The 56325-nt window shown below is 58.6% G+C and carries 54 protein-coding genes and 1 tRNA gene (1 of these 55 only partly in view); 26 read left to right on the top strand and 29 right to left on the bottom strand.

Features of this window, described 5'->3' with window-relative positions; translation table 11 throughout:
* The 3 genes from MUY35_RS16035 to MUY35_RS16025 form a co-directional block, all read left to right on the top strand.
* On the top strand, nucleotides 1-1076 hold the 3' portion of the coding sequence (locus MUY35_RS16035; RefSeq protein ID WP_248370193.1) for a zinc-binding dehydrogenase. 16 nt of this gene lie to the left of the window's left edge; 1076 of the gene's 1092 nt are visible here — the last part of the coding sequence; its start codon lies off the left edge, out of view; the stop codon is at nucleotides 1074-1076.
* A gap of 11 nt (nucleotides 1077-1087) precedes the next feature.
* Entirely contained in the window at nucleotides 1088-2323 is a 1236-nt protein-coding gene (locus MUY35_RS16030; protein ID WP_248370192.1) for a mandelate racemase/muconate lactonizing enzyme family protein, read from the top strand.
* Nucleotides 2324-2516: 193 nt separating this feature from the next.
* Entirely contained in the window at nucleotides 2517-4478 is a 1962-nt protein-coding gene (locus MUY35_RS16025; protein WP_248370191.1) for a CoA-transferase, read from the top strand.
* Between the two features lie 47 nt (nucleotides 4479-4525).
* Here the strand turns inward: MUY35_RS16025 and MUY35_RS16020 are convergent, their stop codons facing one another.
* The 4 genes from MUY35_RS16020 to MUY35_RS16005 form a co-directional block, all read right to left on the bottom strand.
* The gene (locus MUY35_RS16020; protein ID WP_248370190.1) at nucleotides 4526-5389 is read right to left on the bottom strand and encodes a VOC family protein; all 864 of its coding nucleotides are present in this window, start codon (nucleotides 5387-5389) and stop codon (nucleotides 4526-4528) included.
* A gap of 117 nt (nucleotides 5390-5506) precedes the next feature.
* Complete coding sequence (locus MUY35_RS16015) at nucleotides 5507-5689, bottom strand: hypothetical protein (RefSeq protein ID WP_248370189.1); 183 nt, start codon at nucleotides 5687-5689, stop codon at nucleotides 5507-5509.
* A 115-nt stretch (nucleotides 5690-5804) separates the two neighbouring features.
* Entirely contained in the window at nucleotides 5805-6344 is a 540-nt protein-coding gene (locus tag MUY35_RS16010) for a substrate binding domain-containing protein (RefSeq protein WP_348984518.1), read from the bottom strand.
* A 197-nt stretch (nucleotides 6345-6541) separates the two neighbouring features.
* Nucleotides 6542-9055: a cation:proton antiporter gene (locus MUY35_RS16005; protein ID WP_248370187.1), complete on the bottom strand. Its 2514-nt coding sequence runs from the start codon at nucleotides 9053-9055 to the stop codon at nucleotides 6542-6544.
* A gap of 355 nt (nucleotides 9056-9410) precedes the next feature.
* Here MUY35_RS16005 and MUY35_RS16000 point away from each other — a divergent pair, with 355 nt between their 5' ends.
* Entirely contained in the window at nucleotides 9411-10250 is an 840-nt protein-coding gene (locus tag MUY35_RS16000; protein WP_248370186.1) for a M48 family metalloprotease, read from the top strand.
* 261 nt (nucleotides 10251-10511) lie between these two features.
* Here MUY35_RS16000 and MUY35_RS15995 read toward each other — a convergent pair whose 3' ends face one another.
* A complete protein-coding gene (locus MUY35_RS15995) occupies nucleotides 10512-11393 on the bottom strand; it encodes a cytochrome c (RefSeq protein ID WP_248370185.1) in 882 nt (293 codons plus the stop codon).
* A gap of 27 nt (nucleotides 11394-11420) precedes the next feature.
* Complete coding sequence (locus MUY35_RS15990) at nucleotides 11421-11900, bottom strand: cytochrome c (protein ID WP_248370184.1); 480 nt, start codon at nucleotides 11898-11900, stop codon at nucleotides 11421-11423.
* 101 nt (nucleotides 11901-12001) lie between these two features.
* Between MUY35_RS15990 and MUY35_RS15985 the strand changes: the two genes are divergently transcribed.
* A complete protein-coding gene (locus MUY35_RS15985; RefSeq protein ID WP_248370183.1) occupies nucleotides 12002-12868 on the top strand; it encodes a LysR family transcriptional regulator in 867 nt (288 codons plus the stop codon).
* A gap of 167 nt (nucleotides 12869-13035) precedes the next feature.
* Here the strand turns inward: MUY35_RS15985 and MUY35_RS15980 are convergent.
* The 7 genes from MUY35_RS15980 to MUY35_RS15950 all read right to left on the bottom strand — a co-directional run bounded on the left by MUY35_RS15980 (nucleotide 13036) and on the right by MUY35_RS15950 (nucleotide 18003).
* Nucleotides 13036-13112: transfer RNA gene (locus tag MUY35_RS15980), tRNA-Arg, on the bottom strand.
* Nucleotides 13113-13167: 55 nt separating this feature from the next.
* Nucleotides 13168-13347 carry a CTP synthetase gene (locus MUY35_RS15975; RefSeq protein ID WP_248370182.1) on the bottom strand — a complete coding sequence of 60 codons (180 nt, stop codon included), beginning with the start codon at nucleotides 13345-13347 and terminating at the stop codon, nucleotides 13168-13170.
* A gap of 74 nt (nucleotides 13348-13421) precedes the next feature.
* Nucleotides 13422-13616, bottom strand: coding sequence for a CTP synthetase (locus tag MUY35_RS15970; RefSeq protein ID WP_242114757.1), 195 nt, complete (start codon nucleotides 13614-13616; stop codon nucleotides 13422-13424).
* Between the two features lie 46 nt (nucleotides 13617-13662).
* Nucleotides 13663-14169: an alkylphosphonate utilization protein gene (locus MUY35_RS15965; protein ID WP_248370181.1), complete on the bottom strand. Its 507-nt coding sequence runs from the start codon at nucleotides 14167-14169 to the stop codon at nucleotides 13663-13665.
* A gap of 199 nt (nucleotides 14170-14368) precedes the next feature.
* On the bottom strand, nucleotides 14369-15406 hold the full coding sequence (locus MUY35_RS15960; protein WP_248370180.1) for a hypothetical protein: 1038 nt from the start codon (nucleotides 15404-15406) through the stop codon (nucleotides 14369-14371).
* Nucleotides 15407-15697: 291 nt separating this feature from the next.
* The gene (gene lepA / locus MUY35_RS15955; protein ID WP_248370179.1) at nucleotides 15698-17497 is read right to left on the bottom strand and encodes a translation elongation factor 4; all 1800 of its coding nucleotides are present in this window, start codon (nucleotides 17495-17497) and stop codon (nucleotides 15698-15700) included.
* 50 nt (nucleotides 17498-17547) lie between these two features.
* A complete protein-coding gene (locus tag MUY35_RS15950; RefSeq protein ID WP_248370178.1) occupies nucleotides 17548-18003 on the bottom strand; it encodes an Lrp/AsnC family transcriptional regulator in 456 nt (151 codons plus the stop codon).
* Nucleotides 18004-18130: 127 nt separating this feature from the next.
* Between MUY35_RS15950 and MUY35_RS15945 the strand changes: the two genes are divergently transcribed.
* The 3 genes from MUY35_RS15945 to MUY35_RS15935 all read left to right on the top strand — a co-directional run bounded on the left by MUY35_RS15945 (nucleotide 18131) and on the right by MUY35_RS15935 (nucleotide 20629).
* Nucleotides 18131-19180 carry a Glu/Leu/Phe/Val dehydrogenase dimerization domain-containing protein gene (locus tag MUY35_RS15945; RefSeq protein WP_248370177.1) on the top strand — a complete coding sequence of 350 codons (1050 nt, stop codon included), beginning with the start codon at nucleotides 18131-18133 and terminating at the stop codon, nucleotides 19178-19180.
* 75 nt (nucleotides 19181-19255) lie between these two features.
* The gene (locus MUY35_RS15940) at nucleotides 19256-20215 is read left to right on the top strand and encodes a 1-phosphofructokinase family hexose kinase (protein ID WP_248370176.1); all 960 of its coding nucleotides are present in this window, start codon (nucleotides 19256-19258) and stop codon (nucleotides 20213-20215) included.
* Nucleotides 20216-20317: 102 nt separating this feature from the next.
* Entirely contained in the window at nucleotides 20318-20629 is a 312-nt protein-coding gene (locus MUY35_RS15935; protein WP_248370175.1) for a hypothetical protein, read from the top strand.
* Here the strand turns inward: MUY35_RS15935 and MUY35_RS15930 are convergent, their stop codons facing one another.
* A complete protein-coding gene (locus MUY35_RS15930; RefSeq protein ID WP_248370174.1) occupies nucleotides 20630-21088 on the bottom strand; it encodes a low molecular weight protein-tyrosine-phosphatase in 459 nt (152 codons plus the stop codon).
* Between the two features lie 68 nt (nucleotides 21089-21156).
* Entirely contained in the window at nucleotides 21157-21390 is a 234-nt protein-coding gene (locus MUY35_RS15925) for a YdeI/OmpD-associated family protein (protein WP_248370173.1), read from the bottom strand.
* Between the two features lie 124 nt (nucleotides 21391-21514).
* Here MUY35_RS15925 and MUY35_RS15920 point away from each other — a divergent pair, with 124 nt between their 5' ends.
* A complete protein-coding gene (locus MUY35_RS15920) occupies nucleotides 21515-22165 on the top strand; it encodes a helix-turn-helix domain-containing protein (RefSeq protein WP_248370172.1) in 651 nt (216 codons plus the stop codon).
* Nucleotides 22162-22866, top strand: a complete 705-nt coding sequence (locus MUY35_RS15915; protein ID WP_248370171.1) for an NAD-dependent deacylase — start codon at nucleotides 22162-22164, stop codon at nucleotides 22864-22866. The genes MUY35_RS15920 and MUY35_RS15915 overlap by 4 nt, the downstream gene beginning before the upstream one ends.
* 97 nt (nucleotides 22867-22963) lie before the next feature.
* Here the strand turns inward: MUY35_RS15915 and MUY35_RS15910 are convergent, their stop codons facing one another.
* From MUY35_RS15910 to meaB, 5 genes are all read right to left on the bottom strand, one after another.
* Complete coding sequence (locus tag MUY35_RS15910; RefSeq protein ID WP_248370170.1) at nucleotides 22964-23464, bottom strand: copper chaperone PCu(A)C; 501 nt, start codon at nucleotides 23462-23464, stop codon at nucleotides 22964-22966.
* A gap of 46 nt (nucleotides 23465-23510) precedes the next feature.
* A complete protein-coding gene (locus MUY35_RS15905; protein ID WP_248370169.1) occupies nucleotides 23511-23858 on the bottom strand; it encodes a hypothetical protein in 348 nt (115 codons plus the stop codon).
* Between the two features lie 129 nt (nucleotides 23859-23987).
* Nucleotides 23988-24275, bottom strand: a complete 288-nt coding sequence (gene rpmB, locus MUY35_RS15900) for a 50S ribosomal protein L28 (RefSeq protein WP_248370168.1) — start codon at nucleotides 24273-24275, stop codon at nucleotides 23988-23990.
* A gap of 261 nt (nucleotides 24276-24536) precedes the next feature.
* Nucleotides 24537-26366, bottom strand: a complete 1830-nt coding sequence (locus MUY35_RS15895) for an ABC transporter ATP-binding protein (protein WP_248370167.1) — start codon at nucleotides 26364-26366, stop codon at nucleotides 24537-24539.
* Nucleotides 26367-26554: 188 nt separating this feature from the next.
* Nucleotides 26555-27541 carry a methylmalonyl Co-A mutase-associated GTPase MeaB gene (gene meaB, locus MUY35_RS15890; RefSeq protein WP_248370166.1) on the bottom strand — a complete coding sequence of 329 codons (987 nt, stop codon included), beginning with the start codon at nucleotides 27539-27541 and terminating at the stop codon, nucleotides 26555-26557.
* Nucleotides 27542-27655: 114 nt separating this feature from the next.
* Here meaB and hrpB point away from each other — a divergent pair, with 114 nt between their 5' ends.
* The 3 genes from hrpB (at nucleotide 27656) to MUY35_RS15875 (ending at nucleotide 32308) form a co-directional block, all read left to right on the top strand.
* Complete coding sequence (gene hrpB / locus MUY35_RS15885; RefSeq protein ID WP_248370165.1) at nucleotides 27656-30109, top strand: ATP-dependent helicase HrpB; 2454 nt, start codon at nucleotides 27656-27658, stop codon at nucleotides 30107-30109.
* A 124-nt stretch (nucleotides 30110-30233) separates the two neighbouring features.
* Nucleotides 30234-30692 carry an NUDIX hydrolase gene (locus tag MUY35_RS15880; RefSeq protein ID WP_248370164.1) on the top strand — a complete coding sequence of 153 codons (459 nt, stop codon included), beginning with the start codon at nucleotides 30234-30236 and terminating at the stop codon, nucleotides 30690-30692.
* Nucleotides 30693-30826: 134 nt separating this feature from the next.
* Nucleotides 30827-32308 (top strand): inorganic phosphate transporter, encoded by a 1482-nt coding sequence (locus tag MUY35_RS15875; RefSeq protein WP_248370163.1) that lies wholly within the window; start codon nucleotides 30827-30829, stop codon nucleotides 32306-32308.
* Between the two features lie 115 nt (nucleotides 32309-32423).
* Here the strand turns inward: MUY35_RS15875 and argF are convergent, their stop codons facing one another.
* Together argF and MUY35_RS15865 are read right to left on the bottom strand one after the other, a co-directional pair.
* Nucleotides 32424-33350 carry an ornithine carbamoyltransferase gene (gene argF / locus MUY35_RS15870; RefSeq protein ID WP_248370162.1) on the bottom strand — a complete coding sequence of 309 codons (927 nt, stop codon included), beginning with the start codon at nucleotides 33348-33350 and terminating at the stop codon, nucleotides 32424-32426.
* The gene (locus tag MUY35_RS15865; RefSeq protein WP_248370161.1) at nucleotides 33347-34531 is read right to left on the bottom strand and encodes an aspartate aminotransferase family protein; all 1185 of its coding nucleotides are present in this window, start codon (nucleotides 34529-34531) and stop codon (nucleotides 33347-33349) included. The genes argF and MUY35_RS15865 overlap by 4 nt, the downstream gene beginning before the upstream one ends.
* Nucleotides 34532-34765: 234 nt before the next feature.
* On the opposite strand from MUY35_RS15865, the gene MUY35_RS15860 reads away from it, so the two are divergent.
* The 4 genes from MUY35_RS15860 (at nucleotide 34766) to MUY35_RS15845 (ending at nucleotide 38224) form a co-directional block, all read left to right on the top strand.
* Complete coding sequence (locus tag MUY35_RS15860) at nucleotides 34766-35641, top strand: DMT family transporter (RefSeq protein WP_248370160.1); 876 nt, start codon at nucleotides 34766-34768, stop codon at nucleotides 35639-35641.
* A gap of 109 nt (nucleotides 35642-35750) precedes the next feature.
* Nucleotides 35751-36323, top strand: coding sequence for a GcrA family cell cycle regulator (locus tag MUY35_RS15855; protein ID WP_248370159.1), 573 nt, complete (start codon nucleotides 35751-35753; stop codon nucleotides 36321-36323).
* A gap of 113 nt (nucleotides 36324-36436) precedes the next feature.
* Nucleotides 36437-37843, top strand: a complete 1407-nt coding sequence (gene rimO, locus MUY35_RS15850; RefSeq protein ID WP_248370158.1) for a 30S ribosomal protein S12 methylthiotransferase RimO — start codon at nucleotides 36437-36439, stop codon at nucleotides 37841-37843.
* 165 nt (nucleotides 37844-38008) lie between these two features.
* Nucleotides 38009-38224 (top strand): hypothetical protein, encoded by a 216-nt coding sequence (locus tag MUY35_RS15845; protein WP_248370157.1) that lies wholly within the window; start codon nucleotides 38009-38011, stop codon nucleotides 38222-38224.
* A gap of 23 nt (nucleotides 38225-38247) precedes the next feature.
* Here MUY35_RS15845 and MUY35_RS15840 read toward each other — a convergent pair whose 3' ends face one another.
* Both MUY35_RS15840 and carB read right to left on the bottom strand, forming a co-directional pair.
* Entirely contained in the window at nucleotides 38248-38535 is a 288-nt protein-coding gene (locus MUY35_RS15840; RefSeq protein WP_248370156.1) for a hypothetical protein, read from the bottom strand.
* A 77-nt stretch (nucleotides 38536-38612) separates the two neighbouring features.
* On the bottom strand, nucleotides 38613-41843 hold the full coding sequence (gene carB / locus MUY35_RS15835; RefSeq protein WP_248370155.1) for a carbamoyl-phosphate synthase large subunit: 3231 nt from the start codon (nucleotides 41841-41843) through the stop codon (nucleotides 38613-38615).
* 224 nt (nucleotides 41844-42067) lie between these two features.
* Between carB and MUY35_RS15830 the strand changes: the two genes are divergently transcribed.
* Both MUY35_RS15830 and aspS read left to right on the top strand, forming a co-directional pair.
* Nucleotides 42068-43027 (top strand): phosphatase PAP2 family protein, encoded by a 960-nt coding sequence (locus MUY35_RS15830; RefSeq protein ID WP_248370154.1) that lies wholly within the window; start codon nucleotides 42068-42070, stop codon nucleotides 43025-43027.
* Between the two features lie 84 nt (nucleotides 43028-43111).
* Entirely contained in the window at nucleotides 43112-44962 is a 1851-nt protein-coding gene (aspS, locus tag MUY35_RS15825) for an aspartate--tRNA ligase (RefSeq protein ID WP_248370153.1), read from the top strand.
* Nucleotides 44963-45450: 488 nt separating this feature from the next.
* On the opposite strand, the gene MUY35_RS15820 is transcribed toward aspS, so the two are convergent.
* Nucleotides 45451-46170: a response regulator gene (locus tag MUY35_RS15820; RefSeq protein ID WP_248370152.1), complete on the bottom strand. Its 720-nt coding sequence runs from the start codon at nucleotides 46168-46170 to the stop codon at nucleotides 45451-45453.
* 160 nt (nucleotides 46171-46330) lie between these two features.
* Between MUY35_RS15820 and mce the strand changes: the two genes are divergently transcribed.
* Entirely contained in the window at nucleotides 46331-46735 is a 405-nt protein-coding gene (gene mce / locus MUY35_RS15815; RefSeq protein WP_248370151.1) for a methylmalonyl-CoA epimerase, read from the top strand.
* Entirely contained in the window at nucleotides 46735-47010 is a 276-nt protein-coding gene (locus MUY35_RS15810) for a DUF1467 family protein (RefSeq protein ID WP_248370150.1), read from the top strand. Before mce ends, MUY35_RS15810 begins: the two co-directional genes overlap by 1 nt.
* Nucleotides 47011-47032: 22 nt before the next feature.
* Here the strand turns inward: MUY35_RS15810 and MUY35_RS15805 are convergent, their stop codons facing one another.
* A complete protein-coding gene (locus tag MUY35_RS15805) occupies nucleotides 47033-47782 on the bottom strand; it encodes a metallophosphoesterase (RefSeq protein ID WP_248370149.1) in 750 nt (249 codons plus the stop codon).
* 106 nt (nucleotides 47783-47888) lie between these two features.
* On the opposite strand from MUY35_RS15805, the gene MUY35_RS15800 reads away from it, so the two are divergent.
* A complete protein-coding gene (locus MUY35_RS15800) occupies nucleotides 47889-48572 on the top strand; it encodes an aquaporin (protein ID WP_248370148.1) in 684 nt (227 codons plus the stop codon).
* A 52-nt stretch (nucleotides 48573-48624) separates the two neighbouring features.
* Here MUY35_RS15800 and serA read toward each other — a convergent pair whose 3' ends face one another.
* Complete coding sequence (serA, locus tag MUY35_RS15795) at nucleotides 48625-50217, bottom strand: phosphoglycerate dehydrogenase (RefSeq protein WP_248370147.1); 1593 nt, start codon at nucleotides 50215-50217, stop codon at nucleotides 48625-48627.
* 64 nt (nucleotides 50218-50281) lie between these two features.
* Nucleotides 50282-51427, bottom strand: coding sequence for a phosphoserine transaminase (locus tag MUY35_RS15790; RefSeq protein WP_248370146.1), 1146 nt, complete (start codon nucleotides 51425-51427; stop codon nucleotides 50282-50284).
* 153 nt (nucleotides 51428-51580) lie between these two features.
* Between MUY35_RS15790 and serB the strand changes: the two genes are divergently transcribed.
* Both serB and MUY35_RS15780 read left to right on the top strand, forming a co-directional pair.
* Nucleotides 51581-52459 carry a phosphoserine phosphatase SerB gene (serB, locus tag MUY35_RS15785; protein ID WP_248370145.1) on the top strand — a complete coding sequence of 293 codons (879 nt, stop codon included), beginning with the start codon at nucleotides 51581-51583 and terminating at the stop codon, nucleotides 52457-52459.
* Entirely contained in the window at nucleotides 52452-53210 is a 759-nt protein-coding gene (locus MUY35_RS15780; RefSeq protein ID WP_248370144.1) for a TSUP family transporter, read from the top strand. Before serB ends, MUY35_RS15780 begins: the two co-directional genes overlap by 8 nt.
* Here the strand turns inward: MUY35_RS15780 and MUY35_RS15775 are convergent.
* Entirely contained in the window at nucleotides 53207-54205 is a 999-nt protein-coding gene (locus tag MUY35_RS15775; protein ID WP_248370143.1) for an asparaginase, read from the bottom strand. The genes MUY35_RS15780 and MUY35_RS15775 overlap by 4 nt on opposite strands.
* 183 nt (nucleotides 54206-54388) lie before the next feature.
* On the opposite strand from MUY35_RS15775, the gene MUY35_RS15770 reads away from it, so the two are divergent.
* Together MUY35_RS15770 and rlmN are read left to right on the top strand one after the other, a co-directional pair.
* Nucleotides 54389-54916, top strand: a complete 528-nt coding sequence (locus tag MUY35_RS15770) for an invasion associated locus B family protein (protein WP_248370142.1) — start codon at nucleotides 54389-54391, stop codon at nucleotides 54914-54916.
* A 105-nt stretch (nucleotides 54917-55021) separates the two neighbouring features.
* Nucleotides 55022-56203, top strand: coding sequence for a 23S rRNA (adenine(2503)-C(2))-methyltransferase RlmN (rlmN, locus tag MUY35_RS15765; protein WP_248370141.1), 1182 nt, complete (start codon nucleotides 55022-55024; stop codon nucleotides 56201-56203).
* The last annotated feature ends 122 nt before the right edge of the window (nucleotides 56204-56325 follow it).

Genomic DNA, 56325 nt, shown 5'->3' with positions numbered 1-56325 from the left:
CCGCCGTCTGCCACGCGTTTGGCGCTCCCCTTGTGATCGAGGATATCTCGATCCGCCCCCCCGAAGGCAGCGAGGTCGAGGTGACATTGGACGCGGTTGCGATCTGTCACAGCGATATATCCTATATGGACGGCGATTGGGGCGGCTCGCTGCCCGCCGTCTACGGTCACGAGGCCGCAGGGCGGATCACGCGGACGGGCGGCTCTGTGAAGGGTCTTTCGGTTGGCGACCCGGTTGTCGTCACGCTGATCCGCGCCTGCCAATCCTGCCCCAGTTGCGCTTCTGGGTCGCCCGTAACCTGCACAACGCCCTATGACGGTGACCACGGGCCGATCACAACGACCGATGGCGGCAAGCTGCATCAGGCGATGGCCACCGGCGGCTTTGCCGAACGTGTCGTGGTCGAACAAAGCCAAGTGGTGAAACTGCCCGACGGGATGGCGATGGACGTGGCCTCGCTTCTGGCCTGTGGGGTGATCACCGGCGTGGGTGCCGCTGTGAATGCCGCCAATATCAGACCGGGCGAGGTTGTTGTGATCATCGGCGCAGGCGGCGTCGGTCTGAATGCGATCCAAGGGGCCCGCATCGCAGGGGCCGCCCGCATTATTGCCATCGACATGAGCGAAGACAAGCTGGACGCAGCGATTGAATTCGGCGCGACAGACGGCATTCTGGCAACCTCGGACACCCCATGGAAAGCCGCATACAAAGCGGCGGGGCGCGGGGCAGATGCGGTGCTTGTGACCGTGGGCGCGATCCCGGCCTATGACGCGGCCCCGCGTTACCTTGCCCCCGGTGGTAAGGTCGTCATGGTCGGCATGCCACATTCTGGAGGTGAATCCCGCTATGAACCCGTGATCCTAGCCGCCCTTGGCCAAGGCATGGTGGGCAGTAAAATGGGCGATGTGGTGATCCAGCGCGACATTCCGTGGATGATCGACCTGTATCAACAGGGGCGCCTGAAACTGGACGAACTGATCTCGGGCCGTTGGCGCTTGGATCAGATCAACGAGGCAATTGCCGACACCAAATCCGGTGCCGCGCACCGCAACGTGATCGTGTTCGATCGGGATTAAGGGGGCCGCGTATGCGCCTGCAAGACCTTGAGATTTTCGTCGTCGCCCCGCCTGCGCCCGGCTGGGGAGGCCGCTATTGGATTTTCGTAAAAGTCACCACCGATGACGGCATCAACGGGTGGGGCGAGGTCTACGCTGCCGCCGTCGGTCCCAAAGCCATGCGCGCGGTGATCGAGGATGTCTTCGCCCGCCACATGCAGGGCGAAAACCCCGAAAACATCGAGCTGATGTTTCGCCGCGCCTATTCTGCGGGCTTTACACAGCGTCCTGACCCAACCGTGATGGGCGCATTCTCAGGGTTGGAAATCGCCTGCTGGGACATTCTTGGCAAGGCACGAGCTCGCCCGGTCTGGGCGCTTCTGGGTGGCAAGATGAACGAGCGGCTGCGCTCCTACACCTATCTCTACCCCGATCCGCATCATGCGCTGCCCGACTTCTGGACCTCGCCAGAAATGGCCGCCGAGGCCGCCATAACGCGCGTCAATCAAGGCTTCACTGCGCTGAAATTCGACCCTGCCGGGCCATATACGATCCGTTCGGGCCACATGCCGTCAATGAAGGATATCACCCGATCCGTCGCCTTTTGCAAAGCCATCCGCGAGGCCGTTGGTGACAAGGCGGACCTGTTGTTTGGCACGCATGGGCAGTTCACCACAGGCGGCGCGATCCGCATCGCTGACGCCATTGCGCCTTATTCTCCGCTATGGTTCGAAGAACCTGTCCCCCCCGACAACATCGCCGAAATGGCAAAGGTGGCGCACGCCAGCACGGTCCCGGTGGCAACAGGAGAACGGCTTTCAACCAAGGCCGAGTTTGCCGAAGTTCTGCGCCAAGGCGCCGCCTCGATCCTGCAACCCGCGCTTGGACGGGTCGGCGGCATCTGGGAGGCCAAAAAGATCGCGGCCATCGCCGAGGTTCACAACGCCCTGATCGCCCCGCACCTATACGCGGGGCCCATCGAATGGGCCGCGAACATCCACCTTGGCACCTCGATCCCCAATCTGCTGATGGTCGAGACGATCGAACAGGGCGGCGATTTCCACCAAGCCCTGATCAACCACACGATCCGCTGGGAAGACGGCTATGTCCTGCCGCCGGAAACACCCGGCTTGGGCATTGAGCCAGACGAGGCCCTGATGCGCGCCCATCCTTATACCGGCGCCGCGTTGCATCTTGAGCCGCAAGAAGAACCTTGCGACTATTCCAAGGGAAACCAGTTCGAAGGCGGCGCACCTGCTGACGGGTGAGAACTTCGACCCTCGCGCCCTGCCAATCGTAGCCGTATGCTCGCGTCCCTGTTATCAAAGGGCAGACGCACGTGTCGGTCGCAAAAAGAGTCGACGGGCATTGAAGGAGTTGTTCACATGGATGAATTAAGCGCAAAGACCATCACCCGTATCGCATTGCCGGTCGGCGGCTGCTGGACGGCGGCATAAAGCGATGTCCAAGCACAACAAGATCGTTTCCGCTCAAGAAGCCGCCGCCCTGATAAAGGACGGCGATAGCCTGACCACATCCGGTTTTGTCGGCATCGGCGTGCCGGACGAACTTCTCGCAGCCGTGGAAGCCAGGTTTCTTGAAACCGGTCACCCGCGTGACCTGTCGCTGGTCTTTGCTGCCGGACAAGGGGACGGCAAGGAAAAAGGGTTGAACCGGCTTGGCCATGAAGGCCTTTTGAAAAAGGTAGTTGGCGGGCATTGGGGACTGATTCCGAAAGTTGCCAAACTTGCCACCGGCGGCAAGATTGAGGGTTGGAACCTGCCGCAAGGCTGCATCAGCCAACTTTTTCGTGACATCGCGGCGGGCAAACCCGGGATGCTGTCCAAGGTCGGGCTTGAAACTTTCGTCGATCCCCGCAAGGGCGGTGGCGCGATCAACGACATCTCGGTGGAACCTCAGGTCGAACTTACGACAATTGGCGGCGAAGAGATGCTGTTTTACCCGGCACAAAGGCTGACGGTCGCACTGCTGCGCGGCACGACAGCAGATGAGGCTGGCAACGTGACGATGGAGCGTGAAGCGTTGACCATCGACAGCCTTGCCCAAGCCATGGCGGTCAAAAACTCGGGTGGTGTGGTGATCGTGCAGGTCGAGCGCGTGGCCCGTGCGCGCACCCTGCCCGCGCGCGAGGTTCATATCCCCGGTATCCTCGTCGACGCGGTGGTCGTCGCCAAACCTGAATACCATTTGCAAACTTACAGCACGGCCTTCAGTCAGGCTTTCACCAACAGAATTCGCCCGCCCGCTGGGGAAATTCCACCGATGCCACTTGATGTGCGCAAGGTGATCGCCCGGCGCTGCGCATTCGAATTGCCGGTCAACGGTGTGGTCAACCTTGGGATCGGTATGCCGGAAGGCGTCGCCTCTATCGCGCAAGAAGAAGGGCTGCTTGCGCATTTGACACTGACGGCAGAACCCGGCGTCGTGGGCGGACAGCCTGCATCCGGCTTGGATTTCGGGGCCGCGGTTGATTGCGACGCGGTGATACCCCAGAACGCACAGTTTGATTTCTACGATGGTGGCGGGCTTGACATGGCGTGTCTTGGACTGGCGCAGACCGACGCCGTTGGCAACGTCAACGTGTCACGGTTTGGGTCGCGGCTGGCCGGTGCTGGCGGCTTCATCAACATCAGCCAAAACGCCCACGCTGTGGTCTTCGCCGGGACATTCACAGCGCTGGGGCTGGAAGTCGCAGTGAACGACGGCGGGCTTGAGATCATCCAAGAAGGCCGTGCGCGGAAATTCCTGAAGGCAGTTGAGCAAATTACATTCTCAGGCACCCGCGCCGCCCGCTTGGGTCGCCCAGTGCTTTATGTGACCGAGCGGTGTGTCTTTGAGTTGACGCGCGAAGGGCTGAAACTGACCGAGGTCGCGCCCGGTATTGATGTAGAGCACGACGTGCTGGCCTTGATGGAGACCAAACCCCTGATCGACGAGATCGCGCAGATGGACCCACGCATCTTCCGCCCAGAGGAAATGGATCTGCGCACTGACCTGTTGCATCTGGACCTGCCTGATCGTGTGGCCATTGACCCCGCCACCAACCGGCTGTTCCTGAATTTCGAAAACATGCGCGTACGCACCGAAGCCGATGTCGATCTGATCCGCCGTCAGGTGGCATCTGTTTGCGAGCCGCTGTCGGAACGGGTGGATGTCACCGTCAATTACGACGGCTTCCGTCTGGATGAAGAGGTCACGGCGGCGTGGGCTAAGATGGTTGCCAGCCTTGAGGCGCAGTACTACGGCACCGTCACACGCTATTCTGGATCGGCCTTCATACGGATGAAGCTTGGGGAAACCTTTCCTGATGCCCGCTCTCATATCTTCGAGACGCAAGAGCAGGCGCGAACATTTCTGGAACCCGGATCGCATGATGCCAAACGCAACGAAGTAGACGTTTGACGCAGGTCGAGGCGGAATTCGGCTCGACCGGCATTGTTGTTGCCTCATCAAACTATCAATGTGATGGTGGTGCCCCATGGATCGTGCAGGGTGGTGGTGCCAGTGTGTTTCATGATCGCGATGCCAGCGCTTTGCGCGCGCGCGGTGATCTTGGCAAGGTCAGCGGCGTCGCGGAGGATGATCTTGACACCATCAAGCCCGATCATCCCCTCGGGTCGTGTGCCCGCGCGACGACTGTTCCAAACATTGCCAGCGATTTGGTGGTGATAGCCACCGCTTCCGTAAAAGCTTGCGCTGGGGTAACTAAAAGCAACCTCAAAGCCAAGGATATCGCGGTAAAAGCCGTTGGCGTCCGCGGTGTCACCCACCTGCAAATGGACGTGACCGATGACACCGTCCAGCGGATAGCCCGACCATTCCGTTCCGCCCGTCGCGTTCAGCAAGTCCTGCACATCAAGCGGGTCCGTCGCCATTTGGATTTGGCTATTGGTATCGTTCCAGCGCGACATTGGGCGGTCTACATAGACCTCGATCCCGTTGCCTTCGGGGTCGGCAAGATAGATTGCCTCGCTAACGATATGGTCAGACGCGCCCTGAAGCGGCACGCCCACCGCGACCACATGGGCCAGCCAGCGGGCAAGATCGGCGCGCGTGGGCAACAGAAACGCGGTGTGAAACAGTCCGGCCTGCCGCAGATCATTCGCCGAAAGCGTGGGATCGCCCACCAATTCAACAAGCACCGTCGAGCCGGTGCCAAGCGTGACGCGACGGTCCTCAATCTTGATAGGCTTTAGACCAAGAACAGATTGATAGAATTCAGAAACCACATCTAGGTCCTGCACTTTCAATCGCACGCTCGCGATCCGCATTGGGGCGGCGGACATGTCGAAATACTCGGCTGAGCTGGTCATGGCGTCACTCCTTAAGACGGGTTGCGGTCGCGAGACAATGCCTCGCGCCCGGATGTGGCAGCTAGACGTTTGCGCGCTTCAGTGCATAAGCACAATCACCAAGCAACGCTTGCACGATCAGAGCCACTGCCCAGAATACCGGAAGTTCCCAGCCGGCGCGAAAACGAAAAGCTTCAGCCCGGCATGGGCAACAATCAGAATACCCATCGAGACACACAAGATCGTTGCGGCAATATTGGGATTGGCCACGCCTGCGACAAGGTCGGTCCAGGTGGCGTTCTGAATGGTTGTAAAGGTCATTGTCGTATTCCTTATTGGGGACGCGGCGTTGCGTCTTCAAAAACAACATGGCCTTAATCCTATTCAGCGATGATCTGGGCAAATGGAAGATGATTAAACTATTTTGGAAGTGATCTTACCATCCGGCCTCCCGTTCCGGCTGACCCCAAAACCGTTCCACAAGGGCATCGACCAGCAATCGCACCTTGGCAGAAAGATGGCGGCTGTGGGGGTAAAGGACATAGACGTCATAGGGCTCTGGTTCAAAGGGCTGCAGAATACGCATAACACGGCCCGATCGGATGACATCGCCCGCCACGAAACCAGGCACGCAGGCCAGACCCAGCCCCGCCTCGGCGGCCCGAATACCGGCTTCGGCGTTGGAAAAGCGAATGCGGCCATCGACGCTCACGGTCTTCGCCTGCCCGGTCGCGGTTCTGAACGGCCACTTGTTGGAATCGGCGATATTTGTGTCGATGATACAGCTATGACTCCCTAAATCGTCGGATGCTTCTGGCGTGCCGTGGCTTTTCAAATATTCCGGCGCCGCGACAACCACTATGCGGACAACGCACGGTTTTCGGATGATAAGGCTGGAATCGCCCGGCTTGCCGACACGAATAGCCATGTCGAACCCTTCATCCACCACGTTTGCGATCCGGTCCGAAAAACTCACATCGCATCGATATCAGGGTATTGAGCGGCGAACTGGGTCAGGGCTGGCACGAGTTCAAGGTTGCCGAAGGTCAGCGGCGCGGTAATGCGCAGCAATGGTTCATTGTATTTGATGTCTTCTAGCGCGTTGACGGTTGGAAAAGGGCGAGCATGTAAGGTCTGCCACGCTTTACATGTGCAGATCGGTTGCTGTTGGGCTTAGCTCTCCTTCGTGGTTTCCCTGAACACCACATCGGGATCTATTCCGCGCTTCTCAGCACTTGCGCGCACCGCTTTTTGCAGCGCCGTACTTTTGGCAAGCAGCGCGCGAAACCGCGCCACGTCAAGCACAAGCAGCGTCGATGGGGCAATGGCGCGTATCTCGGCGCGGGCGGCGTTCTTGGTCAGGATCGCCACTTGCCCGAACATCTCGCCCCTGCCCAAGCGCCATGTCTGACCTGCGCTTTCCAGTTCGACCGCACCCGAGGCAATGAAGAAAACATTTTTCACCGCTCCATCCTTGCGAACGATGATTTTGCCTTCATTGACGTATCGGGTCCGCAAGGTTCGGCCAAGCCGCTTAAGCGGTGTATCGTCAAGATCGGCAAACAGTGGAAACTGCCTGACAAGCTCCATCCGCTGCAACGCTATGTCCAGGCGCGGGCGTGCTTCTGCAGCGTTGCGGCGATCGCCAAGGTCATGCATCAGCACGGTATAAACCTCGGCACCAATCAAACCGTCTTCGCGCATAGCCACATATTCGCGTTCTTCCAGCCGAAGGGCGGTGCGCCGGATAAAGCGGCGTTCCAGCTCCTCGGCATAGCCGGGATATTGCAGGCGAAGCCCTTCCATCGCGGTCTCAACCGTTTCAATACGCCGGGCAAGCAGTTCTTGCAGCAGATCGGCGACCCGCCGCCCGTGAATGCGTCGGATGCGCCCGTTGATGAAGGCGTCAAGGTCACGCAGGATCAAGCCTTGCGACAGCAGATGTTCGAAGCGATCTGCGGTCATACGCACCAAGGGCGCCGACACGCCCAATTTGCTGTGAAGCATCAACGCTGCCCTGAAGGTGCGCCCATAAGCGACCGAACGGCGGGTCGCACGCTGATAACCACTGCGCCCGCCGGTACGCGCAGCCTCAATCAACCGGTCGGCGTCCGACAGTATTTTTTCCGCCATCCGCGCCGAGATCGTCCGTTCCCGCACCCGCGCCAGAATCATATCGCGTTCGTGTCCCGCAAGAGCGATCAACCCCAACGTGATCCGGTCTCGGTCAAGGATATCGTCACTGTCTTCGGCGACCTTGACCGCTTCTTCCAGCCGTACGCCGAACACTTTTGCCTCGGATCGCACGATATCGTGCGTCAATTTATAGTCGTCGGTGGTCCGCGCCACATCCTCGCGCACGGTCTGAAGTGCGACGGCAACGACCTGCCGTGACAGCGCTTCGTCAATGGGTGACAGCCGATCAAGCCCAAGCCTGCCGATGACAGTGCGCAGCGTCGTCCCTTGCACGATCAGCGTGAACAATGTGAAGCCAGTTGCAAGGATACCAACCAGTCGCTTAACCTCGATCGGAACACGGAAGCTTTCGGTCACGGCAAGGGCAAGCGCCAGTGTGACCGCCCCCCGCAGTCCACCCCAAAGGATCCCGACACGATAAGGCCGGTCGACAACGGGTGACATGCGCAAAAACGTCAGCAACGGCAGCAACCCGAACAGGATCACCGCGCGCGCCGCAATCGCCGCAAGGATCACCACAATAAGCAAAAGGAAATCACCAATCCTGACCTCTTCCAGCAGTCGCGGAATTAGAAGTGCCGCCAGAATAAAGATCAGTGCGCCGGCCCAATGCGCCAGCAGGTCCCAGACTTCGCGCAGGCTGGCCCACGCCTGTGGCGGCAGGCGCCCCGGACCGGTCAGATTAAGCGTCAACCCAGCCGCGACCACAGCAATCACACCCGAGGCACCAACGCTTTGTTCCGCGCCGATATAAGCAAGGTAGGGCAGCGCAACCGAAATCGAAATTTGCGCTTTCTCGTGACGTCCAAACATCGCCATTACCCAAATTGCGATACGCGTTACCAGCCAACCGGTCAGCGCGCCGCCAGCGATCAGAACCGGAAAACGGGCAAGTGCGTCAGAGAGTTTGGGTTCCGGCATGCCAAGCATGACAAAGCCCATGAACAACCCAAACAGCGCGATGGCAGCGGCGTCATTCAGCAGGCTTTCGCCTTCAATGATGCGGGAAAGTCGGCGTGGCGCCGAGATTGACCGGAAGATCGAAACCACCGCAGACGGGTCGGTCGTCGAAACAATTGCGCCGATCAGCAGGCACGCTGCCAGCGGCAAGGCACTGACCCAAGACAGCGCATAGCCGACACTTAGCGTGGCCACGATCACCGCCACGACAGCCAGAACGAGGATCGGCACCCAATCGTCAAGCATCCGGCGCAGGTTCATTTCCAGCGTAGCCTGAAACAGCAGCGTCGGCAGGAAAACATAAAGGAAGACATTCGACCGGATCGGCAACCCAAGGATCGCCTCGGCCACCGGGTTCAGCGCATCTGTCAGATCGGTGCGCAGAAAAAAGATCGCACCCGACCCAATAAGAATGCCGAGAATGGCAAGGATCACGGTATAGGGCAGCCGCAAACGGGCGGCCAACGGCTCTGCTGCGCCAATGACAAGGAAAAGCGACGAGATGACCGCAGTGATCAGAACGATGTCCATGCAAAGGGAATATCTGAACCAAACGAAAGTGGGAACAGGTCTGACATAAATTCGCAGCGTTGGGCGCGCGGCAAGCAAATGCCTTGACCCTGCAAATCCGCGCCCGACTGATGTCGCTGTTGCTGGGCGGTCTATCGCGACCAGTTGAGTACGCAGGTCGAAAAACCCACGCCACGTCTATGTCGAAAAATCATGTATTACGTACTGATTTTATTAATGTTTCTAAGTGAGAAACGCTGAGTTGCCGCGTCGTGCGTTTTACACACAAGGCCAGATGCCATTTGACGACCACACGCATAGATTGCGTGTCCCTACTACATAATTCTGGCCACCAACCCAATTCAAGGAAAACGCCATGTCCAGATCACCCCCCTTGCGATTGATCAGCCTTATCGCCTCCACCGCATTGCTGATGAGCTGCGGCACAACATATGAAATGCCGAATGTCAGCGAAAACGTGACAAGCCGCGCGAACTCTCTTTTTGCCGAAGCGAAGGCCTCTCCTTCGCGCAAGCTGGCAAGCCCTAAAACTGGGGCCGCGCGGTTCCACCGTGTGGCGCGACGGATAGAACCCGTCGCTAAAAAACTGTGTGAAACAGAACTTGCACAAGGGAAGGACATTGATTGCAACGTTCGCATTGAGATTGATCGCAAAATGCAAGAACGGAACGCCTATTTTACCTATGCTGGCAAAGGTTACAAAAACCCTGTGATCCGGTTCTCGCTTCCAATATTGCGCGACGCCACAAGCGATGATGAAGTTGCCTTCATTCTGGGCCACGAGTACGGGCACCTGATCGGCCAACACATCCGCAAGGGGGATCAACAAGCAATCGCTGGGGCGCTTGTTCTGGGGGCAATCACAGCCTACGGAAACGCTCAGGCAGCATTCGTTGGCGCATATTATGACCCCAACGACGTAGATCGTTCAGTCGAACTTGGGGCAGCGTTTGGACAAAAGGCATTCTCGCAAACATATGAACTTGAAAGCGACATGATTGGCACACGCATTGCTGCTGCGGCAGGATACGATCCGGTAAAGGGTGCTAAATTCTTTGCTCGTGATGAGGCCACGCGTTCCAAGGCCGGACAACTGTCTTTCTGGGGAACCCATCCAGCCGATGAAAAGCGCATCGAGATCGTGATTGCTACGATGGAACAGATTAAGGCGCAACAAGCGTTGGCTCGCAAATAGCCGCGTCAAAAAGGGTGAGGCGTCATTGCCTCTGCGAACACTGCCCAGCGCGATCAGTGATGGAGTAATCTAAAGTGCATGCGCCACGTTGGGCACCCGATCGTGCCGCTGTTCATTGATCGGTCGGTGACTGCGGCCAATCATCGGCGCGGCCACCGCCTCAACCTTGCCTATTGGTAAGAACGATCAGAACGCGGCAAGTGCCTTATGCAACGCATACATAAGGCTCGTTGCATCAAACGCCGTCTCTTATCTCATTTCTCAGTTTTTCGGGGCCAAAAGCAGATAGGCGGCGATCGCTTTCAAATCGCTTTCGGGCAATTGGCTGGTATTTGCGATGACTTCGACCATCTCGCCCCCGGCGGAGTCGTAGTCTGGTGTCAGGCCGGTTTTCAGATAGGCCACGATGTCGTTGGCGGACCATTGCAGCGTTTCGGCCCGAATATCGGGCGTCCGCCCCTTGCTGCCTGGAATGGAGGCACCAGCAAGCCACGCGTCCCACTTCATGCCGCCCAGCGCGTTGCGCGGCGTATGGCATTCGCCGCAATGGCCCAATGCCTCGACCAGTTCGCGCCCCCGCGTTTCCTCGGTCGTTAGCGTGCCGGTCACAACCCAACTTGGACGCAAAAAGAGCATTTTCCACCCGCCCAAGCTGGCGCGGATGTTGAACGGAAAGGCCACGTCGTGCGGCAGGCTGGGCGTTTGATCGGGGGGCAAACTGCGCAAATGCGCAATAAGATCGACTACATCTGCAAGGTCGGCACGCACATAGGAGCCGTAAGGAAATACAGGAAAATAGTGCTGTGCGTTGGGTGAGGTGCCCTTCATGATCGCATTCGCGATTTCCAAATCGGTCCACCCGCCGATACCCAGTGCGACATCAGTCGAAATGTTAGGCGCATAAAATGTCCCAAAATCGGTCTTGAACGATTTACCGCCGCTCAGCCGCGTTTGGTCCTCGGACTCCGGCGCCATATGACAACTTGCGCACCCCATGGCCGCGAAGACCAACGCGCCATTGGCGGCATCTGGGGTGATGCCAGCCAATGCATCTGCTGGCAGCTGCTGTGGCCGTGTGACAAACAGACCCACGGCACACAACACGCCCCCGAATAGCAGTAGCCCGAAAGCCCAACGTTTCATCGAAAGCTTCCGCATGGACGCGTGCACCTAGTCGTCCGACTGACGATAATCCTTGTGACATGCGCTGCAGGCTGCACCCAATGGTCCCATTGCGGCCTTGAGGGCATCAATATCTGTTCCGGCCGCAGCTTGCATTGCCATAACAGCATCAACAAAGTCCTTTCCCTTTGCGCCAACTTCGCTGCCGTCGGCCCATATCGCAGGAAGCGCACGTGTTTTTTCCATGCTCTCGTTATCGCTGCCGGGAAGCCAATAACCCGCTTGTGACAGGCTGGTCAACGTCGCCAGATTATCGGCTGCGGTTTGGGCTGATGCGCTGTCATAGGCAACCTCTTCCTTCGCCATGGCACCAAGTGTCCCAAGATTGAATGAGTAGAGCTGCATTTGAGCTTGGCGCGCTTTGGTCGCAGACTCGAGCTGTTTTTCGGTGATATGTCCGTCCGCTAGGGCCAGCGTACCAATCGATAAAACCCCAACGGCGAAGCCCGCCAACATATAGTTCCGCATCTCAATCCTCCTTGTTGCGCGTTTCGAATTTTATTGCCTAAAGGGTAACTGTTCGAAAATATGGTAACAGTGCGCAATATAGCGAAATAGACTGCGAAAATATGCACAACGAAAATTGGGATGACCTGCGATATGTCCTGACCGTAGCCGAAACCGGATCGGTTTTGCAGGCCGCGAAACACTTGGGCGTAAACCACGCGACCGTGCTGCGCCACGTTGCGGCATTTGAAGAACGCCACGGCGCCGCGGTTTTTGAGCGAACAGCGCGGGGCTATCAGCTCATGCCCGATCGCGTGCACGTTATCCGCGCAGCACAAGACGCCGAGGTCGCAATCCGTGAGGTCAGCCGATTGGCAAGCGGGGGCCGGCAGGGGTTTTCGGGCACAATCAGGATCACATCGACAGATACACTCTGCGCTGCAGTTCTGTCGCAATTTGCGAAGGACATATCGGCGGGTGACCGGAACCTGAGTGTGACGCTTCTGAGCAGCAACGCACATTTGGATCTTATACGCGAGCAAGCCCATATTGTGGTGCGTCCGTCAGTCGCTTTGTCAGACGACTTGGTGGGCACAGCCGTCGCCGAGCTTGGCTTTGCGGCCTATGCCAAACACGAAAATGAGACCGAATGGTTCGTGATGACAGGGGCCCTGTCGCGATCTATTGCCGCGAAGTGGATGGGCGACAACGTGAGCCCCGATCATTTCTCAACAGCCTGCGACAGCTTCCTGACATTGCGCGAAATGGCGGCACTCGGCGGCGGCATCGCTGTGCTTCCTTGCTTCATCGGTGACCGCGAAAAGCGATTGATAAGACTGCACAAAGCCATGCCTCATATGTCCGTGCCACTTTGGATGGCGCGCCATGTCGATACGATTGAAACACAGCAACTGCGCGCAGTTCGCAAACGGCTTGGAGAGTTCCTGGCTGATCAAAGTGCCACGCTGTTGGGCGCCACCGCGGATTAAGCACGTGTCTTTGGAACGCCATGTGATCCTACTTTGCAGTACGTCGAAACGCTCACAATGCAGCGTCTAGGGTGCGCGATGTGAATAGGCGCCGTGCCCCGAATTCAACCCTTGCTGCTGTCGATATACGACGCTTCAGACGCAGGTCCGGTTTCGAAAAAATGAAATGGCGATCCCAGCAGGACTCGAACCTGCAACCCTCTGCTTAGAAGGCAGATGCTCTATCCAGTTGAGCTATGGGACCGCACACCAGAGCCTTACCCCCGGCGCGCCTTCCGTTTCAACCGAAAATCGACCGATCAGCCGTTGATCTGCTTGGCCACGATCCACGAAACCGGCAATGCCACGGCAAAACCCGCGACGGCGGCGTAGATGATCGGCTGCGCGGTATCCATACCGACGGTCAGGGCGGCGACAATGAATATCCCGGCGAGCGTTGCACTGAGCAGGATATAGATGACGGCGGCGAGACGGAACATGGCGTTCTCCTTAGATATATTCGCGAACACGCACGTGTTGTGGACCGGGCACCGCCGCGCCTCTTTGATCTGGATCAGTCGCCGATCATTGCCTTTGCGACAAAGTAGCTCACCGGCAGCCCGACCACGAACCCGACGCCCGCCGCGCCCAGCAAAGGCCACAGGCCCGACACGCCGTTGACCAGCGCGACCACCACCAGAACCGAGGCCAGCGTGGACCCGATGATCCCGTAAAATGTCATGACGATCTTGAAAAGCGGTGAACGCATCATGGGCCTCCTTGCCCGGCGACATAGCCGACCGACCCTGCCCTGCCTACTTCTTCTTCACGAACTGCGTCAGTATGACAATGCGCTGCCCTTCAACGCGACCCTCGATATGCTCGGGGTTGTCGGCCACAAGGCTGATCCCCCGCACCGGAGTGCCGCGTTTCGCCGTGAACCCCGCGCCCTTCACGGGCAGGTCCTTGATCAACACCACGTTGTCACCTTGGTTCAGCACCGCCCCGTTGGCATCCTTGTGCTGGGACGCGGCGGCCTGATTGTCGACCCACGCCTGCGTGTCCTCGTCCAGATACACCTGATCCAGCAAATCCTGCGCCCAAGGCGCGGCAATCCGCTTCAACATCCGCACAGACACCACCTGAACCGCCACATCCTCGGACCACATCGAGGACGCAAGCCCCCGCCAATGGGTCTCCTCGGGCGTGCCGTCGATCTGAGCGGCACAGGTGGCGCAAATGTCCACGGACGCGCCCTCGGGTCCGCCGGGGACAGGGAAGGATGATAGAGGGGCATCTGAGGCGCAGAGGGGGCAGGTCATGGAGGCTCCGGGGTTGGGTGGTGTCCGTATACGGAGCTATGGAGAGGAGGGGAAGGGGAGTGGGAGTCACGCCGAACTTTGGGTGCGTCGTTTCAGAGGGCGGCGCCTGACCCTGCGTGGGTGCTAAGCGCCCTCCCGTGGGGAGGGTCGGGCGCTGCCCGTGCGGGGCCAAACAAAGCAATCTTAGCTTACAAAAAAGCTATCTACCGTAAATGGGCGAAATATCTACCAACAACAGTGATGAGATTTCCCCACTCTTATCCCGATAGGTCCGGCATTCCAGCAATGCTTTGTCAACGGCCATCGACTCAAGGATGTTTTCCAGTAGCGCAAATTGTTTGGCCGGAGGTACTGCGAAGTTAAGTTGTCTTTTAAGCTCCGGAGAGGTCACTTTACCGATCCCTCTATCACGATCATAACTTCTGACATGAATCTCGAGTTCTGTAACCTCATCGTCCAGCGATTTTTCTGTGATCTCTGCAACATTGGTTGGGTTTAGCAGCACATACGGCTTGCTTTCGTTATCACCCCCAATCGACAATGTATTAGCACTTTTCTTCAGAGGTAGCGCCATTTCCGGGACCATCGGCCTGATACGGCTGGTAAGTTGGGCAAGAGCGTCAGAATCGATATTTTGAAAAGCTGCTTTATGCGGAAGGAGCAGTTTTTGATTTTCATGTTCTTGCTGCATTTCGGAGTTAATTTCCGACAGTCTCGAGGAATCTAGATTGGCCCGACCATATGCAGCATTCTCTGGAAGAGTGTTTTGGAGAAGCGTCAATGCTTGGAGAGTTGTGGCACTCTGACTCTCAATAATATTTTGTAAGGCATTCATTCGTTCAGATTCTTGAAAACCCTGCTTAGTTCTTTCTTTCTCTGTAGCTAGTTGGATTCTCGCCATCTCGATTAGGTCAGAATCCGTTTTTTCCGACCGCGGGAGGATAGTACTCCAAACGAAAGATATTAGGGGTCCCAGAGGCGCGGCTATTGCTGACGCCGCAGTTTCTTGCGCTTTTATGAACAGCACTTCGAGAAACGAGCCCTCTTTGGGTGTTTCAACCAAAATCTCAACCGCCACTGAACGGGTTATCCGTTGTGCAACTTTTTGCGTTCTTCGGAAATGCTCAACTGTCGATATGAAGCGCGCAGTTGCGTACTGAGATCTTGTATATTCGTAGTAATGTAAGCGTCCTTGCGATGCCTCACGGCCATCAAACTTTAGAAATACTTTTTCCATCAATTAATCTCGTTTTGGTTGATGGAAACACCAATAAGGAGATTTCGCAACCGCTCTTAAGCAGCCTCGTTAAGAATTACCCAATGTTGTGTTAGCTCTGCACAACATGAAGCATGTTCGAGGACGAGCCGGCTAAACAGAGCAACCAATTTGAACGGTATAGCGCGGTACCAATAGTCGGAAGAAATCAAACCCGTTTTTGCTGGCGCTGTCAAAAAGCATGCACGGGGTGCGCACGCGATTTGCTTCGCAATTCGCTGCCGCGCACTGCGCGCATAAGCTGGCCGACTCTTAGTCGTCCATCTTAAGCGCACTGATAAACGCTTCCTGCGGGATATCCACTTTCCCGAACTGGCGCATTTTCTTCTTACCGGCCTTCTGCTTCTCCAGCAGTTTCTTCTTCCGGGTCGCGTCGCCGCCGTAACATTTCGCGGTCACGTCTTTGCGCAGGGCGGACAGCGTCTCGCGCGCGATGACCTTGCCGCCAATCGCCGCTTGGATCGGGATTTTGAACATGTGGCGGGGGATCAGGTCTTTCAGTTTTTCAACCATCGCGCGGCCACGCATTTCGGCGCGGTCGCGGTGAACCATGGTGGACAGCGCGTCGACGGGTTCGTCATTCACAAGGATCGACATCTTGACCAGATTGTCCTCGCGATAGCCCAGCATTTGATAATCAAACGATGCGTAACCCTTTGTTACGGATTTCAGACGATCATAGAAGTCGAACACAACTTCATTCAGCGGGAGGTCATAGACAACCATCGCGCGCGACCCGGCATAGGTCAGGTCCAGCTGGATGCCCCGGCGGTCCTGACACAGTTTCAGCACGTCGCCAAGGTATTCGTCGGGCACAAGGATCGTCGCCTTGATGCGCGGCTCTTCCAGGTGATCAACCGTTGACAGGTCGGGCATGTCGGCGGGATTGTGCAGTTCGAACTGCGTGCCGTCGCGCATGAAGATGTGATAGATCACGCTGGGCGCGGTGGTGATCAGATCAATGTTATATTCGCGTTCAATCCGGTCGCGGATCACCTCAAGGTGCAGAAGGCCAAGGAAGCCACAGCGGAAGCCAAAGCCCAGCGCGGCCGAAGTCTCCATTTCATAGCTGAAAGACGCGTCGTTCAGGGCCAGCTTTTCGATGCTGTCGCGCAGGTCTTCAAATTCGGCCGCATCAACGGGGAACAGGCCACAGAACACCACGGGCTGCGCGGGTTTGAAGCCCGGCAACGCATCGGTGGTGCCCTTCTTCTCGTGGGTGATCGTGTCGCCAACCCGCGTGTCGCGCACCTGCTTGATCGAGGCGGTCAGGAAGCCGATTTCGCCCGGCCCCAGCTCGTCAATCGGAACCATCTGGGGGGTGAACACGCCGATCCGATCCACCGGATAAACGGCGTTGGTCGAGATCATGCGAATACGCTCGCCCTTTTTCAGCTTGCCGTCGATCACGCGGATCAGAACGATCACACCCAAGTACGAGTCATACCAGCTGTCCACCAGCATCGCCTTCAGCGGCGCGTCGGCATTGCCCTTTGGGGCGGGCAGGTGCTGGACAATAGCCTCCAGCGTTTCATGGATGCCCTGTCCCGTCTTGGCCGATACCTGAATGGCGCCCGAGGCGTCGATACCGATCACATCCTCGATCTGTTCGGCCACGCGGTCACAGTCGGACGCCGGCAGGTCGATCTTGTTCAGGATCGGCACAATCTCGTGATCCGCGTCGATGGCCTGATACACATTGGCCAGCGTCTGCGCCTCAACCCCTTGGGTCGAGTCCACAACGAGCAGCGAGCCTTCGACCGCGCGCATCGAGCGGCTAACCTCATAAGCGAAATCCACGTGGCCCGGGGTGTCGATCAGGTTGAGGATATATGTCTCGCCATCATCCGCCTTGTATTCGATCCGAACGGTGTTCGCCTTGATGGTGATCCCGCGTTCCCGCTCGATATCCATACTGTCGAGCATCTGCTCTTTCATGTCCCGCAAAGAAACGGTGTTCGTTTCCTGAATCAGTCGGTCAGCAAGCGTGGATTTCCCGTGGTCGATATGCGCGACGATCGAGAAATTGCGGATATGTTTAAGGTCAGTCATGTGCGGGATATGAGGGGGAAATGCAGGGCAGTCAAGCAAATCAAGCGGCGTTACCCCATCGGCAGCACGTTCCTTCGCACCATCGTTCTGAGCGTGAAGCTGGACCGCATGCGGCTGATCCCGGCGACCCGCATCAGACGGTCCTCCATGAAACGGTCGAACGCGGTCAGATCGGCGACGACAACGCGCAGAAGGATGTCACGGTTGCCAGTCATCAGGTGGCATTCCATCACCTCATCCATCCGCGACACCGCCTGTTCGAAACGGGTCAGCGCATCGCGGTTCTGGCTTTCCAGTTCGACCGAGATAAACACCGACACAGGCAAGCCCAGCTTGGCCTGATCGACCCGCGCGCCATAGCCAGTGATGACGCCCGCATCCTCCAACGCGGCAACCCGGCGGGCGCAGGGGGTGGGCGACAGGCCGACGGTCTCGGCAAGGTCACCAAGCTTTTGGCGGCCGTTCTTTTGTAGGGCGGCAATGATGCGGCGGTCGGTGGAGTCCATAAGATTTCTCTCGCATATCATCTCGCGACTTAGTTTTATCACTAATTCTTGCTGAGCACACGCCGAAAATAGGTGATTATTCGCCATTGACCCGGAGTAAAGTCGCGCGAAACGATGGGAGGACATCATGAACATCACCCCAGTGGCTTCCGCCACCCATGAAGAAGTGTACCGTGTCGAAGACGCCGACAGCGGTTTGATCGGCTTTATCGCCATTCACTCGACCACACTTGGCCCCGCTGCTGGTGGCCTGCGGATGCGCCCCTATGACAGCGAAGACGCCGCGCTGACCGATGCGCTGCGCCTGTCCGAGGGGATGACCTATAAGAACGCCGCCGCGGGTCTGCGCCTGGGCGGGGGCAAAGCCGTGATCATGGGCGATCCCACAACGATCAAAACGCCCGCACTGCTGCACGCCTTCGGCCGCGCGGTCAACGCCTGCGAAGGTCGTTACTGGACGGCTGAAGATATGGGGATGAGCCCCTCCGACATGGCCGAACTGGCGCGCGAAACGCCGTATGTCGCCGGTCTGGCTGACGGTGCATTTGCGTCCGGCGACCCCTCGCCTATCACTGCGCGTGGTATATTCAATGCGATCCGCCGCGTTGCATTACACCAGTTTGGTGCCGCAGACCTGACTGGCCGGATCGTGTCGGTTCAGGGGTTGGGAAATGTGGGTTGGAACCTGTGCGGGTTGCTGACCGAAGCAGGTGCCAAACTGATCGTCACCGATATCAACCCCGCCCGCGTCACTGCTGCCACTGAAACCTTCGACGCGAAGGCTGTGGCATTGGACGACATCTATGCAGTTCAAGCCGACATTTTCGCGCCCTGCGCTATCGGCGGCATCCTGAACGAAGACACGATCCCGCTGTTGAACGTAAAGGCCGTGGCTGGTGGGGCGAACAACCAGCTTTCCAAACCGTCGGACGCCATCTTGCTGGCCGAACGCGGCATCCTTTACGCCCCTGACTTCGTGGCCAATGGCGGCGGTATCATCAATGTCGCGACCGAAGTGTTGCAGATTGAAGGCCGGGTCGACTGGGTTGCCAAAAAGCTGGTGGCGCTGGACGACACGATGGAGGCGATCCTGACCCAAGCCGCCAAGAAAGGCGTCAGCCCCGCCGCCGTTGCGCAAGACGTGGTTGCAAAGACCATCAAGGCCCGCGCTGCATAATTGGCGGGGGAAGGCGTTGCCGCGCCTTCCCTGACCGCCTAGTCTCTGCAATATGCAACCGATATCAGAGACACCATGACCCGCCCTTCCGCCGACATTCTGACGATCACGCTGAACCCCGCGCTGGACATGTCCACCAGTGTTGATGCCGTGCGCGCGGAAGAAAAGCTGCGCTGCGACGCGCCGGTTCTTGATCCGGGTGGTGGCGGGATCAACGTGGCGCGCGCCATTTGCCAGACCGGCGGCACCGCGACGGCTTTTGTGGCACTGGCCGGGTTTCGGGGGCAACAATTGGCCTCGTTACTTGAGGCTGAAGCCGTTCCGATGATCGCTTTCCCGCTGACCGGCGAAACCCGTTTTTCGCTGGCCGTCAGCGACCGGCAGGCCAAAACCCAATTTCGCTTCGTCATGCCCGGGCCGGGCTGGACCAAGAGTGACCTGACCGAACTGAGTGAGCAACTTACACAGGCCATCATGCCCGGCATGCACGTCGTTTTGTCAGGCTCTCACCCGCCCGGCGTGCCTGACGGGTTTCCCAAGACTTTGGCCGATATCACCCGCTCCAATGGGGCTAAGCTGACGCTTGATACTTCGGGCGCTGCGTTGTTGATGCAGATGACGCGTGACGGTGCCAGGCCCGACATCCTCAGGCTTGATGGCGCAGAAAGTGAGGCATTGGCGGGTCGCAAGCTCACGACACTTCCCGATGTTGCAACCTTTGCCCGCGATCTGGTCGCTAACAAACATGCGCACGCCGTGGTCTTGGCATTGGGTGCTGACGGATCGGTTTTGGCAACCGGGGACGAAGTGCTGCACGCCGTGACGCCCCCGGTGCCCGTGGCCAGCAAAGTTGGCGCGGGTGACAGCTTTGTCGGCGCATTCACGAAGGCGCGCGCGCAGGGTGGCGACTGGGCTGAAGCCTTGCGCCACGGCACCGCCGCGGCAAGTGCCGCCGTCATGAGCCCCGCGACCGAGCTGTGTCGCGTCAACGACCTGCGCGCGTTGTTGCCACAGGTGACGTTCACGAAGCTTTGAAGCGCAAGAGAAATTGCATCCGGGCACAACTTTAGGTATCCTGTTTGGAAAACGGGCACACAAGACCCGATCGACCGAGGCAGATTTTTAACGAGGACAGCAATGAAACGGGTTCTTCTCTCATTTGCACTTTTGACAATTTTTCTTCCCAGCCAAGCGGCCTTCGCTGGCGGGTCAATTGAGCGGGCGTGCCTAAGCGCCGACCGCGCCAACGCATCGCGTGCGCTGTGCGGTTGCATACAGAAAGTCGCGGATTCGATGCTGACGGGCACCGAACGCTCGAAAGTCGCGAAGTTCTTCAAAGACCCCCATCGAAGTCAGGCAACCCGACAGTCCGACCGCAGCTCGGACGAGAGGTTTTGGAAGAAATACAAAAGGTTTGGGCAGGCGGTGACGTCTTACTGCCGTCGCTGATTACGCGCCCAACTCTGCAATCAATCCACGCGCTGCGGCTTCGACAAGGTCCAGTGTCTCGTCGAAATTACGCGTGAAATATGGGTCCGGGACGTGATCCATGCCGGTGTCCGGCGCAAACGCGGTGAACAGTTCGACCCGCGTATCTGACCCCTTGGGTCGCATCTGTTCAATGTCGGTCAAGTTGCTGTCATCCATCCCGATAATCAAGTCGAACCGGTCGAAATCGGCAGGCTGAAACTGGCGCGCGCGCAGCGATGACAGATCATAGCCACGCGCCTGCGCAGCTTGCTGCATCGGACCATAAGGCGGATCGCCGATATGCCAGTTTGACGTACCCGCGCTGTCAATTTCGACGCTCAGAGTTGGGTGAGCAGCCGCCAGCGCACGAAAAACGCCTTCAGCCGTAGGAGATCTGCAGATATTGCCAAGGCAGACGAAAAGGATGCGGTGTGTCATACGCCTGTTCTATCTTGCAGAATTGAGCCTGTCACCCGCCTCAGAAGACCATACTGACGCGCCCAGCGCTAAGCTTTGGGTCGCCATTTCATCTTCATGTAATGGGTGCCACCCGCCAGTTCCTCTAACATCTGAGCCAGCCGCCTTTCGCGTGTCTCAACCCGTTTGGCTCGTGCGATCCACGCCAGATAATCATTGCGTTGATAGGGTGGTCGCGCGTCATAAGCGGCACGCAGTCCGCGCGATTTAAGCCGCTCTTCGATGTCTGGCGGCATCGTTTGGATAGGTCGTTGCAGAGCCATATATAAACGTCTCACTTGACTGGTGGCGGCGTCAAGTCCGGGTGCGTAAATGCGAACGGCGCAGCTTCGCCAACAGGCTAACCCAGCCCTTGCAAACCCCTGCTAACACCGTCAAAACCGCGCCATGTCACGCTTAAAACCCTATGCTATGTCCTGCCCTGTTTCACTGTCGCTCGATCTTTTGGGCAACCGATGGGCGATCCATGTTCTTCGTGAACTTCACGCAGGTCCCGCCAGTTTTGCACAGATCAAGGCGGGCTTGCCGGGCATTGCGTCAAACATGTTGTCTGCACGCTTGTCTGAGCTGTGCGAGGCGAGACTGGTCGACAAAACCCATCGCCTTTACACCCTGACCGACACAGGTCAGTCGACCCGCGCGATCCTGTTTGAACTGGCGCGTTTTGGGCGGAGTCTGCCCAAGCCCGACGCGCCCACCGATCCTGAAGGCGTGTCGCACCACGCAGTCGTTCTGGCCGGCGCGATAGAGCGGGCCGCCGGGCCACTTGATGATATCCGCGCCGAGATTTGGTTGGACGATGAACCTTTCGCCCTGACCGTCGCAGGTGGACGTGCCGCGTTACAGGCCGGGTCCATGCCGCTTGCCCCGGTGCAACTGGCCTTTAGCTGGTCGGATGTCGAAGCTGTCGCCCGCGGCGACAAACGCGTCGCCAACTTCGCCGCTGAACGCGAGATCACCGCCGAAGATCCGCTTCAGGTTGCCGCCCTACTGGACCTGCTTCAAAAGGCCATGGACATCTACGGTGGGTTCAAGTGAGCCGCATCGTCATTCTTACAGGCGCGGGCATTTCAGCCGAAAGCGGGCTGGGGACGTTTCGCGACAAGGATGGGCTGTGGACCAAATACGACCTGAACGAGGTCGCGACCCCCGAAGGGTTTGCACGAAATCCCGACCTTGTGCACGAATTCTACAACGCGCGTCGCGCCAATTGCCGAACCGCGCAGCCCAACGCCGCACACGAGGCGCTGGCACAGCTGCAATCAGACCATACGGGTCGCGTCACGATCATCACCCAGAACGTCGATGACCTGCATGAACGTGGCGGCGCAACCGACGTGATCCACATGCACGGAGAGCTATTCAGGGCGCTTTGTGCGGCGTGTGATCACCGTTGGGTCGCGCCACCTGAAATGTCGCCCGATCACCTCTGCCCGTCCTGCAAAGCAACCGCGACGCGCCCCGATATCGTATGGTTCGGCGAAATGCCTTATCACATGGATGATATTTACGAACACCTGACTGAGGCCGATCTTTTCGTCGCCATCGGTACGTCCGGCAATGTCTATCCGGCGGCTGGTTTCGCGGCAGAAGCCAGTGCGGCAGGGGTCGAGACGTTAGAGCTCAATCTTGAACCATCCGCCGTAGCAGGCACCTTTGATGCGGCTCGTTTCGGGCCAGCAACCGATGTGGTGCCGATGTGGGTTACCGAGGTTCTAGAGCGAACCGGACAGGTATGACCGCACCTGCATCGGTGCGGCCAACCGGGGATGACGAGGCCCCAAAGGGCGTTGGAAAGGGCCAGGGACGCAGATAAAGCCCCTCCCTGCCCCAAACTCAGTTGGTGGGCGCGGCGTCTTGCTTCATCTCGCCGCCATCCATACCGCCACCCATGGGGTTGCGGTTCAGATCAACGGGGATGTCGACGGTCATTTCGCCAGCCTTTTCAAAGACGAGCGTGACGCTGATGGTCGATCCATCTTCAAACGGTTGGTTCAGGCCCATGAACATCACATGGTCGCCACCTCGTTGCAGCGCATGCATACCGCCTGCAGCAATGGGGAAGCCTTCTTCGACTTCCATCATCTGCATAACACCTTCGGCGCTTTCTTTGTGGGTGTGCAGCTCGACCCGCTTGGCCACATCCGATTTCGCGGCGATCAGGCGGTCATCTTCTTCACCTTGGTTCATGATCTGAAAGAACGCAGCACCTGCCATCGCTTTAGGGCCAGACGCGCGCGCATAGGCATCCTTGATCATAATCGTACCTTCCGCAAAAGCGGGAAGCGCAAGCAGGGTGGCCGCAGTTGCGGCAAGAAGGGTTTTCATAGGGGACATCGTTATTTTCCTTTGGTCCGTCGTTGAATTGATCTGAGGGTTGGGGTCAGATCAACGTAGGCGGACCTCGGGCAGATGGCGTAAGCCCGGTGCGGCCGATATGCGATTCCGCGCGCAGCGCGACGATCCGCATAACCAAGCGATCTTCCGGCATGTGCACAGTGGGAACCGTGAACGCAGCCGCAAAGATTTGCGCGCCGTCCGGGCACAGGTGGACCGATTCGATGGGCTCGCCGTCCGGGCCAACCGTCAAAACCGTCATCCCGATCCCGGTGCAGATCACCATATCAATCGCGTTGCCAATGTCGGGGTTGCTGCCACGCGCGTTTGCCAGCGAAAAGCTGGTGACGGTCAGCGTCAGAGCCAGAACATATGCAAAGAGCGCGCGGATCATGTGCAAGAGCTATGCGTCTTTTCAATACGGCACAAGCGACAAAACGTAACAGGCGCGGACATACGAAAACCGCCCGAAGCGGCAAGGCTTGGGCGGTTTCAATCCGGTTGATCCGGGGCGCGGGTGAGCTTAGGCGGTTGCCAAAGCCTTCGCGACTTCTTTCTTAACCTTCAGCGCATTGGCCGACAGTTCGACGTCTTTGGCTTTTGCCAGATACGCATCAAGACCACCGCGGTGATCGACCGAACGCAGTGCGGCTGCCGAAATGCGAAACTTGAACCCACGGCCCAGAGCTTCGGACTGCAGCGTCACATCGTTCAGGTTCGGCAGAAACCGGCGGCGGGTTCTGTTTTTGGCGTGGCTGACATTGTTGCCAGACATCGGGCCTTTTCCGGTCAGTTCGCAAACGCGCGACATGGTTTTTTCCTTGCTCTCTCGGGCCAGATTGGTGAGGTGTTCTGCGCGCCCTCGCGCCTCTCACGTCCAGCCGGTCAATACAAATGGGCGCCGCAGTGGCAGCGCCCCAAATTCCGTCCGCGGTGAATAGACCTGATTCCGGGGCACGTCAAGTAGAGAGCATGCGCTTTTACCGACAAAACTTCGCGCTGCAACCAAGGTGGTTGACGCTAGAAAATCGAGTGGAATGAACACCAGCGAAGCCCCCCCTAAACGCCCGAGTCAGTCATCCGCCAAGAACCCGCCAGATTGCCGATCCCACAAGCTTGCATAGGTGCCGCCCGCGGCCAGAAGTTCATCGTGGCTGCCGCTTTCGATGATCCGGCCTTCGTCCAGCACGACGATCCGGTCCATCTGCGCAATGGTCGACAGGCGGTGGGCAATCGCGATCACCGTCTTGCCTTGCATCATGCCATACAGGGTTTTCTGGATTGCGGCTTCAACTTCGCTGTCCAGTGCCGATGTCGCCTCGTCCAACACAAGGATCGGTGCATCCTTCAACATGACCCGCGCAATGGCGACCCGTTGACGTTGCCCGCCCGACAGCTTCACACCGCGTTCGCCGACATGCGCATTATAGCCTGTGCGCCCCCTTGGGTCCTCCAGCAATTGAATGAACTCATGCGCCTCGGCGCGGTTTGCGGCGGCGATCATCTGGTCTTCACTCGCATCTGGGCGACCATACAGGATATTGGCCCGGACCGAGCGGTGCAGCAGGCTGCTATCCTGTGTCACCATGCCGATTTGCGCGCGCAGGCTGTCCTGCGTTACCCGCGTCACGTCCTGACCGTCGATCAGAATGCGGCCACCTTCGGGGTCGCGAAACCGCATCAACAGGTTCACAAGGCTGGACTTGCCTGCCCCTGACCGCCCCACCAGCCCGACTTTTTCGCCCGGATGTACCGTCAACGATACATTTTCCAACCCGCCAGATCCTTTGCCATAGTGATGAGTCAGGCCGTCAAAAACGATCTGCCCTTCTGTCATGACCAAGTCTTTGGCATCGTCGGCATCCGTCAGCTCATGCGCGACGGCGATCGAGCGTAAACCCTCGCGGATCACGCCCATGTGCTCAAACAGCCGGATCGTGACCCACATGATCCACCCGGACATACCGTTCAACCGCACAACCAGTGCCGAGGCCGCCGCCACCTCGCCGACCGTGATTTCGCCCAGCGTCCACAGCCACACCGCAGACCCCAGCACGCCAACGATCAGCAGGCCATTGAGAAGGTTCAGCCCAAAGCTAAGTTCGGTCATCAGACGCAAGAAGCGCTGAAACCGCAGGCGCAGCCGTTTGAGCGAGGATAGGGCATAGCGTTCCTCGCCCGCGCCTTGCGAAAACAGCTTCACGCTTTCGATATTGGCATAGGCATCCACGATCCGGCCGGTGACCAGCGACCGGGCGTCGGACCATTTCTCAGACGCAACCGCCACGCGTTTGGCGATGTAGCGCGTGTAGAGGACGTAGAAAACCAGCCAGATGCCCAACGGAAGCGCCAGCCGCACATCAACCTGGCCAAGGATCACCATCGCGCTGAGCACATAGGTCGTGGCATAAAAAATGCCCTCGAAAAACATATAGGTGCTGTCCTCGACCGCCGGGCCAAGCTGCATCACGCGGTTGGACAAACGCCCCGCGAAATCGTTCTGGAAAAAGCCAAGCGACTGGCCCAGCAGGTGGCGGTGGGCGCGCCAACGCACCTGTTCTTGCATGTTGCCCGCAAGGGTTTGTTCAAGAAAGAACCGGTTCAGGGTGATGGCAAGCGGCCTGAGGAAGATGATGAACAGCGCTGCCAGAAACAGCTCCATCCCATTGGTGCGCCAAAAGCTTTCGGGTTCGGACAGGTTCATCATATCGACGACCCGACCGGTATAGAAAATCAATCCCGTTTCGATCAGCGCGACCAGAACGCCAGTCAGCGCCATCCAGATCATCCACTTGCGGAAGGGTCCGAAGTGCGACTTGAAGAACGGCCAAAGAGTCTTGGGCGGCGTGCTGGTATCGTGCGGTGCAAAAGGGTCAACGAGGTTCTCAAAAAGACGAAACATGAATGCGCTCCGTGCGCTGATGGGGGGATAAGATGGGATGAACGGGGCCGACGACAGCCCAACAGGACCTGCGTCTTAGTCGCAGTATGGCATCCTGAAATGATTCATCCGGCATCTCTCCCTCATGTTCGTGAAGGAACGCTAGCCCAGATGTTAGCGCCCATCAACCCCCGGCTGGGAGCGCGGGTTTAACGCAGGCGCGCGTCCTGAAGATGTGCAATGGCTTCTTCCGCCGCGCGGGTGACTGACATTTCACCGCGCGCAACCAGCGTGCCCAATTGGTCGATCTGTGCACGGGTTTCTGCGCGCTCCAGCACGGATAGCAGCCCAATACGGACGTCTTCTTCAAACCAGTGGCGCGATTGCTCAGCACGCCGTTTTTCCCAATGCCCTTGGGCGCGGCGCCAGTCGACAAGTTCGCTCATCGCGTCCCATGCCTCGGGCAATCCGTCTTGCGTTACCGCCGACACCGTCATCGCTCTGGGGAACCCTTCGGGGTCATAAACGCGCTTGCGCAACAGCCGCAACGCGCCGGAATAATCCGAACAGGTCCGCATTGCTGATGGTTTCAGATCGCCATCCGCCTTGTTCACCAAGATAATATCCGCGATCTCCATGATCCCGCGCTTGACGCCCTGAAGCTCGTCTCCGCCGGCAGGGGCGAGCAGAAGCAAAAACAGGTCAGACATTTCCGCCACCATGGTTTCGGACTGGCCAACGCCGACGGTTTCAATCAGCACGATGTCAAACCCGGCCGCTTCGCACAGGGCCACCGCTTCGCGTGTGCGTCGCGCCACACCACCCAATTGGGATTGTGCGGGCGAAGGGCGGATAAACGCGTTCTTCTCGCGACTCAGGTTTTCCATCCGCGTTTTATCACCAAGGATTGATCCGCCAGATCGGGCGGAACTGGGATCAACAGCCAGAACAGCGACCCTCAACCCCTTTTCAATCAGGAACATGCCGAAAGCTTCGATGAAGGTCGACTTGCCAACACCCGGCGTGCCCGACAAGCCAATGCGCAACGCCTGACGCCCGGCCGGTGCCAACAAATCCAGCAATTCGCCCGCCTGTTTGCGGTGATCTGACCGTCCACTTTCCACCAAAGTAATCGCCCGCGCCAAAGCCCGCCGTTCGCCCGCAGCCACGCGTGTTGCCAGATCCTGAATGTCCATGTCGCCTCCAACTTTCGCACAGTCATGGCGCGCAAGTTGCGGTCTGTCCAGAGGTCCAGCGCTAACAGCCCGCTGACGTCTGGACCAAAGCCGCGCCACGCCCGATAAGGGGGGATGCACGACACCTTACCCATTCACGACGCTCTGCCCGACCTGATGGCTGCCCTGCACCAAGCGGGCCGCGCCGTGCTGATGGCGCCGCCTGGGGCGGGGAAAACCACTGTGGTGCCGCTAGCCATGCTTGAGGCGAAAGCCTTTGCGGGCAAGCTGATCATGCTGGAGCCCCGCCGTCTGGCCGCCCGCGCGGCCGCCGAGCGTATGGCGCAAACTTTAGGCGAACGGGTGGGGGATACCGTCGGCTATCGCATTCGCGGCGAGGCCAAAACCAGCAAAACCACAAAGATCGAGGTCGTCACCGAAGGCATTCTGACCCGGATGTTGCAATCCGACCCGTCGCTGGCCGGGATCGGCGCGGTGATCTTTGACGAATTCCACGAACGTTCGCTGAATGCGGACCTTGGCCTTGCCCTGACGTGGGAGGCGATGCAGGCTCTGCGTGAGGATCTGAAGCTGGTCGTCATGTCCGCCACGCTGGACGCGGACCCGGTCGCTCAGCTTTTGGACAACGCACCCATCGTGCGCTCGGATGGGCGCGCGTTTCCGGTCGAAACACGCCACTTGTCCACGCCCTTGCCAAAGACCGCACGGTTGCCTGACGCGACCGCAGACCTGGTTCGCGAAGCACTGACGCAGACCGAGGGCGGCGTGTTGGTGTTCCTACCCGGCGAAGGCGAAATCCGACGGACGGAAGCCGCGCTGCGCCCACATCTGCCCTCTGATTGCCACCTTCATCCGCTGTTCGGCGCGATGGATTTCGCGGCCCAGCGCGCCGCGATTGCACCGGCCACATCGGGGCGAAAAATAGTGCTGGCAACCTCGATCGCTGAAACATCGCTGACCATTCAGGACATTCGCGTTGTGGTCGACGCGGGCCAGTCGCGCCGCGCCCGGTTCGACCCAGGGTCAGGCATGTCACGGCTGGTCACCGAACGCGTGTCAAAGGCCGAGGCTACGCAACGCCGGGGCCGCGCTGGCCGCGTTGCACCGGGCGTATGCTATCGGCTCTGGACTAAGGGCGAAGAGGGTGGCCTGCCCCCCTTCCCACCCGCCGAGATTGAAACCGCCGACCTTGCCCCTCTGGCGCTTGAGCTTGCGCAATGGGGGTCTCCGGATGGGTCAGATCTGGCGTTCCTGACGCCGCCTAACGCCGGCGTGCTGGCCGAGGCGCAATCGTTGCTGCAAGCGCTCGGCGCACTGGATGGAGATGGTCGCATTACCCCGCACGGCCAGACGCTTGCCCGCCTGCCGATGCATCCACGCCTCGGGCATATGTTGGCAACCGCCGGCCCCGATGCCGCCGATCTTGCTGCACTGTGGGGCGAGCGTGATCCACTGCCCCGTCACGCGCCCCGTGATCTTTCCCTAAGTCTCGAGGCCATTCGCGACCCGAAATCGTTCGAGGCGCGCCGTGCCATCACGCCAAACCGAGGCGCGATAGAACGCATCCGCTCTGAAGCCCGACGCCTTCGCAAACTTGTTCCACCCAAAAAAACCACGTTCAGCGAAGCCCAAATGGCCGCGCTGGCCTATCCTGACCGCGTGGGGCTGCGTCGCCCCGGTGACACGCCGCGTTTCGTTTTGTCCGGCGGCAAAGGGGCCGTGATCGACGAAGGCGACCCCCTTGCTGGCGCGCGCCTGATCGTCGTCACCGATACCGACGGCAACCCGCGCGAGGCCTGCATGCGCCAAGCCATCCAGATCAGTGACGGCGAATTGCGCGAGTTGTTTGCAGACCAGATCAACTGGGTCGATCACTGCGCATGGTCCAAACGCGATGGCCGCGTGGTGGCGCGTCGCCAAGAACGGCTGGGCGCTTTGGTGCTGGATGACCGGATGTGGAAAGACGCACCTGAAGCCGAGGTGGCGCGCGCCATGCTGGACGGCGTGCGTGAGCTTGGCTTGCGCCCCTCGGACGCCGCGCGCCGGTTCATTGCCCGCGTCGAACTGTTAAGGGCGGGCGGCGATGACCTGCCCGACATGTCCGACGCAGCGCTGATGGAGGCGTTGGAGGATTGGCTTCTCCCGCACCTCACGGGGGTCAAAACCAGCGCTGACTGGAAACGCTTTGACCTGCTGGATACCCTTCGCGCCCGCCTTGACTGGACCCAAATGTCGCGGCTGGACCGGGACGCGCCCGCCCATTTCACAACGCCAATGGGCCGCAAGACGCCGATCGACTATTCCGGTGATGCCCCCGAAATCAGCTTGCGCCTGCAAGAGATGTTCGGCACCACTCGTCACCCGATGATCGGCAATACCCCTCTGCGCGTCACGCTTCTGTCGCCCGCCCAGCGCCCGGTTCAAACCACGACGGATGTTCCAAATTTCTGGGCCACAAGCTATCAGGATGTGCGCAAAGATATGCGTGGGCGCTATCCCAAGCACCCTTGGCCCGAGGATCCGACGCAGGCCGATCCGACCCTGCGCGCGAAATCACGAAAAAACTGAATCCGGCAACAAAACCGCGCAAAAACTCCCCTCACAGGGCGTTTACTTGCATTTCACCCTCATTACCCCATATCCTAATGGATAGAAAAAACGGGCGAAAAGCCCAAAAGCGCGCAGGTACAAAATGACACCATTGCTAAAACAGGCTTGGGAACAGGTCGTCACCCCATTGTTCCAACGACCCAAACGGGTGCAGGTCGCGGCGCTTTGCTATCGCGACGCAGGCGATGATAAAGAAGTGCTGTTGGTGACATCTCGCGGGACCGGGCGCTGGATTCTGCCCAAAGGCTGGCCAATGGACGGCATGAACGCCGCTGAAGCCGCCCGCCAAGAAGCCTGGGAAGAGGCCGGCGTGTCCGAAGGACAGTTGGACCGCGCGCCAATCGGTGCATTCAGCTCCGAAAAAGAGATGGATTTCGGCGGCGTTGCCCGCTGCACGACCTCTGTTTTTCCGCTGAAGGTTGAGAAACTTGTTGATGATTTCCCGGAAGCAGACGAACGCACGCGCGCTTGGGTTCCGGCAGAACAAGCCGCCGAAATGGTGGCTGAAAAAGACCTCCAGAAAATCTTGCGCGAATTCTAAGACACATCCCTTTTTGGCTTGGTTGGAATTGCCGCGAATCTGTTGCATTTTCGTGCCCGACCGTCTAGCGCATGCGCTAATTGCAGCGGCTGTAACCCAGCCGTAAGACAGCGCGCCAGCCAAGGGAACCGATGATGAGCGTAGACAACCGCGGCAGCCAGTGGAAAACGCTGGACAAAGACCTCAATCGCATCAGTCAGGTCGAATACGCCACGCAATATGTTGCGCGCCCATTGGTTGGCATGGGTGTCGCGCTTGCTTTCATCGTCATTGCAGCCTTGGGTGCGGCTGTGTTCTTTGGTCAGACTCCGACCTCGCTTGTGGTCGTTATCGCTGCGGCCTTTGGCGCGTATATGGCGCTGAACATTGGGGCCAACGATGTGGCCAACAATATGGGGCCTGCGGTTGGGGCAAACGCGCTGACCATGAGCGGTGCCATCGTCATCGCCATTATTTGCGAAAGTGCTGGGGCGCTGTTGGCCGGGGGCGATGTTGTCTCGACGATCTCAAAAGGGATCATTGATCCTTCAGGGTTCGAACAGTCGCGCACGTTCGTATGGGCGATGATGGCGGCACTGATATCGTCGGCACTTTGGGTAAATCTGGCCACTTGGGTGGGCGCGCCTGTATCCACCACGCACTCGGTCGTGGGGGGCGTCATGGGGGCGGGTATCGCCGCCGCCGGATTCGCCGCGGTCAGCTGGCCCACGATGGGGATGATTGCCGCGTCATGGGTAATTTCACCGGTATTGGGCGGCGCGATTGCCGCGCTTTTTCTGGCGCTGATCAAACACAAAATCATCTATCAAGAAGACAAGATCGCAGCCGCAAAACGCTGGGTTCCGGTGCTGATCGCCATCATGGCCGCCGCCTTTGGCGCTTATCTTTCGATCAAGGGGCTAAAACGCGTCGTCTCAATTGATCTTACAACAGCTCTGCTGATTGGTGCCGCAACCGGCGTTATCGCTTATGTCGTGACCACCCCGCTGATTGCGCGCCAGGCCAAAGGGCTTGAAAACCGCACCAAGTCACTGAAAACACTCTTTGCCCTACCGTTGATCTTTTCGGCAGCTCTTCTGTCTTTCGCTCATGGTGCAAATGATGTTGCGAACGCAGTTGGCCCACTGGCCGCCATCGTGCACGTGGAAAGCGTTGGCGATTTTGCAGCCAAAGTCACCATTCCAACATGGGTCATGGTCATCGGCGCATTCGGCATCAGCTTTGGCCTGATGCTGTTTGGCCCGAAACTCATTCGTATGGTCGGAAGCCAGATCACCAAACTAAACCCAATGCGCGCCTATTGTGTGGCGCTGTCCGCGGCGATCACGGTGATTGTCGCCAGCTGGCTGGGCCTGCCGGTCAGCTCGACCCACATCGCGGTGGGCGGGGTGTTCGGTGTCGGCTTCTATCGTGAGTTCCATATGGAGCGCCGCTTGCGCCGCTCAAACGTCGCCTTACCCGAAATCAAACGCATCGCCCGCGAGGAACGCCGCCGCCGCAAACTGGTGCGTCGCTCGCATTTCATGACCATCGTTGCCGCATGGGTGATCACGGTTCCGGCTGCCGCCGTCATGTCCGCAGTGATCTTCTATCTGCTAAATGCCTTCATGGCATGATCCGGAAGGCCGACCGCGACTAGACTTGTTCTGGTCCCAAATGTCCACGGGTAGGTGCCACGCGCTGCGTGACACCGTAGGGGCAATGCCCCTGCTACACCACTTCAGGCGATTATTATTTCCTCAAACACCAGCGCATGACTGCTTTTTGGGCGTGCAGTCGGTTCTCCGCCTCGTCAAAGATCACCGATTGCGGGCCATCCATGACCGAATTCGTCACTTCCTCTTCCCGGTGGGCGGGCAGGCAATGCATAAACAATGCGTCGGGCTTGGCGTGGGCCAGCAATTCGTCGTTGATTTGATAGGGGCGCAACAGGTTGTGGCGCCGTTCGCGTGCCGACGGCGCGTCATGCATTGACACCCATGTGTCTGCAACAATCAGGTCGGCACCGTCCACGGCTTTCACCGGATCGCGCACGATCTCGACCATTGCACCATTGCGGCGCGCTTCTTCGACGAAAACCGCCTCGGGATCCAGCACGTCCGGGCCGGTGAAAGTCAGGTCAAACCCGAACGCCCCCGCCGCGTGCAGGAACGAGGCACAGACGTTATTACCATCTCCCGCCCACACCACTTTTTTACCCGCGATCGAACCGCGATGTTCCTCATAGGTCAGAATGTCGGCCATGATCTGGCAAGGGTGCGAGCGGTTCGTCAGCCCGTTGATCACCGGAACATCGGCATGTTCCGCCAGTTCAAGCAAAGTTGCTTCCTCAAATGTGCGGATCATAATCATGTCTACATAGCGGCTGAGCACGCGTGCAGTGTCGGCCACGGTCTCGCCATGACCCAACTGCATCTCGGAGCCGGACAGAACCATCGTCTGCCCGCCCATCTGACGCACGCCCACATCAAAACTGACGCGGGTCCGGGTCGAGGGCTTTTCGAAAATCAGCGCAACCATGTGGTCCTTTAGCGGCAGTTCGTCATCCAACGCACCCTTGGGCCTGCCCGCACGCGCCGTCTTGATCTGGTGTGCTTGCGCGATCATGCCCTTCAGATCAGATTTATCGGTCTTGTTAATATCAAGAAAATGTCTCATTTAATCTGGCCCTCCACAGCCTTGGCAGCGGTTTCAAGACGGCTCACGGCCTCGGTGATATCGTCGTCTTCAATGGTCAAGGCTGGCAGGATACGCAGCACATTATCGGCCGCAGGAACGCACAGAACTCTCGCATCATAACAAGCACTCAACACGTCGGTATTGGGGGCCTTGCAGACCAGCCCCAGCATCAAGCCCGACCCGCGCACACCCGCGAACACTTCCGGATGAGCGGCCACCAAACCTTCGAGTTTCTGCCTCAGCAGCCCGGATTTACGGCGCACGTCGTCAAGAAAGGCTGGGTCCGACACGATCTGCGTGACCGTGGCCCCGATAGCACAGGCCAGCGGGTTCCCGCCATAGGTCGACCCGTGGGTGCCCGCGACCATGCCGCTTGCCGCATCCTCGGTCGCAAGAACTGCGCCTAGTGGGAAGCCCCCGCCGATACCCTTGGCGACCATCATGATGTCGGGCGTCACGCCCGACCATTCATGGGCGAACAATTTGCCGGTCCGTCCCATACCGCATTGCACCTCGTCAAAAATCAGAAGCGCACCCGCCGTGTCACACGCCGCACGGATTGCTTTCAATTCGTCGTCAGGCACGGGGCGGATACCACCCTCGCCCTGCACCGGTTCGATGATCACCGCGGCAACGTCTTCGTCCGCCAACGCACTGGTCAGACCGTCCAGATCGCCAAATGGCAGATGGGTAAATCCGGGCAGAAGCGGGCCAAACCCTTTGGTCAGCTTTTCACCGCCTGCTGCCGCGATCCCGGCAGATGACCTGCCATGAAACGAGCCGTCAAACCCGATGATCCGCGCGCGCTCCGGTTGGCCTTTTTCGTGCCAGTATTTGCGCGCCATCTTGACAGCAAGCTCGCACGCCTCGGTGCCCGAATTGGTGAAGAACACGGTATCTGCAAAGGTCAAATCAACCAGCATATCCGCCAGCTTTTGCTGCTCAGGAATGGTATAAAGGTTGGACACATGCCACAGCTTCGCGCCTTGCTCAGCCAACGCCTTGACCAGTGCGGGATGCGCGTGGCCCAAAGCATTCACTGCGATGCCTGCGCCCAGATCTAAGTATCGTTCACCATCCCTCGTGATCAGCCAACTGCCCTGCCCGCGCTCAAACGCAAGATCAACACGGTTATAGGTCGGAAGAAGCGACGCGATCATGTCGGTATCCTTTACAAAAGAAGCCCTTGGGTGCCGTATGGCTGGCTTCAAGTCAACAATTTCAAAGGGGATATGCGCAAATGCGCACGAACAAATGGGACGGGACGTCAGGCGCAGATGCGTCGGCGTCGGTTGTTAGCGATATGCAGGCGTTTGTTCATAAGGCGGGCTTACGGGAAGGCAATTCTTCTGTCCAGACTTTTCAAGCCCCGCGTCACCCGATAAGCGGTGCGGATGGAAACGCGTCACACCCCCTTTGCCGCCGCGGGCTTCATGCTGCTGGCCTCGTCATTGATCGCGGGCACGACGTTAATGGCAAAGCTTGTCGGGCGTGACGTGCTGGGCGAGCCACTGCATCCATTGCAGATCAGCCACGGCCGGTTCCTGTTTGCGTTTCTGGTGATCAGCACTGTTGTGGGGGTCAAGCGCCCTGCGCTCAAAAGCGCAAACCTGCCCCTGCACATCGCACGCTCGGTTTCCGGCTGGACCGGGATTTCGCTGTTGTTCGCAGCTGTGGCTTTCATTCCGCTGGCAGATGCGACGGCGATCAGCTTTCTGAATCCCGTCTTTGCAATGGTGCTTGCCATTCCCCTGTTGGGCGAGCGTGTGGGGCCGCTCAGATTTTCTGCCGCCGCCATCGCTTTGTTGGGCGCGCTTGTTCTGATCCAGCCCGGCGCGGGCAGCTTCCACCCGGCCGCACTTCTGGCACTGACTGCCGCCGTTGTCATGGGGCTTGAAATCACCCTGATCAAAAGGCTCAGCGGGCGCGAGGCGCCGTTGCAGATCTTGTGGATCAACAATGGCATTGGCCTGTCGGTCGCAACGTCGGCCGTTATCTGGATTTGGCAGTCGCCGACGGCTGCGCAATGGGTTGCGCTGGCGGCGCTTGGTTTCATGATGGCGCTGGCGCAAGCCTGTTTCATCCAGTCAATGAAACGCGCGGATGCCAGCTTCGTCGTGCCGTTCTCATACGCCACGTTGCTGTTTGCCGGACTGTACGATTTCGCCGCGTTCGGCGTGGTGCCGGTGCACACAAGCCTGTTGGGCGCAGCCATCATCATTGCAGGTGGCGCTTTGCTTGCATGGCGCGAAAGCCGCAAGTCACGCTGATACAGTATCTGCGCTTGTATCCCCCGCGCCTATGATTAAAATAGGCGCTTGTGAATTCACTGGGCTGTCCGGGCTATTGCTGGACGGCGACCCAAAAACGGGAAAAAATATGTCCTGGACCGACGAGCGCGTTGAAATCCTGAAAAAGATGTGGGGCGAGGGGCAATCAGCCTCTGTCATCGCAAAAGAGCTTGGGGGTGTGACCCGCAATGCTGTGATTGGCAAAGTGCACCGTTTGGGCTTGTCAAACCGGTCGGGCGGTGGCTCGAAAGCGCCTGCCAAGGAAAAAGCCGCGCCGAAGGTGGCAGCCAAGCCTAAGGCGCCGCCCAAGAAAGCCGCGCCAAAGAAAGAGGCGGAACCAGCCGCCAAGCCCGCTGCCGAAACCAGACCAATCCCGGCGCGCAAGCAGATCATCCCGGCAGGCCAACCCCTGCCGCCGCAACCGTCTGCGAACGAAATCAGCCCCGAAGCGCTGGCATCGGTGCGCGAAGTTGAAAAAGGTGCGAAGAAGCTGCACCTGATGGAACTGACGGAACGCACCTGCAAATGGCCCATCGGCGACCCCGCGACCGAAGAATTTTGGTTCTGTGGTCTGCCTGCGCAACAAGGCAAACCCTATTGCGAGGCGCATGTCGGCGTCGCGTTCCAGCCGATGAGCTCGCGCCGCGACCGAAAACGGTAAGGCAGCCACATTGATCAGACCAAAGGCGCGTTGAGCAACCAGCGCGCCTTTTTTCGTGCCTGCGCACGCCGCCGCGTGCACTTCCCCTTTCCAGACTGACCGCAGGGGGCTATATGCGCGCCATGACACATCCAGTGAACCCACCCAACCTGCGCCCCGACCTTGCCCCGAAAGCCCGGTTTTCCGAGCCTAAGCGCGACGGCCAGCCCACCATCGGCATGGTCAGCCTTGGCTGCCCCAAGGCGCTGGTCGACAGCGAACGCATCCTGACGCGGCTGCGCGCCGAAGGCTATGCAATCAGCCCCGATTATGCCGGGGCGGACGCAGTGATCGTGAACACCTGCGGGTTTCTGGACTCGGCCAAGGCGGAAAGCCTTGAAGCGATTGGAGAAGCACTAAACGAAAACGGCCGCGTGATCGTCACCGGCTGTCTGGGCGCAGAGGAAGACTACATTCGCGGCACCCATCCCAGCGTGCTGGCCGTCACCGGTCCGCATCAGTATGAACAGGTGCTGGACGCCGTGCACGGTGCTGTGCCGCCGTCGCCTGACCCGTTTGTGGACTTGCTGCCCGCGACCGGCGTGTCGCTAACCCCGCGCCACTACAGCTATCTGAAGATTTCCGAGGGCTGCAATCACAAGTGCAAGTTCTGCATCATCCCCGATATGCGCGGGCGTCTGGCGAGCCGCCCTGCTCATGCGGTGGTCCGCGAAGCTGAAAAACTGGTCGAGGCTGGCGTAAAAGAACTGCTGGTGATCAGCCAAGACACCTCGGCCTATGGGGTCGACATCAAACACGCCGAAGACCGCGGCCACCGCGCCCATATCACCGACCTGGCGCGTGATCTTGGGGCGCTTGGTGCCGGGCGCGACCTGTGGGTCAGGCTGCATTATGTCTACCCTTATCCGCATGTGCGCCAGTTGATCCCGCTGATGGCGGACGGGCTGATCCTGCCCTATCTGGACATCCCGTTCCAACACGCCCACCCCGACGTTCTGAAACGCATGGCCCGCCCGGCGGCCGCGTCGAAAACGCTGGACGAGATCGCGGCTTGGCGCACGACCTGCCCCGACATCACCCTGCGCTCGACCTTCATCGTCGGCTATCCCGGCGAAACCGAGGCCGAATTCCAGACCCTGCTGGATTGGATGGACGAGGCGCAACTGGATCGCGTCGGCTGCTTTCAGTATGAAAATGTCGATGGTGCCCGGTCAAACGATCTGCCCGACCACGTCCCCGCCGAGGTCAAACAAGACCGTTGGGATCGGTTCATGCAGAAGGCACAGGCGATTTCCGAAGCCAAACTGGCGGCAAAGGTCGGGCAACGCATGGACGTGATCATCGACGATATTGATGAGGACGGCATCGCCACCTGCCGCACCAAAGCCGACGCACCCGAGATCGACGGGAACCTGTTCATCGACGAAGGCACCGAAGGGCTGAAGGTTGGTGAGATTGTCAGCGTCGAGGTGGATGAGGCCGGGGAGTATGATTTGTGGGGGCGCACAAACCATGTTTAACATAATCGCAATGAGATAGCTGTGGACCAATGACACCGCTGGTCAGCCCATATCGCTCGAAGGCGGCGACCAGCCATCACCCCAAAATCGCCATCCTGGTGCCTTAGACACCTCATTCTTTCTGGGTATTGTAGGCGCTCAGTGGGACCAGCAAGAAGAACAGAAATGCAGGATCTAATACAGACCTTGATATATGGAAGCGGCGGCTACGCAGCGACGTATGTGCTGTTGCGTCCCGCGGCATTGATTGACGCCGTTTCGACGGGCCCCGGCATGGGTAAAGCCGGTTGGGCCTTCCATCACAAACACTACAAGCTGACCTATCCGGTGTTGGGCGTAATGCTCGTTGTTTTGGGACTTGTTGTCGCGCAAGTGACCTGACGCACAGGATGCGTCTTTGTTCGCTACCCCTCTGTCGACACACTAAACAGCACCCAGCCATCAATCCGCGCGACTTCTACCCCGCCGGTTTCATGGGTAAACACACCCAGCCCTTCGTATTCCGCAGGACAGGCGACTAGGTCGGCAGTGTGGTCCAGATATTCGACGGTTGCGGCGCTTTCACCCACCCGCTGGCATTGGTCCGCGACATCGCGATAGCCGCCCATAAGCGGCAGGTCGGTCGCCGGTGCGACGGTTTCACAGGCAGCCAGAAAGCCGATGGAAAATACAGTGAACAAGCTATGTTTCATGGGATCGCTCCTAAAAATGCGACCCCATGTTAGCATAGATTTAGACCCCACGGCAAAAGCGTCGCCGAAAGGCAAACTCACATCTCTTGAAGCGGCTTCACTTCGATCTGACGCTCGGACCGAACCTTTATAGCGCGCGCCGAGGCGTGGCTGGCGGCAAGCGTGGTGAAATAGGGGATCTTGTCCATCAATGCGACGTTGCGCATTTCACGGCTGTCATTCACCGACTGCGTGCCCTCGGTCGTGTTCATGACCAGATGCACTTCACCGTCTTTCATGCGATCGACGATGTTTCGACCGGGTTCATAAACCTTGGCGACGGTTTCCGTTTCCACGCCGCTATTCGACAGAAACGACGCTGTGCCACGGGTGGCAAGGATGTTGAAACCCTGCTCCTTAAGCATCTTTGCCGTCTCGACCAGTTGATCAGTCTTGTCGCTTTCTTTGATCGACAAGAAGACGTTGCCTTCGGTCGGCAATACGGTGCCAGCCCCAAGCTGGGCCTTCAGGAATGCCATGGCGAAGCTTTTATCCGCGCCCATGACCTCGCCGGTCGACCTCATTTCCGGGCCAAGGATGGTATCTACGCCAGGGAAACGAGCAAACGGCAAGACCGCTTCTTTCACGGCGTAGGTGTCAATCTCGGGATCGACCAGATCGAACGCATCCAGCTTTTCACCCGCCATCACCCGCGCCGCGATCGAGGCGATGGGCGACAAGACCGCTTTCGCCACGAAAGGCACCGTGCGGGACGCGCGCGGGTTTACCTCAATCAGGTAAATTTCGTTGTCCTTGACAGCGAATTGCACATTCATCAGGCCAACCACGTTCAGCGCCAGTGCCAGCGCCTTGGTCTGCTCGCGCAACCCAAGGATAATCTCGGGGCTGAGGCTGTAGGGCGGCAGCGAACAGGCACTATCACCCGAATGGACGCCCGCTTCTTCGATATGCTGCATGATGCCCGCCACATGGACATTTTCGCCATCGCAAAGCGCGTCAACATCCACCTCGACCGCGCCGGACAGATAGCTGTCGAGCAGAACGGGGCTGTCGCCCGATACCACCACGGCCTCGGCGATGTAACGTTCCAGTTGCGCCATGTCGCGCACGATTTCCATCGCGCGGCCCCCCAGCACATAGGACGGGCGGATCACCAGCGGGAAGCCAATATCGCCTGCAATGGCGAGGGCTTCTGCGTCGGTCGATGCGATACCATTGTTCGGCTGCTTCAGACCCAACTGGTTGACAAGCGCCTGAAAACGTTCGCGGTCTTCCGCTAGGTCAATAGCGTCGGGTGTGGTGCCAAGGATCGGGATGCCCTCAGCCTCTAGCGCATTGGCCAGCTTCAGGGGCGTTTGTCCGCCGAACTGAACAATGACGCCGTGCAGCGTGCCGTTTTCCATCTCTTTCGTCAGAATTTCCATGACGTGTTCAAACGTCAGCGGTTCGAAATACAGCCGGTCCGAGGTGTCATAGTCAGTCGAAACAGTCTCGGGGTTGCAGTTGACCATGATGGTTTCATAGCCGACATCCGTCAGCGCAAAACAAGCGTGACAGCAGCAGTAATCGAACTCGATCCCCTGCCCGATCCGGTTCGGGCCACCGCCCAGAATGACGACTTTCTTGCGGTCAGACGGGCGTGCTTCGCATTCAACCTCGCCCATCATCGGAGCCTCGTAGGTGGAATACATATAGGGCGTCTGCGCCTCAAATTCGGCCGCGCAGGTGTCGATGCGTTTGAACACTGCTGTCACGCCAACTTTGCGGCGGGCGTTACGCACGTCCTTTTCAGTGAAGCCCGTCAACTTGGCCAAACGCGCATCTGTGAAGCCCATCATCTTGAGCTTGCGCAAGCCAGCTTCGTCCGATGGCAGGCCCGCTTCTTTCACTTGGGCTTCGGTCTCAATAATCTCGCGAATGCGGGTCAAGAACCACGGGTCGAATGCGGTGCAGGCGTTGATGTCTTCGTCCGACATGCCAAAGCGCATGGCCTGCGCGATTTTCAGAATGCGGTCTGGACGCTGTTCGGAAATCGCCTTGATGATGGCGGCCTGATCGGGCGCGCCGGGGATGTCGATTTCATCAAAACCGGTCAGGTCGGTTTCCATCGACGCCAGCGCTTTTTGCAGGCTTTCATGGATCGTGCGGCCGATGGACATAACCTCGCCCACCGATTTCATCGCGGTGGTTAATTCGGGTTTGGCACCGGGGAATTTTTCGAACGCAAAACGCGGGATTTTGGTGACGACATAGTCGATGGTCGGCTCAAAACTGGCGGGCGTGACTTTGGTGATGTCATTGTCCAGCTCGTCCAGCGTATAGCCCACGGCGAGTTTCGCGGCGATCTTAGCAATCGGGAAGCCTGTGGCTTTCGATGCGAGCGCTGACGACCGCGAGACACGCGGGTTCATCTCGATCACGACCATACGGCCGTCTGCCGGGTTCACCGCCCATTGCACGTTCGACCCGCCAGTTTCCACACCGATTTCGCGTAGTACGCTGATCGAAAGCGAGCGCATCAACTGGTATTCTTTGTCCGTCAATGTCAGCGCCGGGGCCACGGTGATTGAATCACCTGTGTGCACGCCCATTGGGTCCACATTTTCGATGGAACACACGATGATGGCGTTGTCAGCGGTGTCGCGCACCACCTCCATCTCGTATTCCTTCCAGCCAAGCAGGCTTTCGTCGATCAGAATTTGGCTTACCGGCGAGGCATCTAGCCCGGTGCGGCAATAATGCTCGTATTCCTCGCGGTTATACGCCACGCCACCACCGGTGCCGCCGAGCGTAAACGCAGGGCGGATGATGGCGGGCAGACCGACATAATCAATCGCATCCAGACATTCCTGCATCGTATTAGCGATGGTGGCTTTTGGGTTTTCGATGCCCAGACGGTCCATAGCCTCGCGAAACAGCTTCCGATCCTCGGCCATTTCAATCGCGTCGCGCTTAGCCCCAATCAGCTCAACATTGTATTTGTCGAGCACACCCAGATCGTCCAACTCCAACGCCGTATTCAAACCGGTCTGCCCGCCCATCGTGGGCAACAGCGCGTCGGGGCGTTCTTTTTCGATGATCTTGGTCACCACATCCGCGGTGATCGGTTCGATGTACGTCGCATCCGCCATGTCCGGGTCGGTCATGATCGTCGCCGGGTTCGAGTTCACCAAAATGACCCGATACCCTTCTTCGCGCAGCGCCTTACACGCCTGAGCACCCGAATAGTCGAACTCGCAGGCCTGTCCAATAATAATGGGCCCCGCGCCGATGATCATAATTGAGTTGATATCGGTTCTTTTAGGCATGATGACCCCCATCGGCAGACTGGATCGCGCGCCGGATTCTCACCCGCGCGCAAATTGTCGTGGGTTATAGAGATGATGCGGGAAGGTGCAAGGGGACCACCTCGCGAAACTCAAGAAAGTGTTGCAGGCCAGTTCCGAAAGTCGCGGTTTCGCGATTGCCAATCAACCGGTGGTAGATTAGAGGGTGGCGAAATTCGAACACCATTTTTTTTCAAGTGAAGTCGATGACCCAGTTTCTTAGATTTAGTTTAGGCTATTTTGCCTTCGCAATCGTGATCACATTCTCAATCCGGGAAAGAGCGTTACAAACGTTTTCCGAGGTCGGGCGCGTCCTGAGGGACTTGACGCCGTTGCTCTTGTTTTGGGTATTCACACTGGTCTGTTTGGGGTTGTTGATCAATGCTGTTTTCCAAAATAAGGCGCCGCGTGACACGATCGCCGACGCTCTTTTCGCGACCGCTGCGACATTGCTGTTTCAAGCTGGTTTCATACTCGTCAAGACCACCCTGCCATTCGTGATTCCGTTTTATGCTGACTCAGCTTTCGCCGAACTCGACAAGCTGTTGCACATGGGATTGGACCCGTGGATATTGACCCACAGATTTCATGATGTTCTGCCCGTCGAATGGCTTGCTGGAATCTACATGTATGGCTGGTTGATTCCCGCGATCCTGTTACCTGTCATCCTTGCCACCCTGGACAGCGATCCCAAGCGTGTGCGTCGCATTCTGCTCGTGTATCTGTCTGCTTGGATTGTGGTTGGAAACATTCTTGCGCTTGCAGGCATGTCGGCGGGGCCGATCTTTTTTGAACGTCTGCATGGCAGCGACCATTTCTCGGGTTTGACCGCCTCAATGCTCCCTGCCGGCCCGAATTTGCAAAAGATAAGCAACGCACAAGATTTCCTGTGGATCGCATACGAGCAGATGGACCAAACCAAAGGACCTGGAATTTCAGCGTTTCCCAGTGTCCATGTATCAATTGCCACCTTAGCTGCAATTTATCTGTATGAGCGATCACGCTTCCTGCTTCCCCTCGCGCTGACTGGGGTTGCGGCGATCCTTTTTATGTCCGTTTACACCGGCTATCACTATGCGGTCGATGGCTATGTCTCGATCGCGGTTGTGATCGGCGTGTGGATTTTTTTGCGTCGGCGCGACCTGAAGTCTACTGAATGCGCCTGATTAGTCTTCGCGGTGGACTTGACTTCTGCGCGCAAGCGCGGTTGATCAGCGCAACCCGTTTTCTGACGAACTAGGACAACCGACATGCACGCCTTTCGCAGCCATACTTGCGCTGAACTGAACAAATCGAATGTTGGCGACATGGTGCGCCTGTCTGGTTGGGTCCACCGGATCCGCGATCATGGCGGTATCCTGTTTATCGACCTGCGCGACCATTACGGGATCACGCAGGTGCTGTGCGACCCTGACAGCCCAGTCTTTGCCGAGATGGAAAAGGTGCGCGCAGAATGGTGCATTCGTATTGACGGCAACGTAAAGGCCCGCGACGCCGATTTGGTGAATGACAAGATCCCAACCGGCGAGGTCGAGGTGTTCGTGCGTGACCTAGAGGTGCTGGGCGCGTCAGAAGAGCTGCCGTTGATGGTCTTTGGCGATCAGGAATATCCGGAAGAAACGCGTCTGAAATACCGCTTCCTCGATTTGCGTCGTGAAGTGATGCAAGAGAATATGAAGCTGCGGTCTGACGTTGTCGCCTCGATGCGCAAGCGGATGTGGGAACAAGACTTCCGCGAGTATCAGACACCGATCATCACGGCCTCAAGCCCCGAAGGCGCGCGCGATTTCCTTGTGCCGTCGCGTCTGCACCCCGGTAAATTCTATGCGCTTCCGCAGGCTCCGCAGCAGTTCAAACAGCTGATGATGGTCGCCGGTTTCGACAAGTACTTCCAGATCGCACCGTGTTTCCGCGACGAAGACCCGCGCGCCGATCGTTCGCCGACCGACTTCTATCAGCTTGACATGGAGATGTCGTTTGTCACCCAGCAGGACGTGTTTGACACGATCCAACCTGTGTTGAAAGGCGTGTTCGAAGAATTTGGTGGTGGTCGCAAGGTCGATCAGGACTGGCCGCAGATTTCTTACAAGGAAGCGGCGCTTTGGTATGGCACCGACAAGCCTGACCTGCGCAACCCGATCAAGATGCAGGTCGTCTCGGACCATTTCCGCAGCTCGGGCTTTGCGATCTTTGCCAAGCTGTTGGAGCAGGACGGCACCGAAATCCGCGCCATCCCCGCCCCCACTGGCGGGTCGCGCAAGTTCTGCGACCGGATGAACAAGTTCGCGCAGGAACAGGGCCTGCCGGGTATGGGCTACATCTTCTGGCGCGACAAAACGGCGGATTCTGTGGCGCAGGAACTGGGTATTCCAGTCAAAGAAGCGCAAGCCAAGCTGAAATCCGGCGAAGTCGAAGGTGGCATGGAAGCCGCCGGACCGCTCGCCAAGAATATCGGCCCCGAACGGACAGAGGCGATCCGCCAGCAATTGGGGCTAAATGTCGGTGATGCGGCGTTCTTCCTTGGCGGCAAACCCAAAGCGTTTGAGGCCGTCGCTGGTCGCGCACGTAATGTGATCGGCGAAGAACTGGGCCTCTTGGACAAAGATCGTTTCGCCTTCGCCTGGATCGTCGATTTCCCGATCTTCCAGATGGACGACGAGACCGGCAAGCTGGACTTCGACCACAACCCGTTTTCCATGCCGCAAGGCGGGATGGAGGCGCTGGAGGGCGACCCCCTGGCCGTCCGCGGATATCAATTCGATCTTGCCTGTAATGGTTATGAACTGGTGTCGGGCGCGATCCGGAACCATAAACCCGAGATCATGTTCAAGGCCTTTGATCTGGCGGGCTATGGCGAAGACGAAGTGCGCAAGCGTTTTGGCGGAATGGTCAACGCCTTCCAATACGGCGCGCCGCCGCACGGTGGCTGTGCCGCGGGTGTCGACCGCATCGTGATGCTGCTGGCTGATCAGGAAAACATTCGCGAAGTGGTGATGTTCCCGATGAACCAGCGCGCCGAAGATCTGATGATGAACGCACCGAATGAGCCGCTGAACGAACAGCTGCGTGAATTGCACCTGCGCGTGATCCCGCAAGAATAAGGGCGCGTGCGACACAGAGCGGACCGAAAAAAGAAAGGGTGCGTGTGAAACACACGCACCCTCGTTTTTTCGGCGGCAGCTCACCGAAAACCACTCTTACCAAAGAACCGATTACCGGACGGGCCTTGATTACATCATCTATTGCGTCGCTTAGGCTGTCGTGTTGTCAGGCTACAGTCAGAACCAGCGCGATTGCCATCATGGCTGCACCGGACACCAAGACCGTCCAATCGATCACAGCATTGCCAAACTCATCATCCGCGAAACGTTTAATTAGGCTTTTCATAATATAACCCTCGTCTTAACACTCTGCTCACCCCGTCTGATGATTTTTTGCCACCAGAATTGGGCGGAAATGAGGTGCTGCGCAGCCAATTTCGTGCACCGCAAAGGTATTTTCGCGGCAGGTTAGGGGGTGCCGCTACGTAATCCAACGATGCCGCGGCGGCGCTGGCAAAGCATGCTTTCGGCTGCTCGGCCGGCCGCGTTCACAGCACTTTTCGCTGGGCCAACCGGTCCTGAACCATCCCTTCGACGCGTGCCCAATCCGGGCCAGTTCCGCGCCCTGCGGCACGGGCCTGCGCCAGATTTGTGGCGGCGGCCTCTAACGGGTTGTCGTGGGCACTGCGCGCCAGCACCCCAAGGAATTGCGCGATATAGTCTTGCATCGGCCCGTCAACGCCCGCGCGCATCAGTGCTGCGGCATGGCTTAAGTCGTCCTGAAAGGCAATCTTGTCCGGCTCGATAATCTCTTGCGGAACGGCGCGGGGCGCAGGCGGGCCTTCGGCGGGTGGCAGAACAGATAGGATGCTGCTTTGAAACACCGCTAGACTGTCGACAGGCTTTGCCAGGAACCCATCTGCCCCCGCACTGATCGCCCGATCATGGGTGGTGTCATCACCGCTCATCGCCAGCAACACCGGCACACGGACGCGATCAGCAGCCAATTCGGCAATCAGGTCGGCACCTGATCCATCCGGCAGCCCCATGTCGATTATGACAATCGAAGGTCGATAGACTCGCAAATGCCGGTGTGCCGCGCGCAGGCTGTCGGCCCGTCGAATGCGCGCCCCGGATCGCAGGCTCAAAAGCCGGATCGCCTCGGACGCAAAGCGGCTGTCTTCGACCACCAGAACCGTCAACCCCTGCAAGGGACGGTCTGCGGTTGGGGGGTGAGCCATCATCAATTGTTCAAGGTCATCGCTCATCGGCTGTCTCCTTCCACCGATCAGCCTGCGCGAAAACTGCCTAACAACTGGTTAAGCCAGCACACGCGGGTGCGGTTTTTTGCAATGCGGCACCGCAGCACTTGCCCGTGCGCTGCAAGCCCGCCATAACCAACCCCAGAATTGCAAAGGGAGAGAAGACATGATTGGACGCCTTAATCACGTGGCGATTGCCGTGCCGGATCTTGACGCTGCCGCCGCGCAGTATCGCGACACGCTCGGCGCCGAGGTCGGCGCACCGCAAGATGAACCCGACCACGGCGTGACAGTTGTCTTCATCAACCTGCCCAACACCAAGATCGAGCTTCTTTACCCACTTGGTGACGCCTCGCCCATCGCTGGTTTTCTGGAAAAGAACCCTTCTGGCGGCATTCACCACATTTGCTACGAGGTCGACGACATCATCGCGGCGCGTGACAAACTGCAAGCCTCTGGCGCGCGCGTGCTGGGCACCGGCGAGCCGAAAATCGGCGCTCACGGCAAACCGGTCCTGTTCCTGCATCCCAAAGACTTCAACGGCACGCTGGTCGAGCTGGAGCAGGTCTGATGTCCATCACCGCTGCTATCGTGCTGTATGTGGTCATCTGGTTTGTGACCATGTTCGTTGTGCTGCCCATCGGCCTGCGCACCCAAGGCGACGAGGGCGAGATCGTGCCCGGCACGCATGCGGGTGCGCCCGCCAACTTTAAGCTCGGGCGCACAATGATTATTGTCACAATCGTCGGCACAATTGTCTGGGCGGCCGTCACAGGGATCATCCTGTCGGGTTGGATCACGGTCGAGGATATCGACTGGTTCAACCGGTTGGACGACGCCGAATAAGGCGTCTGCGCGGGCGTGATATCTATTGCGTGCCCGCCTGCTGCACGGCCACACGGCCTTCGGGCGATAAAAGCCAAACCTCGCGCCCCTCTATCACCACGGCGGACAGCGCTTTGCCATGGCCTGCCCCGGTGTCGATATTCACGCGGTTCCCGTAATGCGTCACACGATCAACCGGCGTGTGCCCGTGAACAATCAGCGGTCCGTGATCGGCCGTCGAGGCATGGAACTCTTCGCGAATCCAGCAAAGGTCATCTTCGGTCTGATCTTCCAGCGCTACACCGGGGCGGATACCGGCATGAACGAAGCACAAGTCCCCTTCTCGGTGCATCGCAGGCAGGCCGGACAGGAATTCGCGATGGTGTTCTGGCACTGCAGCGCGGGCTGTTGGGTGTAGCTGATAGGTGCGGATGCCGTCGGGCACCTCAACACCATAACTTGCCAGCGTTTCGATGCCGCCAATGCGCGGGTGCAACCAGTTGTAGTCGATTAGAAGATGGGTATCGACCATCGGATGATCACGCAAAAACATCTCCATCATGCGGTCGTGATTGCCTTTGAGGACGACCCAGTTTTCACCGCGCGCTTGGCCTGCGATCAAATGGTCGATCACGCCGCGCGCATCGGGTCCGCGATCAACAAGGTCGCCGATATGGATCACCGGCGCATTGTCGTCACTGCAGCGCGCACGATCTTCGTCGATCAACGCGTGAACAGCCTTCAACTTGTCCAAATGCCCGTGAATATCCCCGATAGCGTATGTCCGAACCATGGTTTGCCCTTTGATTTGCGGTGCTAAGTTCATGTGTTTTCCCCGCGACCAGCCACAATCGCATCGCGATAGTGACCTTGACGCACACTTATCAGGGAGACGCGAAATGAAACAAGCGACAGCGGAATTTATTGGAACAATGACTCTTGTCTTGTTCGGTTGCGGCGCAGCAGTGATTGCCGGGGCCGATATTGGTCTGACAGGGATCAGCTTTGCGTTCGGCCTTGCGCTGATCGGCATGGCCTATGGTATCGGCGGCGTATCGGGGTGCCACATCAACCCTGCGGTGACCATCGGCGCCGTTGTTGCCGGTCGCCTGCCCGCTTCTAAGGCTGGCAGCTATATCGCCGCTCAGGTCGCGGGTGCAACGGTTGGTGCCGCGATCTTGTATCTGATCGCGTCCGGCAAGGGTGGTGGCTTCGACGTGGCCACTTCAGGCCTTGGTCAGAACGGCTGGGGAACTGGTTATCTTGGTGAATACACCATGGTTGCAGCGTTCATCTTTGAGCTGGTCGCGACCTTCCTGTTCGTGGTCGTCATTCTTGGCGCAACAGGAGCCGGAGCGCCCAGCGCAGTTGCTGGCATCGCTATTGGCCTGACGCTGGTTGTGATCCATCTGGTTGGCATCAACGTGACCGGCGTGTCCGTTAATCCAGCACGCTCGTTCGGCCCGGCGTTGTTCGCCGGTGGCCATGCCATCGGGCAGCTATGGTTGTTTATCGTCGCCCCAATCCTGGGTGCGATTGCGGCTGGCATCCTGTTCAAAACAGGCCTTCTGGACGCAGAATAAGAAAAGGCCCCGGCGATAATCCGGGGCCCTTTTTCGTGATCTTGGTAGCTTGTTAGACGTCGAACGCCAGCGGTTTGACCGAATTGAACAGACCCGTGTCGCACAGGGCTTTCAAAACCGGCTCGGGCGTCGGATTGTCGACATAAAGCAATGCAATGGCATCGCCTCCGGTGTCTTTGCGGCCTAAGGTGAAGTTTGCGATGTTCACGCCATGCTTGCCCATCGTCGCTCCCAACGCGCCGATGATGCCGGGCTCATCGTTGTTGGTGGTGTAAAGCATGTGGCTGCCGATCTCAGCGTCGATATTGATGCCCTTGATCTGGATGAACCGCGGCTTGCCGTCCGAGAACACCGTGCCCGCAATCGAGCGTTCGCGGTTTTCGGTCACCACGGTCAGCTTGATATAGCCATCAAACGACCCGCCCTTGGCTTGGGTCGTCGTTGAACATTTGATGCCGCGATCTGCCGCCACAACAGGGGCGGACACCATGTTCACATCCGGCAAGACGGGCTTCATCAAACCTGCCAAGACGGCACAGTCTAGCGCCTTCAGGTTCATTTCCGAAGCGACACCATCATATAGGATGTTTACCGCCTTGATCGGCCCTTCGGTCAGCTGACCTACAAAAGCGCCCAGATGTTCGGCCAGTTTGATCCACGGCCCCATGACCTTGGCTTCTTCGGCAGTGACCGACGGCATGTTCAGCGCGTTTTGCACGGCACCCGTCAGAAGGTAGTCCGACATCTGCTCGGCCACCTGAAGCGCCACGTTCTCCTGTGCCTCTGTCGTTGCGGCCCCCAGATGCGGGGTGCAGACCACGTTGGGCAGGTTGAACAGCGGGTTTTCGCTTGCGGGCTCGACCGCAAACACGTCAAACGCCGCGCCTGCCACGTGTCCGGATTTCAGCAGATCAGCCAAGGCTTCTTCATCGACCAGACCACCACGGGCACAGTTGATGATACGCACGCCTTTCTTGGTTTTCTCAAGGTTCTCGCGGCTCAGAATATTGCGGGTCTGTTCAATCAGCGGAACGTGTAGGGTGATGAAGTCGGCACGTTTCAAAAGGTCATCCAGCTCGACCTTTTCGACGCCCATGCTGTTCGCCTTCTCTTCGCTCAGGAAGGGGTCATAGGCGATGACCTTCATTTTCAGGCCCAGCGCCCGATCACAAACGATGCCGCCGATGTTGCCCGCACCGATAACGCCAAGGGTCTTGCCCGTCAGCTCGACCCCCATAAACTTGGATTTCTCCCATTTGCCTGCATGGGTCGATGCTGAGGCTTCAGGGATCTGGCGCGCCACGGCGAACATCATCGCAATCGCATGTTCAGCGGTGGTGATCATGTTGCCGAACGGTGTGTTCATGACGATCACACCCTTTTTCGACGCAGCCGTTTTATCCACGTTGTCGGTGCCGATCCCAGCGCGGCCAACCACTTTCAGGTTCGGCGCGGCGTCAAGGAGTTTATCCGTCACTTTGGTCGCCGAGCGAATCGCGAGACCGTCATAATCGCCGATCTTGGCAAGCAAAGCGTCCTTGTCCTTGCCCAGCGCGGGTTCGAAGTCGACCTCGATCCCGCGATCACGGAAAATCTGGACGGCGGTTTCGGACAGTTTGTCAGATACGAGTACTTTGGGGGCCATGTGTCTGGTCCTTTTCACAAAGATGAGTGGGGGAAGCCCCGCGCTGTTCGCGCAGGGCTAAAACTTATTGCGCGGCGATCTCGGTGTTGAACGCCCAGTCGAGCCACGGCATCAGCGCCTCGACATCAGACGCCTCGACCGTGCCACCGCACCAGATGCGCAGACCAGCGGGTGCGTCACGGTATGCGCCGACATCTAGCGCCACACCTTCGGCTTCCAACCGCTTGGCGACGGCCTTTGCAAACGCAGCCCCGTCCTTGATGCGATCATCGGTGAACTTCAGGCAGACAGACGTGTTCGACAGCGTCGCCGGGTCATGCGCCAGAAAGTCGACCCAATCGCGCATCTCGACAAAATCCGCGATGGCCTTGGTGTTGGCATCCGCACGATGGATCAAGCCCTCAAGCCCGCCCACCGACCGCGCCCAGTTCAGCGCGAACAGATAGTCCTCGACCGCCAGCATCGACGGCGTATTGATCGTCGCGCCGGAGAAGATACCGTCGATCAACTTACCACCTTTGGTCAGGCGGAATATTTTCGGCAGCGGCCATGCGGGGGTGTAGCTTTCCAGACGCTCAACCGCGCGCGGCGACAGGATCAGGATACCGTGCGCAGCCTCGCCGCCCAGCACTTTCTGCCAGCTGAACGTGGTTACATCCAGCTTGTCCCACGGCAGGTCCATGGCAAACGCGGCAGAGGTCGCGTCGCAAATCGTCAGACCCTCGCGCCCCGCCGGAATCCAGTCACCATTCGGCACGCGCACGCCCGAGGTGGTGCCGTTCCATGTGAACACAACATCATTGTTGAAATCGACCGACGCCAGGTCAGGCAGCTCGCCGTAATCGGCAGTCTTTGTCACCGCATCCAGCTTTAGTTGCTTGGTCACATCCGTAACCCAACCGGCGCCAAAGCTTTCCCATGCCAGCACTTCGACCCCGCGTGCGCCCAGAAGCGACCACATCGCCATCTCGACCGCGCCAGTATCTGACGCAGGAACGATGCCGATTTTGTAGTCTGCCGGAATGCCCAGCACCTCGCGCGTGCCTTCGATCGCCGCTTTCAACTTGTCCTTGCCAATAGCGGCACGGTGCGAACGGCCAAGGGCGGCGTCCGACAAAGCATCCAAGGTCCATGTGGGGGGTTTGGCGCAGGGGCCAGAAGAAAAACGCGGATTTGCCGGCCGCGTCGCCGGTTGAGCAATATCAGTCATGATACCCTTCCAGATATGAGCCCCTCGTTGGGGAGGGGTGTCCCACGAACCGACCTAAGGGGCACAACCGTCTGGCACAAGATCAAAAATGTCGCTATAGCCGCGCCGTGCGTCGGAATGTGGCGCAAACAGTCTACGATCGGAAACTTTCGCATGTTCATTGCCACACTTTTGACAGCGCCAAGTGCCGCGACGCTAGATGCCGCACTGGTGGATTCGCTTCGCAACGCCTGGGGCGGTGGGGACGCGCAGTGGCTGGCCCCCGACGAGGCTGTTGAGTTTACGCTGCCCAAGCGCCCGGATAATCAGTGGGACGTGTGGGCGGACCTTCAAGGTATGGGCGTTGACCTAGTTATCCAGCCAGAACAGGGGCGACGCAAAAAGATGCTGCTTGCAGATATGGATTCGACCATGATCCAGCAGGAATGCATAGACGAACTGGCGGACGAAGCGGGCGTTGGCGACCGTGTGAAAGATATCACCGCGCGTGCGATGAATGGCGAGCTTGATTTCGACGGCGCGTTGAAAGAGCGTGTTGGTCTGCTGGCTGATCTGCCAGAAACGGTCATCGGCGACGTGCTCACCAACCGGATCACGCTCATGCCCGGTGGGCGCGCTTTGCTGGCAACGATGAAAGCAGACGGCGCGTATGCGGCGCTGGTATCGGGCGGGTTTACCGCGTTCACCGCGCATGTGGCCCAAACCCTTGGCTTTGACGAAAACCGTGCCAACACACTTTTGATTGCCGATGGGAAATTGTCGGGCGAGGTTGCAATGCCCATATTGGGGCGCGAGGCGAAGGTTGCTGCGCTGCAAGACATCTCGGCCCGGCTTGGCCTGACCCATGACGAAGTTATGGCCGTCGGTGACGGCGCAAACGATCTTGGTATGTTGGGACTGGCGGGGGCTGGTGTGGCACTGCACGCCAAACCGTCGGTCGCTGCTCAATGTGACATTCGCATCAACCACGGCGACCTGACCGCGTTGCTTTACATTCAGGGCTACGCCAATAGCGAATTCGCAAGTGTTTGATCTGACAACTGAGATCGTCCTGTTACTGCTGGGGGCGGCCTTCGTGGCTGGCTTTGTGGACAGCATCGCGGGCGGGGGTGGGTTGATCACTCTGCCCGCCTTGTTGCTGGCAGGCGTGCCGCCCATCACCGCGCTGGCGACCAACAAGGTTCAGGGGCTTTTTGGGGCGGGCATGGCCGCAGTCACATATGCACGTGCGGGACACGTAAACCTGCGCCGCCAACTGCGACCCGCAGCACTGTCCTTTGCAGGTGCCGTGATCGGTGCCCTGTTGGCCAGCACGTTGCCCACAGACGTGATCCGATTGGGCCTGCCTGTCCTGCTGATCGCAGTTGCGATTTTCTTTGCGGTGAAACCCGGTTTGGACGACATCGACAAACTCGAGCGAATCACGCCTTTTCTGTTTACGGTCACCTTCGTGCCGCTGATCGGCTTTTATGACGGGCTGCTGGGGCCGGGCACAGGGGCCTTCTTCATGATCGGGTTCGTCAGCCTTGCAGGTTACGGCATCCTGCGCGCGACGGCGCACACCAAGCTTTTGAACTTCGCGTCAAATGTTGGTGGGCTGGTCGGCTTCATGCTGGTCGCCCCACCCCTGTGGGCGCTTGGGCTGGCGATGGGCGTGGCCCAGATGGCCGGGGCCTATCTGGGCTCAACACTGGCCAGCCGGATTGGCGCCAAGCTGATCAAACCGGTGCTTGTGATCGCGTCAACTGCGCTGGCCCTGAAGCTGCTCGCCGAATGGTTCTAGCGCAGCAACGCGGCTGAGGGCCTTATCTCGCCAGTATGTAGCCCGGCATAGTTAAGGACGTCCGGGTTCATCCGCTTCTTCACCATCGGGTCGCGCGCATCCAAAACACCCAGTTTCACAAGGATCGCCGCAATCGCGCATTCAGACGCGCGCGTGGCCCCGTCGGTGATTTTCAGCGCAACGCCAAGCTCTTGATCCGGCAGAATCGCCACAAAGAACGCTTCTGCCCCGGTTTTCAGCACCGCCTTGCCTTTTGCGGCGCGCATCAGCTCGGTGCAGGCACGGGTTTCACCAGCGACCAGTTCGGGATGCAACATCATCGCCTCGCGCAACCTGACCGCTGCGTCCTGACGTTTGTCAGCCCCCGCCTTCGCCCCTGCAAACGCACCCATCGCCCGGCCCATGCCCGCCAGCGTGGACGCGAAATTAGGCGCTGAACAACCGTCGATCCCGTATCCGGGGCTGTCTTCGCCGGTTACATCTTCAAACACGGCTTTGATGGCAGTTTGCACCGGGTGGTCGAGAGCAACATAATCCGCCCCACCGCCCAAATAACGGCTTAGCGTCAAAAACCCTGCGTGCTTGCCAGAGCAGTTATTGTGTATCCGACAAGGGCTGGTATCGGTCTTGATCAATCCAACCTTCGCCGCCCTGTCATCCGGCATCTGAGGCCCGCAGAGCAAATCATCATTGCCCAGCCCCATATCAGCCAACCAACGCGTCACGCGATCGGTGTGGATGGCCGCGCCTTGGTGGCTGGCACAAGACAGCGCCAGCTGTTCTGTGGTTAGGCCCGCAGCATCTGCAGCGCCGCTTTCAATCAACGGAAGGGATTGCAACATCTTGGCCGATGAGCGCGGCAGGATCACCTTATCGGGATCGCCCCACGCCTCGACAATCTCGCCTTTGGCATTGCAAATCACGGCGTGACCTTGGTGCTGACTTTCAAGGATATCACCCCGCCAAACCTCGACAAGTTGCTCTGGCTGGGTCATTAGACACTCCTTTCACAGTGAAACGCGCGAAAATCCGCCACAGGGGCTTTTATTACGCGCACAATTCGCGCTAAACTCAACGGACAGACTTGGAAACGACCCAAGCGCAACAGTCAAGGGCCGCGTCAGACGGTTGGGACACGCAAGGGCTTGAGGCAGAGGCAGCTGGAGGCTGTGTTAAACATGATACGAACGATTTCAGGCGCGATTTGCGCACTGGGCCTGTCGCTTTCCGCGACGGGCGTTTTCGCTCAGGAAAGCTCGAACCGGGTCGCTGCAAACACAGATTGGAGCGTGTTTGTAGAGGACAATCCAAAAGAATGTTGGAGCGTGTCGAGCCCGAAAGAGACGGTAAACACCAAGAATGGCCGCTCGGTCGCCGTAAAACGGGGTAATATCCTGCTTTTCGTCAGCTATCGCCCCGGCGCAGAAGTTAAGGGCGAGGTTTCGTTTACCGGAGGCTACCCCTTTGCACCGGGATCGACTGTGTCACTGACGGTGGGCGATTCAACTTTCCAGATGTTCACCGATGGTGAATGGGCTTGGTCGGCATCGCCGGGTGATGACGCAAAGATCATTACGGCAATGAAGCGGGGCGCAAGCGCTGTCGCAAACGCCCAAAGTGCGCGCGGGACCAAAACCCAGGACACGTTCAGCCTGCTTGGTTTCACGGCTGCCGTTGAAGAAGCTGGCAAACGCTGCGGCGGCTAAGCTTTCCGATCATCACGACATTCTGACACGCCATGGTGCATTCCATGGCGTGACAAGCTGTGTCTGCTAGACTAAAAAGCCGTCTTGCACAGAATGGAACGCGCTATGGAACCCACCGCCCCGATCACTCAGGATGTTATGACCATCCCCCGCAAGTCCGACACGACAGGCAAACGTAACCTCGTTGGCCTGACGCGTGACCAATTGCGCGAGGCCCTGATCGCGGTCGGGACGCCTGAAAAGCAGGCCAAGATGCGAACCGGTCAGGTCTGGCAATGGATTTACCAATGGGGCGTGCGTGACTTCGACGCCATGACGAACCTTGCCAAGACCTATCGCGCGATGTTGGCGGAAAACTTTGTGATCGAGATCCCTGAAGTCGTGACCCGCAAAGTGTCGGAAGACGGCACCCGCAAATACCTCGTCCGCATCGCAGGCGGCCATGAAGTCGAAGTCGTCTATATACCGGAAGAGGGTCGCGGTACGCTGTGTATCAGCTCGCAAGTTGGCTGCACGCTGACCTGCTCTTTTTGCCACACGGGCACCCAGAAACTTGTGCGCAACCTGACCGCCGCCGAGATTGTCGGGCAAATCATGTTGGCGCGGGACGATCTGGACGAATGGCCCGAACCCGGTGCCCCCAAGGACGAAGCCCGCCTTCTGTCCAACGTCGTGCTGATGGGGATGGGCGAGCCGCTTTATAATTTTGAAAATGTGCGCGACGCGATGTTGATCGCGATGGACCCGGAGGGCATCCAGCTATCGCGCCGCCGGATCACCCTGTCCACGTCTGGCGTTGTGCCGGAAATCGCCCGCACCGCCAAGGAAATCGGCTGCCTGCTGGCGATCAGCTTTCATGCCACTACGGACGAGGTGCGCGACAAGCTGGTGCCGATCAACAAGCGCTGGAACATCAAGACATTGCTGGACACATTGCGGGAATACCCGCGCCTGTCGAACTCGGAACGGATCACGTTTGAATATGTGATGCTGAACGGCGTGAATGACAGCGATGAAGACGCCCACCGCCTGATCGAACACCTGAAGGGCATCCCTGCGAAGGTGAACCTAATCCCGTTCAACGAATGGCCGGGCTCGCCTTACACACGCAGCTCGAACAACCGTATTCGGGCATTTGCGGATATTATCTTTAATGCCGGTTACGCGAGCCCGGTCCGCAAGCCGCGTGGTGAGGACATCATGGCGGCCTGCGGTCAGTTGAAGTCTGAAACCGAGCGCGCGCGGAAATCAAAGCGGCAGATCGAGGCTGAAACTGGGTTGGGGTGAAGGACCTAGGGTTATGCCAACGTCGGCTTTGAGCCCATTGTGACGGTTGTCCGAACTATGCCGATTGCCATTGCTGCTATTCCCGGTGTGGATCATTCGCCGGAAGCGCACCGCGCAAATCC

The organism is Aliiroseovarius sp. S1339 (assembly GCF_023195695.1).
Lineage (GTDB): Bacteria > Pseudomonadota > Alphaproteobacteria > Rhodobacterales > Rhodobacteraceae > Aliiroseovarius.
This window is presented reverse-complemented; position numbering and strand designations above follow the sequence as displayed.

Excerpts from the sequence above, each read along its gene's own strand:
- MUY35_RS16030 (WP_248370192.1), top strand. The coding sequence starts at position 1,088 with ATGCGCCTGCAAGACCTTGAGATTTTCGTCGTCGCCCCGCCTGCGCCC.
- MUY35_RS16025 (WP_248370191.1), top strand. The coding sequence starts at position 2,517 with ATGTCCAAGCACAACAAGATCGTTTCCGCTCAAGAAGCCGCCGCCCTG.
- MUY35_RS16020 (WP_248370190.1), bottom strand. The coding sequence starts at position 5,389 with ATGACCAGCTCAGCCGAGTATTTCGACATGTCCGCCGCCCCAATGCGG.
- MUY35_RS16015 (WP_248370189.1), bottom strand. The coding sequence starts at position 5,689 with ATGACCTTTACAACCATTCAGAACGCCACCTGGACCGACCTTGTCGCA.
- MUY35_RS16005 (WP_248370187.1), bottom strand. The coding sequence starts at position 9,055 with ATGGACATCGTTCTGATCACTGCGGTCATCTCGTCGCTTTTCCTTGTC.
- MUY35_RS16000 (WP_248370186.1), top strand. The coding sequence starts at position 9,411 with ATGTCCAGATCACCCCCCTTGCGATTGATCAGCCTTATCGCCTCCACC.
- MUY35_RS15995 (WP_248370185.1), bottom strand. The coding sequence starts at position 11,393 with ATGAAACGTTGGGCTTTCGGGCTACTGCTATTCGGGGGCGTGTTGTGT.
- MUY35_RS15990 (WP_248370184.1), bottom strand. The coding sequence starts at position 11,900 with ATGCGGAACTATATGTTGGCGGGCTTCGCCGTTGGGGTTTTATCGATT.
- MUY35_RS15985 (WP_248370183.1), top strand. The coding sequence starts at position 12,002 with ATGCACAACGAAAATTGGGATGACCTGCGATATGTCCTGACCGTAGCC.
- MUY35_RS15975 (WP_248370182.1), bottom strand. The coding sequence starts at position 13,347 with ATGTTCCGTCTCGCCGCCGTCATCTATATCCTGCTCAGTGCAACGCTC.
- MUY35_RS15970 (WP_242114757.1), bottom strand. The coding sequence starts at position 13,616 with ATGCGTTCACCGCTTTTCAAGATCGTCATGACATTTTACGGGATCATC.
- MUY35_RS15965 (WP_248370181.1), bottom strand. The coding sequence starts at position 14,169 with ATGACCTGCCCCCTCTGCGCCTCAGATGCCCCTCTATCATCCTTCCCT.
- MUY35_RS15960 (WP_248370180.1), bottom strand. The coding sequence starts at position 15,406 with ATGGAAAAAGTATTTCTAAAGTTTGATGGCCGTGAGGCATCGCAAGGA.
- lepA (WP_248370179.1), bottom strand. The coding sequence starts at position 17,497 with ATGACTGACCTTAAACATATCCGCAATTTCTCGATCGTCGCGCATATC.
- MUY35_RS15950 (WP_248370178.1), bottom strand. The coding sequence starts at position 18,003 with ATGGACTCCACCGACCGCCGCATCATTGCCGCCCTACAAAAGAACGGC.
- MUY35_RS15945 (WP_248370177.1), top strand. The coding sequence starts at position 18,131 with ATGAACATCACCCCAGTGGCTTCCGCCACCCATGAAGAAGTGTACCGT.
- MUY35_RS15940 (WP_248370176.1), top strand. The coding sequence starts at position 19,256 with ATGACCCGCCCTTCCGCCGACATTCTGACGATCACGCTGAACCCCGCG.
- MUY35_RS15935 (WP_248370175.1), top strand. The coding sequence starts at position 20,318 with ATGAAACGGGTTCTTCTCTCATTTGCACTTTTGACAATTTTTCTTCCC.
- MUY35_RS15930 (WP_248370174.1), bottom strand. The coding sequence starts at position 21,088 with ATGACACACCGCATCCTTTTCGTCTGCCTTGGCAATATCTGCAGATCT.
- MUY35_RS15925 (WP_248370173.1), bottom strand. The coding sequence starts at position 21,390 with ATGGCTCTGCAACGACCTATCCAAACGATGCCGCCAGACATCGAAGAG.
- MUY35_RS15920 (WP_248370172.1), top strand. The coding sequence starts at position 21,515 with ATGTCACGCTTAAAACCCTATGCTATGTCCTGCCCTGTTTCACTGTCG.
- MUY35_RS15910 (WP_248370170.1), bottom strand. The coding sequence starts at position 23,464 with ATGTCCCCTATGAAAACCCTTCTTGCCGCAACTGCGGCCACCCTGCTT.
- MUY35_RS15905 (WP_248370169.1), bottom strand. The coding sequence starts at position 23,858 with ATGATCCGCGCGCTCTTTGCATATGTTCTGGCTCTGACGCTGACCGTC.
- rpmB (WP_248370168.1), bottom strand. The coding sequence starts at position 24,275 with ATGTCGCGCGTTTGCGAACTGACCGGAAAAGGCCCGATGTCTGGCAAC.
- MUY35_RS15895 (WP_248370167.1), bottom strand. The coding sequence starts at position 26,366 with ATGTTTCGTCTTTTTGAGAACCTCGTTGACCCTTTTGCACCGCACGAT.
- meaB (WP_248370166.1), bottom strand. The coding sequence starts at position 27,541 with ATGGACATTCAGGATCTGGCAACACGCGTGGCTGCGGGCGAACGGCGG.
- hrpB (WP_248370165.1), top strand. The coding sequence starts at position 27,656 with ATGCACGACACCTTACCCATTCACGACGCTCTGCCCGACCTGATGGCT.
- MUY35_RS15880 (WP_248370164.1), top strand. The coding sequence starts at position 30,234 with ATGACACCATTGCTAAAACAGGCTTGGGAACAGGTCGTCACCCCATTG.
- MUY35_RS15875 (WP_248370163.1), top strand. The coding sequence starts at position 30,827 with ATGAGCGTAGACAACCGCGGCAGCCAGTGGAAAACGCTGGACAAAGAC.
- argF (WP_248370162.1), bottom strand. The coding sequence starts at position 33,350 with ATGAGACATTTTCTTGATATTAACAAGACCGATAAATCTGATCTGAAG.
- MUY35_RS15865 (WP_248370161.1), bottom strand. The coding sequence starts at position 34,531 with ATGATCGCGTCGCTTCTTCCGACCTATAACCGTGTTGATCTTGCGTTT.
- MUY35_RS15860 (WP_248370160.1), top strand. The coding sequence starts at position 34,766 with ATGGAAACGCGTCACACCCCCTTTGCCGCCGCGGGCTTCATGCTGCTG.
- MUY35_RS15855 (WP_248370159.1), top strand. The coding sequence starts at position 35,751 with ATGTCCTGGACCGACGAGCGCGTTGAAATCCTGAAAAAGATGTGGGGC.
- rimO (WP_248370158.1), top strand. The coding sequence starts at position 36,437 with ATGCGCGCCATGACACATCCAGTGAACCCACCCAACCTGCGCCCCGAC.
- MUY35_RS15845 (WP_248370157.1), top strand. The coding sequence starts at position 38,009 with ATGCAGGATCTAATACAGACCTTGATATATGGAAGCGGCGGCTACGCA.
- MUY35_RS15840 (WP_248370156.1), bottom strand. The coding sequence starts at position 38,535 with ATGAAACATAGCTTGTTCACTGTATTTTCCATCGGCTTTCTGGCTGCC.
- carB (WP_248370155.1), bottom strand. The coding sequence starts at position 41,843 with ATGCCTAAAAGAACCGATATCAACTCAATTATGATCATCGGCGCGGGG.
- MUY35_RS15830 (WP_248370154.1), top strand. The coding sequence starts at position 42,068 with ATGACCCAGTTTCTTAGATTTAGTTTAGGCTATTTTGCCTTCGCAATC.
- aspS (WP_248370153.1), top strand. The coding sequence starts at position 43,112 with ATGCACGCCTTTCGCAGCCATACTTGCGCTGAACTGAACAAATCGAAT.
- MUY35_RS15820 (WP_248370152.1), bottom strand. The coding sequence starts at position 46,170 with ATGAGCGATGACCTTGAACAATTGATGATGGCTCACCCCCCAACCGCA.
- mce (WP_248370151.1), top strand. The coding sequence starts at position 46,331 with ATGATTGGACGCCTTAATCACGTGGCGATTGCCGTGCCGGATCTTGAC.
- MUY35_RS15810 (WP_248370150.1), top strand. The coding sequence starts at position 46,735 with ATGTCCATCACCGCTGCTATCGTGCTGTATGTGGTCATCTGGTTTGTG.
- MUY35_RS15805 (WP_248370149.1), bottom strand. The coding sequence starts at position 47,782 with ATGGTTCGGACATACGCTATCGGGGATATTCACGGGCATTTGGACAAG.
- MUY35_RS15800 (WP_248370148.1), top strand. The coding sequence starts at position 47,889 with ATGAAACAAGCGACAGCGGAATTTATTGGAACAATGACTCTTGTCTTG.
- serA (WP_248370147.1), bottom strand. The coding sequence starts at position 50,217 with ATGGCCCCCAAAGTACTCGTATCTGACAAACTGTCCGAAACCGCCGTC.
- MUY35_RS15790 (WP_248370146.1), bottom strand. The coding sequence starts at position 51,427 with ATGACTGATATTGCTCAACCGGCGACGCGGCCGGCAAATCCGCGTTTT.
- serB (WP_248370145.1), top strand. The coding sequence starts at position 51,581 with ATGTTCATTGCCACACTTTTGACAGCGCCAAGTGCCGCGACGCTAGAT.
- MUY35_RS15775 (WP_248370143.1), bottom strand. The coding sequence starts at position 54,205 with ATGACCCAGCCAGAGCAACTTGTCGAGGTTTGGCGGGGTGATATCCTT.
- MUY35_RS15770 (WP_248370142.1), top strand. The coding sequence starts at position 54,389 with ATGATACGAACGATTTCAGGCGCGATTTGCGCACTGGGCCTGTCGCTT.
- rlmN (WP_248370141.1), top strand. The coding sequence starts at position 55,022 with ATGGAACCCACCGCCCCGATCACTCAGGATGTTATGACCATCCCCCGC.